The following is a 53,945-nucleotide window of genomic DNA, read 5'->3' on the forward strand; positions in this document are numbered from 1 at the left end:
GCCGAGAAATGACTGACCACATTGCCGTCTTTGTCGACAACCGCGATGTGGTTGTTTTCCTGCAAGGTAACGACGGTTTCGCCGAGGGCGTTGATGTCAACAAACTCCGGTTCGGGGTCGGTGGGCGCAACTTCGGCCAAACCGGTCAGCGAGGCCATTTTCATGCCCGCGCAATCCAGCGCGCCATCCTTCAAAGGCACCAGTGCCAGCGATCCGGCGGGCAATTGCGGGATGATGCCGTCGTTCAGGTCTTCGTCCCGCTCATTCTCGATCGCTACGGCAACAAAGCTGCCATCGGGCGCAATCGCGACGCTGTCGGGCTGACCGCCCAGATCACAAGCACCGGATTCGGCCTTACCCGCGATATCGACCGAGATCAGCTTGCCCGAAGGCGCAGTGTAGCTTTCCGACGTGTTCACGCCAACAAAAGCCGTGTCGCCAACGATCCCAACCGAGGTCGGTTCACCCCCCACTTCCATCGCACCCAATGGCGCAGGGTTCGCGGGGTCGCTGATGTCGATCATGCCGATCACGCCCAATGGGCTGTCGGTATAGACCAGCGTCATACTATCCGCGGTGGCCGCGATGATCTCGGGCGAGGTTTCGCGAGTGGTATCGGCCCCTTCGGCCATGTTCTTGACGACGGGGAAAGACGCAATTCGGTTGAAATTCATCTCTGCCATGGCCTGACCGGCAGTCAGGGCAAGGGCAGATGTCAGGCAGACACAGCGCAATGACATCGGTTGGGATCCTCTCTGGGTTGGTCGCCAGAGGGATGACCCCGGTTCATTGCGGTATTGTGACGATTTCGATTCAGTTTGATGACAAGCGCATCCGGGTCGGCCACCGCCCGAAGGCTATGGCCGGATTGGATCAGACCGACAGGCAGACGTATTTCATTTCAAGATAGTCTTCCATGCCGTGATGGCTGCCTTCGCGGCCCAGACCGGATTGTTTGACGCCGCCGAACGGGCCAAGCTCGGTCGAGATGATGCCAGTGTTCACGCCGACGATGCCGTATTCCAGCGCCTCGGCCACTTTGTAAACGCGGCTCAGGTCCTTGGCGTAGAAATACGAGGCCAGACCGAAGATTGTGTCATTGGCCATTGCGATCACGTCATCTTCGTCTTCGAACTTGAACAGCGGGGCCAGCGGGCCAAAGGTTTCGTCCTGCGCCACCATCATGTCCTGCGTTACGCCGGTCACGATGGTCGGCTGGAAGAAGGTGCCGCCCAGATCATGGGGCAGACCGCCGGTCAGCACCGCACCGCCTTTGGATGTGACGTCCTCGATATGCTCTTTGACCTTCTCGACAGCTTCGGCGTTGATCAGCGGGCCGGTTGTGGTGCCCTCGGTCAGGCCATCGCCAATCTTCAGCGCTTCGACTGCGGCCTTCAGCTTGGCTGCGAATGCGTCGTAAACACCGGCCTGAACGTAGATACGGTTGGCACAAACGCAGGTCTGACCGTTGTTGCGGAACTTGCACAGCATCGCGCCTTCGACAGCCGCATCCAGATCCGCGTCGTCGAACACGATGAACGGCGCGTTGCCGCCCAGCTCCATCGAGCATTTCATGACCTGATCGGCGGCCTGTTTCAGCAGAATGCGCCCCACCTCGGTCGAGCCGGTAAAGGTCAGCTTGCGCACACCGGGGTTTTCACAGAACTCCTTGCCAATCTCACTGGCGCGCGACGATGGCACCACGTTGAACACGCCCGCCGGGATGCCCGCCTGTTCCGCCAGAACCGCCAGAACGATCGCGGACAGAGGCGTTTCTTTGGCTGGGCGCGCAACAAAGGCACAGCCCGCAGCCAGCGCAGGCCCGGCCTTGCGGGTGATCATCGCGTTGGGGAAGTTCCACGGGGTGATCGAGGCCGCCACGCCAATGGGCTGCTTCATCACCATGATCCGCTTGTCGCGCTGGTGGCCCGGGATCGTCTCGCCATAGATGCGCTTGGCTTCTTCCCCGAAGAACTCGATGAAAGACGCGCCATAGGCGATCTCGCCCACCGCTTCGGCCAGCGGTTTGCCCTGTTCGGCGGTCAGGATCTTGCCCAGATCCTCGGCGTTTTCCATCATCAGATCGTACCAGCGCCGCAGGATTGCCGCGCGTTCTTTGCCGGTCAGCTTGGCCCATTCCTTTTGTGCCGCCTCGGCCTGCGCAATTGCACCCGCCACCTGCGCGCGGCTGACATCGGCCACCTCGGCGACCACATCGCCCCGCGCAGGGTTGGTCACGGTGAAGGTGCCATTGTCGCCATCCACCCACTGACCGCCGATATAGGCCTTGGTCGCCAGAAGATCGGGGTTCTTGAGCAGGGATTTCAGATCGGTTGTTGCGTCCAGCATAGGTTAGCCTCCGGCAGATATGGTTTGCGCGCACCCAAACAGGTGTTGCGGGCTTTGTCTATGGCCACTGTGGCGGGCGGATCATCCCAGTTGGCGTTCCTTTCGGTCGGGCATAGCGTTGCAGCTGCGCCGCAGTGCCGTGTTCACCGTCTGGTTGCGCCTGCTTGCCTTTCAATTCGGGTGCGAGTTTGCCAAAGTTTCCGGGATTTTGGACGTTAAGGGGATGTAAATGACCGTAACATTCCCTATCTTATTGGGTATATAAGGAAAAAGGGATAGCAAGATGTCGAACCAGCAGTTTGAGGCGTTGATTCAGGAAACTCAGACCAAGGTGCGCGAGTCGCAATCGCAGATCGAAGGCCTGACCTCGCGCATTGAAGCCGCCCGTGCCAAGATTGGCACCGCCGAGGCGGATATCGACATCGAAAACGCCACGCTTGAAGATGTGCACGCTCATACAGAAGTGATGAACGCCAATATCGCCGAGCTGATCATGGGTCTGGACGACGTGACCAGTGCGTTTTCCAAGGATTTCGACGAGATGCGCTCGAAAACCGGGTGGGAGAGCTTTGTGGGCGTGTTCTCGAAAGGCAAATCCGAGTCGATGCGGCAGGAGCGGATGCGCACCGCCAATATCGACGACAAGCTGCAGGATCTGATCGCCAAATCGGACGTGATCGTGAAGCTGCTGGAAGGGCAACTGGCCGTGCTGGAAGAACAGCGTGTGAAGGTCGAGGAGAACCTGACCGTCACGCTGGATGATCGCGAAGCGACCGTGGCCGAGTTGGAGGCTCTGCGCGCCGAGATTCAGGGCATGGACCCCACGATTATCACTTTGGAAAACAAGATCAGCGTCGAACAGGACGCCGCCGCGCGGACCCAGTTGGAAACCGAACTGGCCGAGTTGAACAAGCAATACAACGCAAAGGTTCAGGAGGAACAGGTCAAGCTGGCCAAGTCGCAGACGCTTGAGCGCTACATCGAAAAGGGCAAAACCTGGGTCGATTCACTGCAGAACCAGGCGGCGACGCAGATGGTGCTGATCAACAAGCTGCAGACGGACACGCAACAGCGCGTGGTGCTGTATGACGCTCTGACCAAATCACTTAAAACCGCGCAGCAGCAGGACGTGGCCCACCGTATCAACGAGATCGGCGTGCAGACCGACCAAGAGGCACAGACGGCGATGGCCGCCATCGGCACCGCGACCAACCAGAAAATGGCCGACATGCTTGAGGCGCATGAGGACCACATGGTCTTTGCCCGCGATGTGCTGGAGAAAAAGGCCAAGGCCGACGAACGCTTTGCCCGTCGGTTTGCTTCGATTGTCGAGAAGCATGATAAGAATTTGTATGGGGGTTAGGCCCTTATGTGGAGTTGGAGAGTTTTTCGCAGATTTGGTTTCTTGGGCATCTTGATCGCGGTTGCAGGAAGACTGGTCTCGTTTTTCTCTGGACGAAGTGTTTCGTTGGCGGACATTGGTACAGACGCGCCATTTCGCTTCACGCTTCAAGATGACATGAACGGGATTATGTTCGCGGCACTCTTTCTTGTTTTTCTGTTTGTTTTGGTCGGTTGTTTCGGGATTCTTGCCCGCGCGCTTTTCTCCATGGCTGCTCACACTATTCGGAGCCGCGATCCACAATTCTTCAATGTGCGCCAATCGGAGGCCAATATGCTCTTTAGCTTCTTTGAACTTGATGCATTCGGAAGAGTGCGTTCCGCCAAGGGTAAAGGGCAGTGGTTTCAGAATTTGAGATCCTGCTAAGAGACGCAAATGACTAACCCCACCCAAGACCATGTCGGCCTGACCGACACCTTCGCCTCGCGCCGCTATTTCCGCAAATTCGAGGTGATCACCGTCCACCTCCTGCGCGTGGCCGCGACGATGGAGGCCGAAGGCGCGATCAGCAAGCAAGAGGTGCGGATCGTGTCGCGTTACCTCTCGGGGCTGCTGTACACCTTCCGTGCGCTTTCCATGAAATACCTGCTGGTCGGGCGCGATACGGGGCGGTTCTTTGGCAGCCTCGCCATGGATAAACGTGACAGCGGCTTTCCGGTGGCGGCCGAGTTGCTGACCATGGCCAATGACGCGCAGCAGGCGCAGGTGCATCTGGCGAATATGCCCTCGGAAGATGACCTGAAAACCGACATGGTGCGCACGATTATTGGCGACCGCGAAATCCCCACCAAACTGCAATTCGCCCTGTCCCAAAGGCTCTATTACGAGGAATTGCTGAAGGGAGAGCTGTTCTGGGCCCGCAACGATCCCGAATGCCACTGGATCGGGAACGAAGGCGAGCGGCGCAAATTCCTGATCCACTGGGCGGTCTATGACAGCCAGATCAATCTGCCGGTCATTTACCTTATGCAGTTGGAGGATAGCGGCAAAACGGCCCTGCCCAAAGACCAGCGCCGCTGGCCCGAGGTGCAGGCGCATCTGATGGCGCAATCCTTGGGCGGGCTGAAACTGGTGACGATTGCCAAGGGCTTCGATCAGGATTTCGACGACCTGCACCCCAAACACATGCGCCGTATCCATGTGGGCCCGATGTATTCCTCGGCCTATACCGAGCAATCCGGCCCGCTGCGGCAGGTGCTGGAGGACGCGCAATCTCCGCAAGGGCAGGACTGGGCGCTGGCCTGGACCATGGAAGAGTTGGAGAGCGAAGACGTGACCCGCGAACGCGCCGGTTGGTTTTCCACCGTCGAGCGCGAGGTCTTTGCGCTGGACCCGTTCGGCGGTCAGGGGGCCGAGACCGGGGCGACGCGCACGCAACGCTCGATCATCCTGCCTCAGCGACCCTTTCAGGTGCTGGCCGAGCGCAACCCGCCGGGCTTTGCCGATGTGCGCAAATTCGTGGTCAGCAAGTCGGGGCAGGTGTTGCGGTATTAGAATTTTTGCCTCCGGCGGGAGTATTTTTGAAAAGATGAAGCAAGGGCTGTTTTGAAATGAGTTTGACGTCAGATCAGATGGAATTGCGCGAAGCAGATATTCGCAAGCACTATCCGGCAGCGACCGCCCTGCTGAACGGGTTTGAACACGCCCCGCGGATTGCCAAGGCGGTTGAGGCCGCCGTTGAGCGGTCTCCGGGTGTGTCAACGGGGCGGCGGTTTCGATCGACCACGCCGGGACTGGTGACGCGGCGCACCGTGCGGGCAGATGGGGTGCATCTGGTCGAACGGATTGAGGCCTCGGATGATGGCGATACGCTGGTCTCTCCGCCGCAGGCGACCACTCAGCAGGCGATCCGACGCGCCATTGCCATCGCTTTGGCCGTGGCCGAGGCCTATGCGGAACAGACCCCGCTGGCTGATCTGAAGCGGGCGAATTTGGCCGGGGATTTGCATGCCGCCCGCAAGACGGAATTCTCGGAATTGCTGACGGCCGAGGCTCTGATTACGTCGCACGTGTTCGGCAATGCGCTGGCTTATCTGATGTCCTCGCATCTGGGCGAAACCACCGTCGATATTGGTGAGGTCGAAGAGGTTCTGACCGACAATGGCCAGCTCGCCCTGCATGGCGCTTTGTGGGAGCTGGACCAGACCCTTGCCAAACACGCCCCCGACGATACCCACCTGATCGCCGCAACCAGTGCCTATGCCGAGCAATTGATGGATAAGGCCGCCCTGCGTGCCCAGACCGCAGGTCATCTGGCCCCGTTCCAGAACGCCGCCTGGCATATTGAGGCTGATGATCTGACGATCCGGGGCTTTGAACCCGCCTCAAAGGCCAAATCCACCACCCTGACCATGACGTTCAAGAAACCGAACGAGGTGGTCGGCAACCATATCGCCAAGTATCAGGCGATGAAGCTGGCCAAAATGCTGATGGCCTATGATTTCGACCGTCGCCTGAACCCGTTCGCGGAACTCGGCGGGTTCATCTTTACCTTCATGGGCGACGGCAAACCGGGCACCGGCAAGACCACCCTGATCCAGATGATGGCCGGGCTGATCAACGACTATTGCCAGAACGCAGGGTTCCCGTTCCGCTATCAGAACCTGAGCACCGACAATATCGACAGCTATCAGGGCAAATCCGGCCAGAACGCCAAGGCCTTTATCAACACGATCATCGACCCCTCGGTCATCGGCTTTGGCACCATTGACGACATCGACCAACTGGCGGGCAAACGCGGCGACCGGCAGTCGTCCGCCGGGCAACTGGAAATCACCGCCGTGTTGATGGAGAGCTTTGCGGGTGCCAATACCGTTGTGCGCGGCAACTGCACCTTTGGCATGTTCTCGAACTACCCCGAGAATGTGGACGACGCCTTGCGCCAACGGGCCGGTGCGCGGTTCCTGGTGGACGGGCCGCAAACGCGTGAGGATTACATCGACATCCTGCACCTGCTGATGGGCCGCAACCACGACATCCCGCTGGGCGAACACGACGCCTATGCCGCGCAGGAGATCAAAAAGGCCGTCGCCGCCAGTTTCGAAAGCCACTCCCGCCCGCACGAAGACGCCTTGTTGCAAGTCTATGACCGGGTCTCTGGCGAGATCGGCCAGATGGACACGATCGCCAAGCTGGGCACCTACCTCAAGGCGATCCAACAGGCGGATGAGCGGTTCACCGGTCGCGCAATCAAGAACATCACCGATGCGGTCAAGGTCCGCGCGATGGATTTCGAACTGCCCGACGAGTGGATGGAAAACCCCGACCTGTTCCTGTTCCGGGACTACGACACCAAGAAGGCCATGATCGAGGACCTGCGCCAGCCGATCACGGTCGAGATGGTGATGCAAGAGATCAACCGCTACGCTGACAGCGAGTTCCGCTATGCCGACAAGAGCGACGAGGTCGCCATCGAAAACGCGGTGCGAGAGATGAGCCGGATGGAAGAGGCCAAGCGGCGGTATCTGGAGGGGAAGGGGTGATAGCGCTAGTTTTAGTTCTTGCCGTTTTAACTTTTTTGGCGACTACCCCAGTCGTCCTTGCAGCCCTTTCAAAGTACCCGGGTGGATTGATTGATAAGATTGAGCTTTTTGTATCGGAATTCGATGGCATACTGATCTCAATAGGCACTCTCAGCTTGGTTTCTATGCTGGCTGTTTTGACGGCGAGGTTAACGAACCAGTCAGCTGAAAGAAGGGAAAAAGCCAACAGAAAAGTTCAATCTGAGTTGAAAATCGCGGAATTCAGAAGACAGTGGATCGACGAAATGCGTTCCGACTTAACCGAGTTTTCGCGTCTAGTTTTTCATCGTGACGGAATAGACGACATTAGCCAACTCTTTGCGATTAGAACGAAAATTTACATGCGTTTGAACTTGGAAGAGAAAAAAGCGCTAGCCGTCGTTCAAGCTATGGATGAAGCGTATACAGCGGACTTTAATGAAGCGGACACTGAGACGCTAATGAAAACGCAAATACGACTCTCTAGAGTTAGCAATGAATTTTTGAGAGGCGAGTGGCGAAGACTTAAACAGGATATACTAGACGCTCAAGTTCTTGCTGAGAATGAAACATGATCCGCCTCATCGAAAAAGGCCTGATGTTCGGCAACCTCGTCCACATCTCCAGCCCGGCTCTGGTCGAGCGGTATAACCGAGCGTTGCAGCATCTGGCGGGCAAAACCACGGCGCTGACGGATTTCCATGTCGATATCTCGGGCTATTCGCCAGAGGTTGGGATTGAGCTAGAGGATGAGCTCTACCTCAACCCCAACGGGGTCAATCGGCAGTTCATTCTGCTGACGACCGAACAGAAACGCGCGCCTTTGTTGAACGTCAAATTCTCGACCTCGCGCGATATCCTGCGCGAATTTATCGAGATGAACGAGGCGCAGTTGTTTGCCCTGACCGCCACCGATGCAGTGGCCGGAGAGCTGGTGAACTCGGTCATCAAACTCACCACGCCCCGCGATCTGCTGAACCTGCGCAAGATCGAGATTGAGGCTGACACCGCCGGCGGCACCTTGCGCAAGGCACAGCAACTGGCGGGGATGGTCGAACGGTTCAAGACCGAAGAGGATGCGTGGTTCGACGACGTATTGATCGCAAAAATGATCGAAACGGCCAAGGAAACCGGCGACGTCACTCGCAACCCGGTCCACCTGCGCCATACTGCGTTCGAGCAACGCAACTTCTGGACGGCGCATTTCGGTGGGCTTTATCTGTTCCCCGATCTGGACCACCCGGCGGCGATTTGCATGGGCAAAAAACCAGACGACCTGACGATCAAATATGTCTTTGGCCCTTCGCAACGAAACCAGATTGCCAAGTTCCTGGACTATAACGATCTGGTTGAACCCATCGTCAAGGCGCGCAGTGTAGATGCCGCCGCGATCCTGCAACAGAAGATGGATTTCCTGACCATCGCCGCCGCCGCAGATGCCGATGTCGATCTGACCGGGCTGGATCGCAGCGACATGCGACGTCTGGCGCGCAATCATTCGGATCGCCTGCCCGAGGCGTATCACGGTCTGGCGCAACTGCTGCGCTGGGCGACGGATGGCGGGCCATGGCCGCGCATCACCTCGGACCATCCGGCCTATTTCTACACACTGCGGGCCGCCGATACGCCAAACCGGGACCTTGTGAATATGCTATTGTCGGAACTGGCCCCACTGGACCCGCGCCAGATGTTCATCTGCCATAAAGAGCTGTTCTACAGCACGTATAAGACGTGGCCCGAGGCCAAGAAAGCCTATGTTGCCGACTTCCTCGCGCGCGAGTATCAGGTGGACAAGGCCGGGGCCCGCGCGGCCCTGTTCGGGCATGAGCCGGATATGTCCGGCGAAGATCGGATCAGCGAGGCAGTGATCGCGCGGGTCGGGCCCTGGGGATCGGTGAGGAAGGGCTGAGATGTTCGGAGCGATGCGCCTGTTTCTGATCCTGCTGGTGATCCAGACGGTTGCCTATGTTGCGCTGTCGCTCTATTCGCGCAATGCACGCCGCCGCAAGCTGGAAAGTTGGTGGGACGAAAAGGGCAAGCGCGGCAACAAACAGGCCTTTGTGGAACGCGGTCTGCACGTCTACGACAATTCGTTCCGGCGCAAACTGATCCTGGGCGTTTATGTCGTGCCTTGGGTGGCAATCGGCGTGCTGATCTATATTGTGAATTATATGTGAGGGTTAGGGCATGGCCTATTTGAAATGGGCATTGATCATCATCTTCTGGGGCACGATTGCGGTGGTCCTGCAATACTCTCTGCCGCAGCGCGATATCGTGCGGATCGTAAACACATACGAAGAGCGGCAGGACCTGAACGACTGGACCCGTATCTTCTGGTCCGAGCCAGATGATCAATCCACCAGCCTGTCGAACCGCGATGTGCAGTTCATTCAGGCCGTGCGTGCCAATGGCAAGCCGATTGTCTACCGGAACGAGGATACCAGCTGGGGCTGGCCGCCCTATTTCAAATTCGACACGGCAAACCTGTATACCGAAGCGAATGACGCGATATCTGATAAAGCGGACCCGGATTGGGTGGCGGTCACGCATTACGGCTGGCGGAACGAGTTCATGTCGATCTTTCCCAATGCGGTCTCCATCAAGCATCTGGACGGGCCGGATGTGCGCCTGATCCCGTGGTTCAACATCATTTTCCTGACCGTCTTCTTCGCCATGCTCTGGGCGATCTGGGTACGCTGGCGCAGGTTCCGCCAGCGTCGCATCGACCCGATGCTGGAAAATGTCGAAGACAGCCTCTATGCCGCTGGTGATGCGATCGAGGAAAGGCGCAACGGCTTCCGCCGCTGGCTGGACAGCTGGAAATCGAAATAGGCCACCTCAGCGTACTATGAATTCCGCATGAAGCGCCCCGGCGGCCTTGATCGTTTTCAGAATGTCGATCATGTCGCGGGGCGAGACGCCAAGGGCGTTCAGCCCGGCCACGACCTCGGACAATGTGGTGGCTTCGGGTATCTCGGCCAGACCGGTGCCCTCTTCTTCTTCGATGCCAGCAACGGTACGCGGGACCACGACAGTTTCACCTCGGGCGAAGGGGTTGGGTTGCACGGCAATCGGTGCCTCTTCGACCGTCAGGGTCAGGTTACCCTGCGACACCGCCACGCGCGAAATGCGAACCTCCTGCCCCATGACAATCGTGCCGGACCGTTGATCGACAACAACCCGCGCCTTGGTTTCCGGTTCGACAAGGATGTTTTCGATCCGACCAAGGGCATGCGCGGTTGAGACAGATTGCGTCGCCGCAATGTTCAACTCGACCGTCCCCGAGTCGCGCATGATTGCCACGGCGCGATTGAATTCCGTGTTGATGGCGGCCTCGATCCGTCCGGCGGTGGTGAAATCCGGCTCACGCAGGGCAAGGCGCATCTGGGTCAGGGTTGAAAGGTCGAAGTCAATCTCACGCTCGACCCGTGCGCCCGATGGGATCACGCCGGAGGTTGGAACCCCTTGCACGACAGATGCCGCATCGCCTTCCGCCACGGCGCCGCCTGCCAGAACCGTGCCCTGCGCTACGGCGTAAATCTGACCATCCGCCGCGTTCAGAGGGGTCATGATCAGGGTGCCGCCCAAAAGACTGTTGGAATCGCCAATCGCAGAAACGGTGACGTCAATCTGCCCCCCGACGCGGGCAAAGGGCGGTAGGCTGGCGGTCACCAGCACGGCGGCCACATTCTTGGGCCGAAAATCCTCACCCGTGACATTCACGCCCAGCCGTTCAAGGATGTTCGACATGATCTCTTCGGTGAAGGGCGAGTTGCGCAGACCGTCCCCGGTGCCATTCAGACCAACAACCAGACCGTAGCCAACCAGATCGTTGCCGCGCACACCGTCGAAATCCACCAGGTCCTTCAGGCGGATTGCCCCGGCAGAGGCGAAACCGGGCAGAAGCAGTATCAGAAGGAAAACAAGAACTCTCATCTCAGGAAGTTTACCAGCGACAGGTTGGCGTTGCGCACAGTGACCGAATAGAGGCTTTCCAGTTGGAACTGCACGGTTTGCAACTGCGCTGCCGTTTCATACGGGTCTGCCTCGATCAACGCGTTGCGGCTGTATTCCAGACTGACGCGCGCCGAGGCGTTGCGCGTGGCCGCCTGCTCCACCCGTGCCTCGGCCGCGCCCACTTCGGCCCGGAGTTTCACCGTTTCGTCCTTGGCGTTGGCCAGATCGACACCCAGCTGCGTGAACATGCTGGTGCGCAGGGTCGGCGACCAGGCCAGCGCATCCTCGGACGCCAGTGCGGCCAGGGCCGTATCCCGCAGCGCGGCCTTGAACGTTGGGTCGGTGGCGGTGATCGGGAGGGTGATCCGCTCATTCTCGGCAATCTGCATGGGGGCGAGGGGGGTGTCCGATCCTTGGTAGATCACGGCATCGAACCCTGCGGGGTCGTTGAACCAATCCTCGGCTGCGGTGCGGATATCGGTCATGGTGGTGAGGCCTGAAAGCTCGGTTTCCAGTGCGGCCAGCAAGGTTTCGGCGGATGCCAAAGGTGAGATGTCGGTTGCATTTCCGGCATACAGGCTGCGCCCGGCAACCCGTGTGTTCAAGGCCGACATCATCGTGTCCAGCTCATTCCGGGCCTGAACCGAGGCCTGTTCGTGCGTGACCGTCTGATTGGCCGTACCAAAGGCCAACAGCGTGGCGGATACCTCGGCCAAGGACGTATCAAACGTGTCCAGGCTTTGCTGCATCACATCGGTGAACAGCCCGGCCTCGGTCGTGGCGATCTTGAAGGCGTCCAGCCGGGCAAGGCTGCGGTCCAGATCCAGAAGATGGGAATAATCGCCCCCCAGATGCCCCGAGATATCCTGCACCTTGCCGGTCGACATCTCGTGGGACAGGGTTTCGATCTGGGTTTTGATCTCGGTGGCGCGGCTGCGCAGGGTCATGCCGCGCGCCAGATCGCCTATAGCGGTCAAGTTCATTGTCATAACCTCAGCAGTGTTTCCATAAGCTCATCAACGACGGTGATGACCCGAGCATTTGCGGAATAGATCTGTTCGATCTGCATCAGGCGTTGCAGTTCCTGATCGGTATCAACACCTTGTTCAGCCTCGATCTGCGCCATCTGTTGCTGCGCGCCATTGGCGAAAGCGCGGCGCTGATCGGCGCGATGGGCGTTTGCGCCAGCTTCGGACAGCAGTGCTTGGGTCACTTCGGCGGCGCGCATATTGCCGGTTCCGAACAACGCGCCGGGAACAGGCCGGGCGTCATTCAGCACGGTGCCAAAGGCCTGCAATTGCGATGAATCGCCCGGGCTTCCCGGTGTTGCCGCCCCCAGACCTGCGCGCAGCCTCCAACTGTCGCCGCCTGCATCCGGGTCCACGATTGCGTTCAATGATATGCGAGAGGCCAGCCCTGTCACCATCGTTGCATCGAACCGGTTTCCATCGTCAGTGAACAGGCCCGGATCAGTTGCCGCTGCGGTCGGGTCCAGCCCCGGCGTTTCGTACCGTTCGATCAGGTCGCGCGCGACGGTGTCCAGCTGTTGCTGCGCCTCAACGGCCAGATCATCCCGGATGGCAAACTGTGCCGCCAAGGCCCCGCCCCGTATCTGCGCCGAGGCACCGCCGGTGCGCACCGGGTTGCCGTTCATTTCCAGCCCCGAGAGCAGCCCGTTTGCCACGGTCATATGCGGTTTTGTCTCGCCCGTAGTGGTAAAGGCGAACTCTGCCGCCTTGCCTTCCAGCAGGATCAGCCCGCCATCGGAATAGAGCGAGACCTGATCATTGTCGCGCGGGATCACGTTCACCGGGATCAGATCGTTGACCTGATCAATCAGCACCTGTCGCTGGTCCAGCAACGCGCCAATGTCGCCACCCGAATAGCGAATGGCGGGGATCTTGGCGTTCAGCTCTTCGATGTCCCGCAGCGTCTGGTTCAGGCTGTCGACCTGAGCGCCAATCCTGCGATCCGCATCCGATCGCGCCTGACGCACACCTTCCGAGGCCCTATTGAGCTCGCGCGCCAGATCATCCCCGGCACGGGCGGCCTGATCCAGACGCTGCGCGGAGTCCGGCAGGCTAGCCGCCGTTATCAGGCTGCTGTCAAAGGCAGACAAACGGGCGGCCAGCGATGTTGCCTCATCCGGTGTTCCCACAAGGCGTTCGAACTGAGTATGGAACGCCGCAAGCGCCGTTTGCTGCGACAGATCGGCGTCCGTGGCGCGTCGGTTAGCGGTCAGAACGGGGTTCTCGTGACGGATCACACCGGCGGCGCGCACGCCATGGCCCGAGATCGGACTGGTGGTCAGTTCCAGAGACCGGCGTGCATAGCCGGGCGTCAGCGCATTGGCGATATTGCCGGACACAACGGCAGCCCCTCGACTGGCTGCGGTCAGCCCGCCCAAGGCATTGTTCAAAGCTGTCGACATATTCATGAGGCCATACCTTTCCCGTCACCGAAACCCGGATTACCGTTTGATATTCGTGGTTTCCTGCAACATCTCATCCACCGTCTGGATCACGGTCGCGCCCGAGGAATAGGCGCGCTGCGTCTGGATCAGCGATGTCAGTTCGGTTGCGACGTCGGTGGTGGATTCCTCGCGCGCGAAGGAAATCAGGTTGCCGGTCGGGCCTTCGCCCGCGTTCCAAAGGAAGAACGTGCCGCTGTCGCGCGATGGGGCATAGGTTTGGCTGTCCAGCGCGGTCAGGCCATTGGGATTTGGAACGTCCGCCAGCGGGATCTGGAACATCCGGCGGCTGACACCCGTATCGTAGAACGCAAAGACATAACCGTTCTCATCCACCTCGACACTGGTCATCGTGCCCACGGCCGAGCCATCGCGTGTGATCGAAACAGGCGCGAAGGTATCAGACAGCTGCGTAATACCATCAGCGTCGCCGATCTGGCCGATATTCACCTCCATCGGGCCACCTGCGACATTGACCACGACGCTGCCCGTAGTCGGATCATAGGCCCCGCCCGAAACGGTCGTCACGCTGGCGAGGGTTCCCCCGGCGGTGCGGCTGTCGGTGAAGGTCAGCGTGTACTCTCCGATCACCGCGCCACCCGAGGCCGAATCGCGCAGGACCATCGTCCATTCATTGCTGGACCCGGTGGCCGGTACCGTCGGCACCAGCTCAATATCGACGCTTTCGGATTTGCCCAGATTGTCGAAATATTCGACCGACAAGGGCTGCACGTCACCGGGCGCGCCCGCATCGGTCGCTGTTGCAGGCAGGTTCATGCGTAGGTTCATCTGCGTTGTGGGTGCGCCGGACAGCTGATTGACGCTCAGCTGCACGGGCTCCAGCGCGGCGGGGGTGTCGCGCGGCACGGCTGGGATCGACCCATCGGGATTCGCGCGCCAGCCCAGCAGTACCAAGCCGCTTTCGGTCACAAGATACCCTTCGTCATTGGTGCGGAACGATCCGGTTGTGGTCAGCAGCATCTCGTTCGATCCGCCCGCGATCTGCGAACTTGGGCGCACAGGGATCATCCCCCGTCCCCGCACCGCCAGATCGGTCGAATTGTTGGTCGTCACCAGCGAGCCGCGCTGATCGATCAGCCGTTGGCTGGTGGTCCTGACGCCGCCGGCTGAATAGCTGCCGCCCTGACCGGACGTAACCATCGAATGAAAATCCGTCTCGACCCGTTTATAGCCGAAGGTCGAAGAGTTCGCGATATTGTCGGATATGGTGGCCAGCCTGTTGGCATTGGCCCTCAGCGCCGCCACACCGGCATTCAGCGAAGAGGAAATTGTCATCGGCACGCCCTTCTGTTGCGTCAATCGTTGATGCAACAGCTAACGCACTGCCCCTTAACAGCGCGCTAACAGGTAAAATGCGCCCTACCTTTAGGGGCCGCGCAGAAAGATCACCTCGATCCGGTTGTTGCGCGGGGCCATCGGGTTGTCACTGTGCAGCTTGCGATCGGCATGTCCCGTGACCCGATCAAGTCGCTGTGCCACAACGCCTTTGTCCTGCAGCATCTGACGCACCGCCTGCGCGCGCGAGGTCGACAGATCCCAGGCAGGATTACGCGCCAGCACGACGGGCGAAGCGCCGACATGACCCTCCACGGCAACGGAATTCGTAACCAGATCCGAGGCGCGTGCGATGAGCAAACTCAAAGCCCGCAGGATCGGCGTCGGTGTATCCGAGCCCGATTCGAACAGCGGCTGATCCTCGGTATCGAACAACTCGACAATCAGGCCTTCGTCGGTGACGCGGGTGACAATGTGCTTGAGCAGCTTGTCCGACACCGCGCTTTCTCCGGTACGCCCCAGCAACTGCGCCTCGAGCGTCGAGAAATCCTGCTGCGCCCCTTTGCCGCCGCCATCCGCGTCCAGGCCGGTTGTCCCGCGCGCCTTGTGCGCTTCGGTCGGAAAGCGGTTGGTCGCACCCTTGCCGTCCGAGACCAGAGTGTTTTCCGAAAACATGCTGTCGCCGCCAAAGGCCCCGTCACCGCCGCCGGAATCGGGGCTGATCGGGATCGTCGGCGAGAAGTAATCCGCCAGCCCCTTGCGTTGCGTTTCGGTCGTTGCGTTCAGCAGCCACATCAACATGAAGAAGGCCATCATGGCCGTGACAAAGTCCGCATACGCGACCTTCCACGCGCCACCGTGATGGCCATCGCCACCTGACACACGCTTCTTCTTGATGATGATTGGCGCCGCATTGCTCTGCGCACCCATCTCCACCACCTTTTTATCACCCAAGCTCAGGGGTAGCAGCGCAGGTCTTAAGGTGGGCTTAACACTTAAAACTGTACAGAGTTCACCTTACCTTGGCAGCCCAGCAGACGCCCGACGCAGGATCAGGGACAGGCGGTTGAAGCTGTTTTCAATCCCTTCCGGGTCGGTTTTACCAAAGAAACCATCCAGATCGTCATGTACCCGGACCGCCTGATCCAGCAGGGGATCAGAGCCTTCGGTATAAAGCCCGGCTTTGATCATCACCTCGGATTGCTCATAGCTGCCGACCAGTTTCCGGGCCTCGGCGATCATCTGATTCTCGGCCTCGGTCGCCGCCCCCGGCAGACTGCGCGAAACCGACCGGCTGAGGTCAATCGCCGGAAAGCGGCCGCGTTCGGCGATCTCGCGGCTCAGCACGATATGGCCGTCCAGCACGCCGCGCAGGATGTCGGCGATGGGTTCGTCCATATCCGATCCGGCGACCAGAACGCTGAACACCGCAGTAATGTCGCCCTGTTCATGCGTGCCCGGCCCGGCGCGTTCGCACAGCTTTGAAATCAGCGGCGTGACCGATGGTGGGAAGCCGCGCAGCGAGGGGGCCTCACCCATCGCAACGGCAATTTCCCGATGCGCCTCGGCAAAGCGGGTGACGGAATCGGCCAGAAACAGGACGTTCAGACCCTGATCGCGCATGTATTCGGCCACGGACATGGCAGACCACGCGCAACGCCGTCGCGCCAATGCGGATTGGTCCGAAGTGGCCGCCACAACGACTGCACGTTTCATGGCCTCGGGCCCTAGGGCATGGGTGACAAACTCATTCACTTCGCGCCCGCGCTCGCCCACCAGTGCCACGACGACCACGTCAGCCTGCATCGACCGCGCCATCGTTGCCAACAGGGTGGATTTCCCGACACCCGAACCCGCAAACAATCCGACCCGCTGCCCACGCACAATCGGCAGCATGGTATTGAGCGCCGCCAGACCGGTCGCCATCCGTGCGCCAAGTGGCTTGCGATTTACGGCCGGGGGCGGGGCTTGCACGATGTCCCTCTCCTGCGGTCCGCCCAGCAGCGGTTTGCCATCAAGCGGGGCACCAAACGGATCGATCACCCGCCCCAGCCAATGCATCCCCGGCGCAAATCCGGGTGAGGGGTTCAGAATCACTCGGTCCCCAAGGCTGACCCCATCCGGTGCGCCGCCGGGCATCATGTGAATATGATCGGAGCCCACATGCAGCACCTCACCCGTCAGATCGGGGCCGGATCGACGTTTCAGCGTCAGCAGATCCCCGATTCGTGCCTGTCGGGTCAAACCGCTGATTTCTATGACGCCCTGCGCGACCCCAGACACCAGCCCGACATGTCGTGTCGCGGCCATCCGGTCGAATTCGCATTTCAGAAGCATCGGGTCGAGATCTGACATCGTGGGTTCTCCAACTGAGTTCTGAAAACTGTTTCTAAAGGAATCGGGGTTAAGCCTTGATTGAAATTGATCGAGGGAGAAGCCCCGATGTTCTATGACCTGAACGTCTTTAAGACAGCGTACGCAATGGCAACCCATGCCGGGCAACGGCAGGCCGTCATCGCGCGCAACATGGCCAACGCAGATACGCCGGGCTATCAGCCGCGCGATATCGAAGCCTTTCAAACAGCATTCGAAAACACCGGGTCCGGGGCCGAAATGACGGCCACCCGGCAGGGGCATCTGAACGGCGGCATGTCCGGGCAAAACTGGGCTGAATACACTGCCGAGCCGAAAGGGGATCCCAACGGCAACGGTGTGTCGCTGGAAGAGGAAATGCTGAAAGCGGTTGACGTCAAACGGCAGCATGATCGGGCGCTGACGATCTACAAGTCCTCGATGGGCATTCTGCGCACCAGTTTGGGTCGGGGTTAATCGGAGATGAGCGATTTTTCCCACTCTCTTACTGCGTCGGCCAGTGCCCTGCGGGCGCAGGCGGCCCGGCTGCGTCATGTGTCCGAGAATATCTCGAACGCGGATACGCCCGGCTACCGGCGCAAAACGGTCCCGTTCGAGACGGTGCAGAAGGACGGCAAGGAGATGGTGCAGGCCGGGCGCGTGCAACTGGATCGCCGCGATTTGCAGCGCGTTCACGACCCCAGCCATCCGATGGCGGATGAAAGCGGTCATTATCTGGGCTCGAATGTCGATCTGATGATCGAGATCGCCGACGCGCGCGAGGCGCAGCGCAGTTACGAGGCCAATCTCAAGATGTTCGACCAGACGCGCAAAATGTCGTCGTCGCTGATGGAATTACTCCGGAAATAAAGGAACGCCAGAATGGATATCCGATCACTTACCGCCGCACAGAACTATGCTGGCGCGCGCCCCGCAACGCAGGCCGACCCGGATCATGCCGGCATGGCGCAGGGAATGCGCGCGACGTTTCAGGACTTTGCGGCAACGCTGAAACACAGCGAGCAAATGTCTCAGGCCGCGATGACCGGACAGGCTGATCCGCATGCCTTGGTGCAGGCACTGGCGCAGACCGAACTGGCCGTCGAAACCGCCGTTATCGTGCGCAACAAGGTGGTCGAAGCCTATCAGGAAATCCTGCGGATGCCGGTCTGAACGATGCTGAGCGAAGGTCTGTTCTACGACATCGTGCGTCAGGCGCTGTGGGTCGCGGTGATCACCTCGGTCCCGATTCTGGCCGTGGCGCTGGTGTCCGGTCTGATCGTCGGCCTGTTCCAGGCACTGACCTCGGTGCAGGAGATGACGTTGACCTTCGTTCCCAAACTGATCGCCATTGTCGTCGTGTTCTGGATTTCGATGGGCTTCATGACCCAGACGCTTGTCACGTTTTTCACAGGCACTCTGGTGCCGCTGATCGCAGGAGGTCGCTGATGGATACCGCCTATGTCACCCTGTCCCGTCAATCCGGGCTGATGAACGAAATGCGGCTGGTAGCGAACAATATCGCCAATGCCAATACCACCGGCTACCGCGCACAAGGGTTGGTGTTCTCGGAATTCGTGCGCGACATGCCGGGCAATCCGTCCCTGTCGATGAGCCGGGCCGAGGCGCGCAATACGTCCCTGCAACAGGGCGTTCTGACCGAGACTGGCGGGCAGTTCGATTTTGCCATCGAAGGCGAGGGGTTCTTCATGGTTGAAACCCCCGAGGGCAATCGCCTGACGCGGGCGGGCAGTTTCACCCCAAACGCGCAGGGTGATCTGGTGGCGATGGATGGCGCGCGTGTTCTGGACAGCAACGGCTCGCCTGTTTTCATCCCGCCTGATGCGGCCTCGATCGACGTTGGTGCAGACGGCACGCTGAGTGTCGAGGGGCAGCTTCTGGGCCAGATCGGCGTCTATCGGGTGGAAGACCCCGAGACTCTGGTCCGCGAGGGCAATACGCGGTTCCGGGCTGATGGCGGGATCGACGCCGTTGATGAACCCGTTGTCGTGCATCGGTTCCTCGAGGGCTCGAACGTCAATGCAATCCAGCAGGTCACGCGTCTGGTAGAAATCCAGCGCGCCTATGAGTTGGGCCAAAGCTTTCTGGAAACCGAAGATGAGCGCGTGCGCGGGGCCCTCGACGCGCTGATGCGCTGATCTGAACAAGGAGATTTTGAAATGCGTGCTTTGAAAATCGCAGCCACAGGTATGACGGCGCAGCAGATGCGGGTTGAGACGATCTCGAACAACCTCGCGAACATGAACACCACCGGTTACAACGCCCGCCGTGCGGAGTTTGCCGATCTGCACTATCAGCAGATGGCCCGCGCGGGTGCGGTCAACGCATCGGACGGAACCGTGTTGCCGACCGGTATCCAACTGGGCCTTGGCGTCCGGCCCGCTGCCGTCACGGTGCAACTGGCACAGGGTGCGCTGTCGGCCACCGGCAGCGATCTGGACGTGGCCATCGAAGGCCGTGGTTATCTGGAGGTGGCGCTACCCAACGGTCAGTCCGCCTATACGCGCGATGGCAGCCTGAAACGCTCGGCTGAAGGTCTGATCGTGACCTCGGACGGCTTTGCCGTGGCCCCAGAGATCACAATCCCGGATGATGCCCGGTCAATCTCGATCAACGCCTCGGGCGAGGTTTATGCCTATTTTGACGACACGCCCGAAGGGCAATTGCTGGGTGAATTCTCGCTGGCCAGCTTCTCGAACGCCAAGGGCCTTGAGGCAATCGGCAGCAACCTGTTCCGCGAAACCGAAGCCTCGGGCGCGCCGATCCTGGGCCTGCCCGGCGAAGACGGGTTGGGCACGCTGCGACAAGGCTATCTGGAAGACAGCTCGGTCGATGCCGTGCGCGAAGTGACTGAGTTGATCGAGGCGCAACGTGGCTATGAGATGAATGCCAAGGTTATCACCGCCGTCGATCAGATGATGGGCGCGACAACGCAGGTGCGGTGATGCGGTTGGTGCTTCTGATATGCTTGATGGTCGCGCCCCTGGCTGCATTGGCGGATATCGTGGTCCCGACCCGCACGATCCGCGCGAAAGAGGTGATCTCGGCTGCGGACCTTGAACTGAAAGCGACGGATTTGCCCGGCGCCATCAGTGATCCGGGCGCGTTGATCGGGCTAGAGGCACGCGTCGCCCTTTATCCCGGTCGCCCCGTACGCGCGGTGGATGTCGGCCCGCCTGCCATTGTGGATCGCAATGATCTGGTTGTTTTGGTGTTCAACCGCCAACCCCTGTCGATCTCCACCGAAGGCCGGGCGCTGGGGCGCGGCGCGGTGGGTGAGCGTATCCGCGTCATGAACCTGTCCTCCCGCACAACGGTCACCGGCCTGATCCGGCCCGACGGACAAATCGAGGTGAAATAATGACTGGACTGTCAAAACCCCTTCTGCTGACGATCTTTGCGCTTTCCGCCTGCGGTCGATTGGATCATCTGGGCAAACCGCCAAGCTTCACCCCGAACGAGGAGTCACCGGAACAGGTGGCAATGCTTTGGCCGGGCCTGCCCCTTCACACACAGACGCAACGGGTGGTCGACAGATCCTCGCTATGGAGCGGCGGGCAGCAATCCCTGCTGGGCGATCAGCGGGCGATCAAGAAAGGCGATATTCTGACCGTTGTGATCGAACTGGACGAAGAGGCCGAGTTTTCCAACAACACCAGCCGGTCCCGCTCCGGTTCGGAAAGCCTTGAGATCCCTAACCTGTTCGGGCTGCCGCAACGGGCCGAAGAACATCTGCCCGAGGGGGCGACCCTGGACGATGCAGTCGGGATCGAGTCGGATTCCTCAAGCTCGGGCCGGGGGTCGGTGCGGCGCAACGAAAAGCTGACTTTGCGGGTCGCGGCCACGGTGCTGGACGTGTTGCCAAACGGGGTTCTTTCGATCTCGGGTTCACAAGAACTGCGCGTGAACTTCGAATTGCGAGAGCTTTTGGTTGCCGGCTACGTCCGCCCGCAGGATATCTCGCGCAAGAATGAGATCACCTATGACAAGATCGCCTCGGCGCGGGTGTCTTACGGTGGGCGCGGGCAAATCACCGATGTCCAGCAGCCGCGCCTTGGCCAGCAGATCCTCGACTCGATTCTACCGTATTGAGGTGCGCACATGATGAAGCTGTTGCTGCCAGTCGTTTTCCTGTTGGTTGGTCTGGGTGCCGGTATTGGTGCTGCGAAATTCCTGACCCCTGAAAAACCGCCTGAGGTTGCGTCTGATGCGAAGGACGAAAAGAAGACAGAGGCCAAAGAACAAAAGGCCGATAAGAAATCCGACAAAGGGGACAAGGCGGGTGGTTTTGAGTATCTGAAACTGACCAAGCAATTTGTCGTGCCGGTGGTGAAAGATGATCAGATCTCGGCCATGGTGACGATGTCGCTAAGCCTTGAGGCGAACCCTGCCATCACCGAAACCTTCTATGCCATCGAGCCGAAACTGAGGGACGGGTTTTTGCAGGTTCTGTTCGATCACGCCAATACTGGCGGCTTTGACGGTATCTTCACGGAATCGGACACCCTGACCGTCCTGCGCAAGGCGCTGCTGGAAGTGGCACAGAAGGACCTTGGTGCGGATGTATCTCAAGTTCTGATCATGAGCGTGAACCGGCAAGATACCTGAACCCAAGAACCTCCGGCCCGATCCGATTGGGCCCCGGGGGCTACTGTTGATTTGACTGTTTTCTGGCCTGAGCCAGCCGATGTTCTTGTCGAAGCTGGTCGGAGATTGAACGGATCGCCTGTTGCCGTCCGAACGCCGCCCGAAGTTGTTCGATCGCGGCTAGTTTCTGCGCCCGCAGACGGGCGAGGTCGGTGTTCAACTGGCGACGGGTTGCGGATTCCCACCCGTTCCACAGAATATCCGTCCCGGTGACCTGATACCCTTCGGCCGAGGCACTGTCGCGCCGCACCTCTGCAACCTGTGTGTTCAGCGATGCAAGCTGCTGCTGTACGCGGGCTTCGGCCTCGATCACCGGGCGCAGGGTCTGATAGTTTTTCTGATACACGGCATCAGTGGTGCGTTGCAGGTCGGACATTTTTTTTCGGTTCATCTGATCTGACCTTTTGCACGTTTGCGCATCGCCTCGGCAAATCGAATTGCGGCGGCGACCGGGCGGTAGTGCTCTTCGGCGATTTCCTGACCGATCTCGACGGTCGCGTGCAGCGCGCGTGCAGTTGGCGGATCCGAGTGGATCGGGACCCCGCCCTCGCTGGCGGCGGATCGGATGGCCGCCGCCACCTCATCCACGCCCTTGGCAACGCAGACAGGGGCGGCACCTGCGGCGCGGGACCATTTAAGCGCGACCGCGAAATGGGTAGGGTTGACGATCACCACATCCGCCTTGGGCACATCGGACATCATCTGGTTGGTTGCAATGTCCTGCGCACGTTGGCGGCGCTGTTGTTTGACATGCGGATCGCCCTCGGCATCCTTGGTCTCATCCTGGATTTCCTTGCGCGACATGCGGTTCTTGCGCATGTGCTCGGCATATTGCCAAAGGTAATCGATCACACCGATGGCCAGCGCAATGACGATCACGATGAACAGAAAGCGAAACAGCAGGTTCATCATCAACAGAATCGACGATTTTGCAGGTGCTGCGCTGGCCGAAATGATCTCGGTCAGATTGGCCTTCAGGAACAAGGCCAGGCAAGTGCCATAGATCAGCAGCTTGGCAAAACTCTTGGCAAATTCGAACAGGCCGCCGCGTCCGAATTTGTTTTTTGCATTCGACACAAGCGAGATACGCGAGAGCTTGGGTTTCAGCTTGGTGGGTGCAAAGATCAGCGCGCGCTGGGCAATCAGACTGAGCAAAACCGCCGCGGCGGGCAGTGCAAAAAGCATCGAGACCGGCACTAGTGCGCCCCGAAGCAACCCGGCAACCGGCGCAGAAGCAGGCCCGGTCGCGACCAGTTGAGACAACGCATCCGACTGGTCAATCAGCACAACAAACAGCGTGCCCAGATGTTGGGCTGTGTGCTGCCCCGCCGTCAGCAGCGCGATGACCAGACCGGTATATCCCGCGACCACGGACAGATCGCTGGACTTCGCAACCTCACCCTTTTCGCGCGCTTTCTGCAGCTTTTGCGGGGTGGGTTCAAAGGATTTGTCGCTGTCGTCGTCAGGTCCGCTCATGGCCTTTCCCCGGTCGGGTTGAGAAGGAAGGCGTTCAGGGCGTCTGACCAGACGGACAGGATCAGCGGTGCGCCGGCAAACAGCAGGAACAGCCCGGCAAAGGTGATGGCAGGGGCGCCGACGAAGGCCACCATCAGCTGCGGCATGGCACGGTTGATCACCCCAAGGGCCAGATTGTAGATCAGCGAGGCGATCACAAACGGGGTGGCCAGCGCAAAGGCCAGGCTGAAGCTGTGCGCGATCTGTTGCACCCCCCAGTGGGACAGATCCGATGGTGCCGGAAGCATCCCCATCGGGAACATCGCGTAGCTGTGGATCAGAAATTGCGCGGCCCGGATGTGCAGTCCCATGATCACGGCCAGCGTCAGACCGGCCAGCATCAGAAAATACCCCATTGCTGGCATCGGATCGACTGCGGCCCCGCCCAGAAGCTGCGACAGCGAGGTCGATTGTGCTGCAATGGACCCAGCGGTTTGCAGGGCCAGCACAAACAATCGTAACCCAATGCCGAGGGCCATCCCGATCAACACCTCTGTCCCCACCAGCCGGACCATCTGCGGGAAACCGGCGGCCAGCTCAGCTGCGCCAATTGCGGGCGCGATTATCAGGGTGAAGGCCATCGAAAGACCCAGTTTGACGCGCACCGGGATGCTGCGCTCGCCGAACGCGGGCAGCAGCGACACAAAGGCCGAGACACGCAGAAACACGGCAAATAGATGCCAAACGCTGACGCCGATCTGGTTCAGCAGTTCCGGGGGCAGGGCGATCACGCGGGAACCGTTCCGACCAGTGACGGCCGTGCCTCAAGCCCGATCTCTTCGAACGACAGGACCGGGTTGGCGACGCCCCGCGCCTGCATGATCGTGCGCAGCAACCGGCGGCGGCGGGTCGAGGTGACGATGGCCGGGAACAGCCCGCTATCTGCCGATTTCGCCACGCTGGTCACGACGCCATCTGCCAGTTTGTTGAACAGGTTGGGCGGCAGCGCGACATCCAGCCCGGCATTGGGGGCGTCGATCTGGTAGGTGGCGAACGTATCCTCCCATTCCGGGGCAAGTTGGATCAGCGGGATCGATCCGTCCTCTCGTTTCATCTCGGCGACCAGTTGGAAGCCAAGCCTTTGGCGGACGATCTCGCAAATCCCTTCGGGCTGGGTGGTGGTCATCCGCGCCTCGGCCACGCTTTCCAGGATCAGGGCCATGTTTCTGATCGAGACGCGTTCGTCCAGCAGCAGGCGCAGGACGGCGTGCAGCGTGTCGATAGGAACTTTGTCGGGGATCAATTCGTCCAGCAGCTTGCGGTTGGCCTCGGCCCGGACCGGATCGCTAAGGCGGGTCATCTCGGACAGCAGACGGCGCAGGGATTTCAGCGTCAGCAGGCGCGGGAAGTTCTGTTTTATGATCTCCAGCAGATGGGTCGCCAGAATCTCAGGCGGTGAGACGATGGTGGCCCCGCTCAGCGCTGCATCCTCCTGATCTTTGGGCAGAATCCAGCGGGCAGGCGCGCCGTAGACAGGCTCGGTCACGTCGTTGCCGTCGGGCAGCAGGTCAAAGCCGTCCTGCACCAGCGCCAGAACCAGATCGGGGTTCAGGACCCCGCGCGCCTGTTCTACCCCCTGAACCTTGATCACATATGTGCCGGTTGGCAGGTCGGCGCGGTCGGTCAGGCGAATCTCGGGCAGGATCAGACCAAAGGTCGAGGCGACATAGGTCCGCATATTGGCAATCCGCGCATCCAGCCCGGTGCCCTGGTTCAACACCATGCTGACCAGATCGGGCGCAAACTCCAGATGTACGTCGTCCAGATCCAGGATGTCTCCGATGGCCTGAGACACGGGTGCATCCACCTCGGACGATGGGGTTTCGGGTTCCAGCGCGGCGGCTTTTTGGGTGCGGTGGACGTGATAGGCGGCATAGCCCAGAACGCCGGCCCCCAGAATGAAAGGCAAAAACGGCAGGCCCGGCACCAGAGCAAACAGGACCATCAGAACGGCCACGGTTGCCAGCGCGGCGGGGTGTTTACCCAGTTGCGAGAAGATGGCGTTGTCGGTTGCCCCTTGCGTGCCGCCCCGCGCCAATAGCAACGCCGAGGCAATCGAAATGATCACGGCTGGAATCTGCGAAACCAGACCATCTCCGACAGTCAGGATGGCATAGGTCTCAAACGCCGAGGCGACCGGCATGCCGTGCACGATCACGCCCATCACCAGACCCATGACAAGGTTCAAAAGCGTGATCAGCAACCCGGCAATCGCGTCACCCTTGACGAATTTGGACGCGCCATCCAGCGAGCCGAAAAAGGTGGTTTCCTGCTGTTCCCGCTCGCGCCGTTCCTTGGCCTGCTGGTGGTCGATGGCCCCGGCGGACATGTCGCTGTCGATGGCCAGCTGCTTGCCGGGCATCCCGTCCAGCGCAAAGCGCGCGCCGACCTCGGCCATGCGGGCAGCGCCTTTGGTGATGACCATGAAGTTCACGATCAGCAGCACGCCGAACACCACCAGCCCCAGAAAGATACTGCCGCCCATGACAAAATTGGCGAACCCTTCGATCACATCCCCGGCGGCATTGGGGCCGGTATGGCCCTGACCGATGATCAGCTTGGTCGAGGATACGTTCAGCGACAGGCGCAACATCAGCGACGCAAGCAGGATCGTCGGGAAGGACGAGAAATCCAGCGGACGCTCGATAAACAGGGTCAGGGTAAAGATCAGAATGGCCAGCGCAAAAGACGCGGCCAGCCCCACATCCAGCACCCAGGCGGGCATCGGCAAGATCATCATCACGATGATGGTCATCAGTGCTAGCGCCAGCAATACGGTGGGCGAGAACAGGGATCGGACGTCGATCTTGGGCACGAAACGCTCCTAATTGAAGGCGATAAAGGCGGTGGCGGACCCGCCGGTAGGCACCAGAGAGCCCAGCGACCCCCGAGGGGTCTGGGTCGGTTGCAGCGGGATCAGCGGGGCGGCGGAACCGGTGAACGGGTCACGCGACACAAAGGCTGTTTGTGTTTCAGGCGCGGTGCCAAGTTGCGCCAGGACGGTCTGGAACCGGCCCTGATAGGCGTTTGCCAGCTCGGGCGTGCGGGAATGATAGGCCCCGGCGGCGGCGGACCATGAGCCGAGCTCGGCGTGCAAATCCTTCAGGAACCGGGCCGCATAGGTGGCGTTTTCATCCGGGTCGAACATTGCGTCGATAGATCGGAACGCCTTGCCGTGCCAGCGATAGTTGATCTGGAAACATCCGACATCAAAGCTGCGCTTGCCCGCTTTGAAAATGTCGAACACGTAAGATTTGGCCTCGATTTCCGAGTTGAACCAGAACCCGTGCCCTTCGACATTGATGGTCCACGGCCAGGGAATGAAATGCCCGCCCTGCGTGCGCCCGGTTTCAACGCGCGTTATGGCGCGCAATACATCCAGCGGCACATCTTCGGACTGCGCGGCACGGCGGGCGGCCTGATCGCAGACATCGCCGGTGCGCGCGTCCGACATGGCAAACGCCGCCTGTGCCAACCACACCTGCGTCAGGGAAATGAAAAACGCGACTATACGAAAGGGCATTCTGCCGGTCCGGGATTCTGATCTGTCCCGGTCACGCTAGCCGCGCATTGGTTTACAGCGCGTTATCGCCTGTTCATTTTCGGTCGATCCGCCGACCGAACACGACGCTGGTATTGGTGCGCAGCACGCCGGGGATTTTGGCCAGATCATCGACCAGAATATCCAGATCCTCGATCCTTGGGGCCTCGGCGGAAAGCAGCAGGTCGAACTCGCCATTGATCGACAGGCAGCGTTTGACCTCGGGGTAGGTTTCCAGCCGTTTGATGATGCGGGTGGTTTCCTTCTGCTGCACTTCGAGCAGCACAACAACCTGCACACGAGGCGCATCCTCGGGCGCGTTCAGAATGACCGAATAGCCTGCGATCACGCCGCGGTATTCCATGCGTTTGATCCGCTCGTGCACAGTTGTGCGCGCCACGCCCAGTTTGGCGGCGATATTTGTGGTCGATTCACGCGCGTTATGTTGCAGGGCGGCGATGATATGGCGATCAAGCTGATCCATAGGGTCTCCGGCAGGCGGTCGCTCAGGTTTAAAGCAAATCGATGGCGACGCTCAAGGTTTATGCGTCGCTGGCGCGGTGCCGGACCGGGGCCAGATCATCAGTGCAGTCGTCAGGCCCAGCACAGCGGCACCGGTCATGCCCGTCAATGCGGTGGTCGCGCCGTACCGGGTCATCAACCAGCCCGCCAGCGGGTACAGTACCAGCCAGCACGCGTGCGACAGGGTGAATTGTGCGGCAAAGAGGGCGGGTCGATCCTCGGGGCCGGCAGACCGGGTCAATAAGCGGCCCGAGGGGGTCAGGGTCATCGAATATCCAAAGCCCGCGATTGCCCAGAGCGTCGTCAGGGCAGGCAAAGACAAAAGGTCTGACATCGAAACAAAGGCTGCCGCTGCCATGGTCGATGTTGCGATGGTCGAGCCGCTTAGCATGACGCGGCGATCCGGAAACCGGTCCAACAGCGGGGGCAAGGCAAACGCGGCCAGCATGGACCCGCCGCCAAAGCCAGCCAGCGCAATGGCCACTGCGCTTTCGGACAGTCCCAGATCGGACCGCACCAGCACCACGGTGTTCACAATAACCATCGAACTGAGCGCGGCGGCGCACCAGCTGATCGCCAGTAGGCCGCGCAAGCGTGTCGTGGACAGGTACAGACGAATGCCCCGCGTGGTTCGGTCGTAGATGCCGGTGCGCCCGGACGGTTTGGGCGAAGGCAATATGACTGACACCACCAGAAGGGCCGAGGCGACAAACCCAAGGCCGGTGCCCAGAAACAGGGTGTCAAAGCTGACGAACAGCAGCAGAAGGGCCGCCAGCATCGGGCTGAGCAGGCTTTCCAGATCGTAAGCCAGCCGCGACAGCGATAGCGCGCGGGTATAGTCCCGCTCATCCGTCAGAACATCCGGGATCGTGGCCTGAAACGTGGGTGTGAACCCGGCAGAGGCCGATTGCAGGACGAAAATCAGAACATAGACCTGCCAGATCTCGGAGACGAAGGGCAGGCACAAGGCGACGGCGGCGCGGACCAGGTCCAGAACCACCAGCATCCTGCGTCGGTCGATCTGTTCGGCAATGGCGGCGGCCAACGGGGCCACGACGACATAGGCCACCATCTTGATGGTCAGGGCGGTACCCAAAACCAGCCCGGCGGCGTCTCCGGCCAGATCAAAAGCCAGCAACCCCAAGGCAATCGTTGCGAGCCCGGTTCCCGTCAGCGCAACAACTTGCGCCGCCAGAAGGTGGCGATAGGTGCGGTTTTGCAGGATACTGAACATGGATCAGAGACGGTTCGTGGTGGCCTTGGAACACGGCCACTTAGTTTGGTTTGCCATAAGGGCAGACTATCCAGCAATTCAGGCGGATAACAAGACGTGCAGACCCAGGAAAACGGACGGCGTTGAGTTTGTGGGCCAAACCGCCTATCTCGGGGTCGAGACCGCACAAAGGACATTTCCGTGGCGAACCACCTGTATAAGAACGACCTGCCGGACGGGCTGGATCTGGGGCCTATTGTGGCCATTGATTGTGAAACCATGGGGCTGAACCCGCATCGGGATCGCCTATGCGTGATTCAGATGTCCGGCGGGGATGGAAACAGCCATATCGTTCAGGTCGAAAAAGGCCAGACCGAGGCCCCGAACCTGTGCGCCATGTTGGAAAATCCGGATGTGCTGAAGCTGTTTCATTTCGGGCGTTTCGACATTGCCGCGATGTATCATGCGTTCGGCGCTTTGGCCGCGCCGGTCTATTGCACCAAGATCGCCAGCCGCCTTGTGCGCACTTATACCGACCGGCATGGGCTGAAAAACCTGTGTCAGGAGTTGATCGGCGTCGATATCTCGAAGCAACAGCAGATGAGCGACTGGGGGGCGGAAACGCTGACCGACGCTCAGCTGGAATATGCTGCATCCGATGTTCTGTATCTGCACCAGTTGCGCGAGGCGCTGGATGGGCGACTTGCCCGCGAAGGCCGCACCGAGATGGCGCAGGCCTGTTTTGATTTTCTGCCGATGCGTGCGAAGCTTGACCTCGCTGGCTGGCCCGAAACGGATATTTTTGCACACTCATGACTGACACTGAATCTTTTCTGAAAACCGCCCGTCAGGTTGTCACCGATGAAGCCCGCGCGCTGGACGTGCTGGCCGACAGTTTTGATGAACATTTCGCTGAAGCCGTACAGATGATCCTGCAGGCCACGGGCCGTCTGATCGTCAGCGGGATCGGGAAATCCGGCCATATCGGGCACAAGATCGCGGCAACTCTGGCCAGCACTGGCACGCCCGCCCATTTCGTCCATCCCGCCGAGGCGAGCCATGGCGATCTGGGCATGGTCTCGAAGGGGGATGTGGTTCTGGCGATCTCGAATTCGGGTGAGGCGCCTGAGCTGGCGAACTTGCTTGTTTACACACGTCGGTTCGGCATCCCTCTGATCGGTCTGTCCAGCAAGCCCCAAAGCACGCTGATGAAACAGGCCGATGTGCATCTTCTGATCCCCTCGCTGGGCGAGGCTTGCGGGTTTGGCATGGTACCCTCGATCTCGACCACGCTGACACTGGCGATGGGCGATGCGCTGGCGATTGCGCTGATGAAATATCGCGATTTCAAACCCGAGAACTTCCGTGATTTCCATCCGGGCGGCAAACTGGGTGCGCAACTCAGCAAGGTGCGCGACCTTATGCACACGGATATGCCGGTGGTCTCAGTCGGGACACCGATGGGCGAGGCATTGCTGGTCATGAGCCAGAAAAGCTTTGGTGTCGTTGGTGTCACGGATGACGCGGGCCGCTTGCTGGGCATCGTCACGGATGGTGACTTGCGTCGTAACATGGACGGCTTGCTGGACAAGACCACCGAAGAGGTCATGACCGCAGACCCGATGACCATCGCGCCGGGCTCTCTGGCGGAAGAAGCCGTGGCGATCATGAATGACCGCAAGATCACCTCGCTTTTTGTGGCAGATCCGGACGCAGGTGGTCAGGCGCAAGGCCTGTTGCACATCCACGACTGTCTGCGCGTCGGGCTTGGGTAAGGGAGAGGCTGAGGTGGACCGCTATTCCCGCATGGTGCAGTTCCTGAAGGTTCTGTTGCCGCTTGCGGCCATTATCATGCTGTCTACCGTCTTCCTTTTGTCCCGCAGTATCGAAACCACGGTCTCAGGCCCGTTCAGCCAGCAGGATATCGATGCGCGCCTTGCCGATCAGGTGGTGACCCAACCGGACTATCGCGGCACCACAACCAAGGGCGAGGACGTGCAGATCATCGCCACGAAAGCGACGCAGGGGACCGAAGGCGCGGTTCCAACTGCGACGGAATTCAGCGGTCGCTATGTATTGTTAAGCGGGCGGGTCATCACGTTGGACTCCAATTCAGGCCTGATCCGACCGGACAAGGGCACGGCCACCTTCGTCGGCGATGTGCTGATCACCACCGCTGACGGGATCGAGGTCACGACCGATCTGCTCAATACTTCACTTGATGAAATCCGGGGCGACAGCCCCGGGCAGGTCAACGGAACCGGCCCCATCGGCGATTTTTCGGCGGGTGGTATGACTTTCGGTACTGAAAAAACGGACGGCCCGGTCCATATTCTTTTTACAGATGGCGTGAAGCTGGTGTATGAGCCTCAAAAAGCAGAAAGATAACCTGTGTTCGATTTTCGTTTTGTCCTTTTGTGTTTTGCTCTGGTAACAGGTGCCGTTTCTGCAACCGCGCAAGAAGCGCAGGTGGCCTTTGGCGCGACGCGCGCGGACCCGTCCCTGCCGGTCGAGGTAACCTCGGAAACGCTGAACGTGAATCAAGAGGATGGCTCGGCCGAGTTCATCGGCAACGTGATCGTCATTCAGGGCGAAATGCGGCTGACAGCCGAACGGGTTCTGGTCATCTACAATGACGAACGCTCGGCGATTGAGCGGATGGAGGCGACCGAGAATGTGGTTCTGGTCAGCCCGCCGGACGCAGCCGAAGGGGATTGGGCCGAATACACGATCGACAGCGGTGTGATCGTGATGCGTGGCAATGTGCTGCTGACCCAAGGGCCCAGCGTGATCAGCGGCGATCAGATGAACGCGAACCTGACGACCGGCACGGCGACGATGACGGGCCGGGTCAAGACGATCCTGCAGCAGGGGAACAACTGATGGCGCGTCCCCACTTGTCTGTGGCCGAGGGCAGTTTGGGCCTGCGGATCGAAAAACTGCGCAAGTCTTACCGGAAAAAGACGGTTATCCGCGACGTCTCGATGACGCTGGACCGGTCCGAGGTTGTGGCGTTGCTGGGTCCGAACGGGTCGGGCAAGACGACGACGTTCTATTCCGTGGCCGGTCTGGTCTTTCCCGAAGCCGGAATGGTGACGATTGACGGGCAGAATGTGACCACCCTGCCGATGTATCGCCGTGCCCGGATGGGGATCGGCTATCTGCCGCAGGAAATGTCGATCTTCCGCGGCATGAGCGTCGAGGACAACATCGCCTCGGTCCTGGACATTACAGTCAAACATGCCCACCGCCGCAAAGAGCGGCTGGAAGAGCTGTTGTCGGATTTCTCGATCGAACACCTGCGCCGCGCACCCGCGCTGGCCCTGTCGGGCGGCGAACGCCGCCGGGTCGAGATTGCGCGCTGTCTGGCGGCGGATCCGAAATATCTGTTGCTGGATGAACCCTTTGCGGGTGTTGACCCGATCAGCGTGGGGGATATTCGGCATCTGGTGGCGGATCTGAAAAAGCGCGGAATCGGGGTTCTGATCACTGATCACAACGTCCGCGAAACGCTGGAGATTGTGGATCGCGCCTATATCCTGCACGACGGTCAGGTTCTGATGTCCGGCACGCCCGACGAGGTTGTCGAAAACGAAAACGTCCGTCGGGTTTATCTGGGCGAAAACTTCAAAATTTCATAGGGTTGCGCGGTTTTGCGCCGGTTGCATGGCGGAAATCGCGTATATACACATCTGTTTTGATTGACTCTTCCCTCGGCTCTTGTCTCAATTGGGGCATGGCATTTATTCGGTTCCAGGCTGGATCTCGATGTCCCTTCAGTGAAGGGCCGGGTCAGCGGCAACCGATCAGAATGTCGATATCCCCCACCCGATAAAAACAAGCATGTTGCGCGACGCAACGTCAGAATGGGTGTGAATTGTGAAGGAGATCACATGCGTTACCAAATCAGCGGAAAACAGATCGACATCGGCGCGGCCCTGCAGACCCATGTGCAGACCGAGCTGGGCGAGGTCGTTGGCAAATATGCCCAGCGCCCGACAGACGCCAACGTCGTCTTTTCCCGTTCAGCGCATGAATATGTATGCGAAACCACTGTGCATCTTTCGACGGGACTGACCGCCCAGGCCAGGGCCCACGCCACTGAAATCTATGCAGCGTTCGAGGCATGCTGCGACAAGATGGAAACCCAACTGCGCCGCTACAAGCGCCGCCTGAAGGACCATCACAAGGATCGTGCCGAACCTGTTGAACTCTTCGGGGCGTCCTCTTATATCCTCGCCTCTGACGAATCGGGGACGGCAGATGAACCCGAATCGCTGCAGCCCATGATTGTGGCTGAGATGGAAACAAAGATCCCATCGCTCAGCGTCGGTGAAGCCGTCATGCAAATGGAACTTGCTGGTGCTCCGGTGCTGGTGTTCAGGAACGAAAACAAGGATGGATTGAATGTCGTTTATCGTCGGGATGACGGTAATATCGGCTGGATCGATCCTTAACAGGCAAGATTAGAAAGGCGGGCCTTGGCACAGGTCAGGGCCGCCGTGGAGCATGATCATGGAGCTTTCGAGCATTCTGAAGCCCGAAGCAGTACGTGTACTTTCCGCCGCCTCAAGCAAGAAGCGGCTGTTTCAGGAAATCGGCGACGTCGCGGCCGCGACGCTGGACCTTGAGGCCCAGTCGATTGTCGATTGTCTTCTGGAACGCGAAAGCCTTGGCCCAACTGGCGTGGGCCATGGTGTTGCCCTGCCACATGCGCGCCTGCCCGACATTGCCGAGGTTTCGGGGGTGTTTGTCATGCTGGAAAAGCCGATTGATTTCGGTTCGGTGGACCGTCAGCCGGTCGATATTGCCTTTTCTCTGTTTGCCCCGGAAGAAGCCGGTGTCGAACACCTGAAAGCGCTGGCGCTTGTGTCCCGGACGCTGCGCGACAGCTCGGTCTGTGCCAAGCTGCGGGCCAATCCGGATCCGGTCAAGCTCTATGCCATTTTGACCGAAGCGCAGTCGATGCAAGCTGCGTAAGGTGTTGTAATCACAAAAAAGCCCCCGAAGTTCGGGGGCTTTTTTTGTTTGAAGATCCCGGCAAATTAGCCGCCGGTTCCCATTTCCAGCGTCCACCAGATCTTACCGCCGCTTTCCTGATGCCAGTTAAAGCCCATCTGCGTCGCTTTAGGGTCCATGATGACCGATCTTGGGCCGGATTCCTGCATCCAGGCTGCCAGGGTTTCGGTCTCGGTCTCGTAGGTCTCGGAAATCGCTTCGCCCAGGAATGTGCCGAAATACCCGACCCGTGCGGCCCGATCGATGGGCGAGGATCCGTCAGAGCCGAAATGCCACGGGCGGTTCTGCCGGGCCATATCCTTGGAATGGGTGGCAGCGGCAGCGTTCAATTGTGCGTTCAGTTGCACGGGCTGCAAGCCTTGCGCCTGCCGCAGGGCATTGACTGAATCCAGCATCCGGAATTGCAGCTTTTCCGGGTTGCCACGGATTTTGTAGACCGTGGGCAAGGGGCGGCCATCCGCACCAAAGCTGGTGGGCTGGGTGCTTGTACATGCCCCCAGCGCGACTAGGCACATCAAAAGTAAAGAAACGATACGCGTCATGATCGACCTGATTATTGTGTCGATAACGGGCATAACCTGCCAGACGGTGCGGGGCAAACGCACAATAGTCTCACCCCGCGTGATTTTGCCGGTTTGATTTGCGACTGAAGCATTCTGGCAATAGAATACACCGGATTTCAGAACCCGCCCACGCAAAGGACCGTTTGTCATGGTCAAAAAACGTATTCCCTCGTCGACCCGCCGAGGATTTCTTGTCGGTGCGACCGCCACGCTGGCCAGCCCGGCGCTGGCGCAATACATTCCGGGCGACCCGCTGCGCCCCGCGCCCGAACCCGAAGCCCCTGTCCGCCGAAATGTTTCAGGCTTTCGGGCGCAGGACTGGCAGCCTTATTTCTCGAACACGCGGAATGGTGCCATTCTGGTCGATACGGTTTCACGAGCGCTGCATTATTGGTCAGATGATCAATCTGTATACAAACTCTACCCGTCATCGGTGCCTCTGACCGAAGAAATGACGCGCCGTGGACGGACCAGCGTCATTCGCAAGGTCGAAGGCCCAAGCTGGGCGCCGACTCCATCGATGAAAAAGCGCAACCCCGAATGGCCGGATTACATTCCACCCGGACCGGATAACCCATTGGGAACACACGCTTTGTACCTTGGGTGGAAGTATTACCGCATCCACGGCACCCATGACACGCGCAAAATCGGTCGCAAATCGTCCAATGGCTGCATCGGATTGTTCAACGAAGACATCGCCGAGCTGTTTTCAATGGCGAAGGTCGGCACGCAAGTGTTGCTAATTTGACGACATTTTCGCGCACGAAGCCGCTTAACGCTCAAGTTGCAATTGCATTCCAACCGCATTGCTGATTAGAAAAAACCACGAGGTAAGTCTTAGGTGTGCGGTTCCTGGACAGGAATCGCGCAAATTCTGGAGGTTAATATGAAAAAACTCGTTCTCGCCGCTGCACTGACCGCTGCTGCTTCGACCGCATATGCTGGCAACCTGGAAGAGCCGGTTGTTGAAGCACCTGTTGTTGTTGAAGAAACTCAGGGTTCTTCGCAGGGCATCCTGCTGCCGCTGATCCTGCTGGTCGTTGTTGCCGCAGCTGTCGCAGCCGGCTAAGCCGACGAGCGTTATCCAGAGAAAAGGCGGTGGATTTTCCACCGCCTTTTTTCATGTCTGATTGTCAGCTCAGGTTAGTCTAGCCACCCGCTCAGATTATCCTCGATGATCTTGCCCAGCGCGGCGATATGCGAATCATCGTCGTTGAGGCAGGGGATGTAGGTGAACTGTTCACCGCCTGCGTCCTCGAAACTCTCTTTGATCTCTTCGTTGATCTCTTCCAGCGTCTCGATGCAATCGGCCGAGAAGGCGGGCGCGATGACAGCGATGTTCTTTTTGCCCTGCCGCGCCAGATCGGCGACGTGATCCACGGTGTAGGGCTTCAGCCATTCTTCGGGGCCAAAGCGCGACTGGAAGGTCGACACGATCTGGTCGTCTGACCAGCCAAGCCGCTCTTTCAGCAGTCGGGACGTTTTCACACACTGGCAATGGTAGGGATCCCCCTGCTGCAAATACCGCTCGGGCATACCGTGGTACGAGCAGACCAGAATATCGGGTTTGGTCTCCATGGCGGCATAGGCGCGTTCAACGGACTGGGCCAGGGCCTCGATATAGGTCGGTTCGTCGTAATAGGCGGGCACCGTGCGGCTGGCCGGTTGCCAGGGTTCCTCCATCAGGGCGCGGAAGAACTGGTCATTCGCCGTGGCGGTCGTGGCCCCGGCATAGTGCGGATAAAGCGGGAAAAACAGGATACGGTCGCAACCTTCGGCAACCATCTGCCGGACTTTGGATTTGGTCGATGGGTTGCCATATCGCATACAGAAATCGACCAGAACCTGATCGCCAAAGCGGGCCTGCATGGTGTCGCGCAGCTTGGCGGTTTGGTCCTTGGTGATCGTCATCAGCGGGCTTTCGCCTTTGTCGTGATTCCAGATCGACTTATAGGCCTCGCCCGAACTGAAAGGACGTTTGGTCAGGATGATGGCCTGAAGAATCGGCTGCCATTTCCACGCCGGATAGTCGATCACACGCTGGTCCGACAGAAACTCGTTCAGATAGCGCCGCATCGGCCAATAGGTGTAATGATCCGGCGTGCCCAGATTGGCCAGCAGGATGCCCACGCGGCCCATCTTTACCTTTGGGTGATCGGCAGGTGCGTGCGCGGGTCGGGTTGCGTCAAACATTTGGGTCTTCCTGAGTTTACCGGTTCTGGCCTGAGATAAAGGGAAATGCCGGGTCGTCAATCGGGCAGTTTGCCCTCGTCAGTGCTCAAGGCGTCTGCAAGGCGCATCTTGGCGGACCCCGGGCGCAGGGGTTGGGGTTGGCTGGCATCCGGCGACCAGCCGGTCAGGCAGATCAGATCGAAAGTTGCGGGCAGGCGACCCTCGGGCGTGGCAAAGTGATCGGCATAGATCTGTTGCGCGCGGACAAAGACCTGCCGACGCGTGGGGGATTTCAGCCGGTCGGTCAGAACATTGGTCTCGCCCATGGCGCGCAGGTCTTGCATCAAATGGGTCAGATCGCGATATTCCGCCGTCAGCGGAACCGCATCCGCCACAGGCAAAGCAAGCCCGGCCCGTTGCAGTAAAGCGCCCAGATCCCGCAGTTCTGCCATCGGGGCGATGCGGGGGCTGAGGCCGCCGGTCACCTCAATCTCTGCCTGTCCGAGGGCGGCGCGCAGCTGGTGCAGCGTTTCGCCGCCCAGACAGACGGCCAATAGCAGTCCATCGGGGCGCAGGGCACGGTGGCATTGGATCAACTGCCCCACCGGATCATTGGCCCAGTGCAACGCCATGGCGTGGATGACCAGATCATGCGCCCCGGGGGTCAGGGTAAGCGTTTCCTCGTCTGCCACGATGCGCGCGTCGGGCAGTAAGCCCTGCCAGATCCTAGAGAAAGGGGTCACAATTGCAGGGGCCGTAAAGCTTCTGTTAACCATGCTCAGCCGATGCTGCACTTCGTCCACAGCGGCGTGGTGCAGGAACAAGGCGTCCTCCTGCATCCGCGCGCGGCGGCGCATCAGAGTCTGGCGGTCAAACAGCGAGGGCGCATTGGAAGCTGGCAATTTCATACCCCGCACGTATCGCATTTGGCCGCGAGTTCAAACCGCGTTGCACCTGATCTACCCACCCAGATGCCTTAGCTGCGGGGATCTGACCGAATCCGACTTTGGCCTGTGCGGCACCTGCTGGCGCGAGACGCCCTTTATCGGCGGAACCGTTTGCGACAGTTGCGGCATGCCCGTGCCGGGGGATGGTGACGGGCACCGGATCGAGTGTGATGACTGCCTGAAAACCCCGCGCCCTTGGCAGGATGGACGGGCAGCGCTGCTGTATAAAGGCCGGGCGCGGGCATTGGTGCTGGCGCTGAAGCATGGGGATCGGTCCGAACTGGCCCGGCCTGCTGCGCGCTGGATGGCGCAGGCGGGGCGGGAATTGTTCAAACCGGACATGCTGATCGCGCCGGTTCCCTTGCATTGGTCCCGACTGATCAAGCGGCGGTATAACCAGTCCGCCTTGCTGGCGCAGCATCTGGCGCGCGAGACGGGGCTTGAGGCCTGCCCGGACCTGCTGCTGCGAACTGCGCGCACGCCGGTGTTGGACGGTAAAACCGCCGCCCAAAGGGCCGAGACGCTGGACGACGTGATCGCCCCACATCCAAAGCGGCAGATGAAAGGCCGCGACATCCTGCTGGTCGATGATGTGATGACATCGGGGGCGACCTTGGCGGCCTGTACGCGGGCCTGTCGCGACGCGGGGGCAAATCATATTTTCGTGTTGGTTCTGGCACGCGTTGCCAAGGATGCCTAATTCGCTCAAGATCGTGCGAAACCCGAAGGGACGGAATTATGAAACCAGTTGAGATTTACACCTCTCCGCTATGCGGCTTCTGCCACGCGGCCAAACGCCTGCTGAAACAGAAAGGTGTCGAGTTCAAGGAAATCGACGTGCTGTTGCACCCCAAGCGCAAGCCCGAAATGATCAAGCGCGCGGGCGGCAAGCGCACCGTGCCGCAAATCTTCATCGGCCCCGACCATGTGGGCGGCTGTGACGACCTGTACGAGCTGGACCGTCAGGGCAAGCTGGACCGTCTGCTGGCGGCCTGATGAAAACCGCGCTGCTGCAAATCACCTCGTCGGACGACCCGGCTGCGAACCTGGAGATGGTTCGCGCCATGATGGCCGAGGCCGCAGCACAGGGCGCGCAGTTCATCCTGACCCCCGAGGTCACGAATTGCGTGTCCAACAGCACCACCCGGCAGCGCGAGGTGTTGCAGCATGAGGAAGACGACATCACGCTGGCCGGTCTGCGGGGGCAGGCCGCCGCGCTGGGCGTCTGGCTGCTGATCGGGTCGCTGGGGATCAAGACCCACGATCCGGATGGCCGCTTTGCCAACCGCAGTTTCATGATCGACCCTCAGGGGCAGATCGTGGCGCGATATGACAAGATCCACATGTTCGACGTGCAGGTCACGGAAACCGAGACCTTTCGCGAATCGAAAAACTATCGCCCCGGAGAACAGGCGGTTATTGCCGAGACCGATTTCGGCAAGGTTGGCCTGACCATCTGCTATGACATCCGCTTTCCTTACCTGCATGCCGCGTTGGCGCAGGCCGGGGCGCGTATCCTGACCGTCCCGGCCGCGTTTTCACCGGTCACCGGCGCGGCGCATTGGGAATCGCTGCTGCGCGCGCGGGCGATTGAAACCGGCTGTTGGGTCCTTGCCCCCGCCCAGACCGGCGCGCATCCAAAAAACCGAGGCAAAACCCGCCACACCCATGGCCACAGCATGGTTGTCGCCCCTTGGGGAGAGGTGCTGATCGACGCAGGCACCGATCCGGGCATTCACTTTTTCGATTTGGATGATAGTTCTGTGACAGAGGCGCGCCGGCGCGTGCCCTCATTGACTCACGTGCGGCCCTTCGAGGGGCCCTGACCCAGATCGGACCATGACGGACGAACACAATGCCCTTGCGGTCACGCTGTTCAGCGAAATTCTGACGGCAGACCAACTGTTGCGCAACCGGCTGAGCCGGGTGCTGCCCAAGGGCATGGAAATCTCGCATTTCTCGGTTTTGAACCATCTGGTGTTCGTCGGGGATGAGCGCAGCCCGGCGCAGCTGGCCAACACGTTCCACGTGACCCGAGGGGCGATGACCAACACTTTGGCCAAGCTGGAATGGGCCGGATACATCCACATCCGCCCCGACTGGGACGACGCCCGCCGCAAAATGGTCGCCATCAGCCCCGCAGGTCGCCGCGCGCGCGATCAGGCGATTTCCTCGATTGCCCCGTTAATCAACCGCGTGGTCGGAGAACTGGGGCTGGAGCGCGTCCGCAGCACCCTACCCGTGCTGCGTGATTTGCGGTTGCAGTTGGAGGGGGAGTAGGCGCGAAATCCGTTGCCCTCTGTGAGACCGAAGACTGGTGCGGTCGGGCGCAGGCAAATGTGATGCTTACATATTTTCCGGACTTCTTGGGACCCAAAGAGTTGCTGTGCAACTTCTACCCTTGGGTTTGGAATCGATCTAATTTTTCGGAGTCTGATCTGCTTTTAGGCACCGGTTTGTATATTCACCTTACTCCTAAGATCAACGCATCTAGAAGCCGCCGCAAATCATTGGCCTCCATTTTTGGGTTGCCTTGCAAGCCAACTCCAGCCGCCGCCGCTGCGAATAGAAGACAGGATTCTATTCCATCCACGCCCTCGAATTCACCGCCATGGATAAGCCATACCAAATACTCACCTTTTACATCTTCATTAGTAGAACTTATTTTTCCAACGTTGCATCCATCGTTAGAAAGTTCGTGTGAAGCAAATGGTTCTGTCGTCTCCTCCGTCAGTTCTAATTCGACTGGTTTCACAAACTTGCCATCCGAAACTATCTCGGGGTCAATAAAGACAAGAAAATACAACGCCCTTACCAGATCATAGTCGTTCGAGTTCGAACCCAAGTACCGATCTGCTATTTCCTGAGTCGCCTCAGAGACTTTGGGATCGCTAATGTAGCCAAAAAGCGGAACGCCTTCATGTTCGTACACGAACACGCCCGCATTCTCTTCTGCTGTGGCTAGCGTGTTATTTAACAAGGTAGCAGCGGAAATTGCCGCACCAAAAAATATCGCGCGCCACGGCGCGTAACTTAAAGATCGAATCAAAAAACCTACCTCACCCCGGTTTCACACTCGCCGTCACATAATTCACGCTCAGATCCCGGTCCGAGATCGACCAGTTCCACAGGATCGGGTTGAAGACGAACCCCTTGCGATCCACCGGGTCCAACCCGGCCTGGCGCAGTAGGTCGAACAGCTCGTCGGGGGTGATGAACTTGTTCCATTCATGGGTGCCGCGTGGGAGCCAGCGCATGACGACCTCGGCCCCGAAAATGGCCATCGCATAGGATTTCGGGTTGCGGTTGATGGTCGAGCAGATCAGCAATCCGCCCGGTTTCAGCAACTGCTGCGAGGCGGTCAGAAAACCCAACGGATCGGCCACGTGTTCGACCACTTCCATGTTCAGCACCACGTCGAATTGTTCGCCTGCCGCCGCCATATCCTCGGCGGTGGTGTGGCGGTAGTCGATTTGCAGGCCCGATTGCTCGGCATGGATGCGGGCGACGGGCAGGTTGCCCTCGGCGGCATCAGCCCCCACGACCTCGGCCCCCAGACGGGCCATCGGCTCGCTCAGCAGCCCGCCGCCGCAACCGATATCCAGCAGGCGCAGGCCCTGAAACGGGTGAGGAGACTTCAAATCTCTGTCAAATTCCCCGGCGATTTGTTGGGTGATATAATCCAGCCGGCAGGGGTTCAGCATATGCAACGGCTTGAATTTTCCGTTCGGATCCCACCATTCCGCCGCCATCGCCTCGAATTTTGCGATCTCGGATGGGTCGACCGTGTTCGGATGCGCTTGCATTCCTGTCTCCGTGTGCTCTTTTACGCTTAAGGACTATATAGGGCCGTAATGGATAAGTACCCGGACCAAAAGCGCGCAGTGCAATATCTTTACCCGCCGATCGACCCGTTCGATCAGCGGTTGGTCAGCGTGGGCGACGGGCATCAGATTTATATGGAGCAAAGCGGCAATCCCGACGGGCTGCCGGTGGTGGTGCTGCATGGCGGGCCGGGCGGTGGCTGTAGCCCGGCGATGCGGCGCTATTTCGATCCGCGTGTGTACCGGGTGATTCTGTTCGATCAGCGGGGATGCGGGAAATCGCGGCCCCATGCCTCGGTCGAGAACAATACGACCTGGCATCTGGTGGCGGATATCGAACGGCTGCGGTCATTGCTGGATATCGATGAATGGACGGTGTTTGGCGGCAGCTGGGGGGCCACGTTGGCCTTGGTCTATGCGCAGACGCATCCGGATCGGGTGAGCCGTCTTGTTCTGCGCGGGGTGTTTCTGGCCACGCAGGTCGAGCTGGATTGGTTCTATGGCGGCGGCGCGGGCAAGTTCTGGCCCGAGCCATGGGCCAAGTTCACCTCATTGCTGGCCGAAGATGAGCTGTCGGACGCGATCCGGGCCTATAACAAGCGCCTGTTCTCGGGCGACCGCGCGACCGAGATTCTGTATGCGCGGGCGTGGTCGGCGTGGGAGAACGCGCTGGCGTCCATTCATTCCAACGGATCAACCGGGGAAAGCCCTGGTGAATATGCGCGCGCCTTTGCGCGGCTTGAGAATCACTATTTCATCAACCACGCCTTTCTGGAGAAGGACGGGCAGATTCTGGATCAGATGGACAGGATCGCCCATATTCCGGGCCATATCGTGCAGGGCCGCTATGACATGATCTGCCCGCCTGAATCGGCCTGGAAACTGTCGCAACGCTGGCCCAATGCCGAACTGAAGATGGTGCGCCATGCGGGCCATGCCTTGTCCGAGCCCGGAATCAGCGCCGAGCTGGTGCGCATCATGGATCGCGTGGCGGAGGGTGTGGCATGACCCGGATGGACCGCCGCGCTCTGTTCGCCTCGGGTGCCGCTGCCGCGTTGTTGGCGGCGACGGGGGCGTCGCTGGCGGATACGCCGAAAGCGGGCGGGACATTGCGACTGGCGGTGCCGCGGGATGACAGTCTGGAAAAGGTTGCACGCGGTGCCGTGTTCGACACCCTGACCGAGATTGCGCCGGACGGGACCTTGCGCGCCGAACTGGCAACCGGTTGGCAGACGGACGCAAAGGCGCAGGTCTGGACCTTTGATCTGCGTGAGGGCGTAACCTTCCATGACGGAACCGCACTGGATGTTGCGGATATTCTGCCGGTGCTGGCCGAGTTCGGGCAAACCGAGGCTTTAACGCCAACCGTTGTGCGTCTGGAACTTGCCGCCCCTAATGCCGGATTGCCATTCTTGCTGGCCGACAACCGGTTCGTGATCACCCGCAATGGCGCAGGAGTGACGCCCCTGAAACAGGCCAACGGCACAGGTTGCTACCGAGTTGACCGGGCCGAGGATGACAGGAACTTCCTTGGGCGCAAAGTGGCGGATCACTACAAGTCGGGCTCGGCCGGTTGGGCTGACAAGGTCGAGGTCATCGTGATCCCGGATCCTGCCGTGCGCGCCGAAGCTTTGCGCGATGGCTATGTCGATATCGCAGCCATCCCCGCGCGCGATCACCTGCGCGAAAAGCGGGGCCTGCGGTTCTTCCCCAGTGAAACCGACATGTCGCTGGCCGTTGCGGCCCATGTCGGAATGCCGCGCCAGATCGGGCAACGGACGGGAATGGATGACGGGCGAATCGCCGAAAGGTGGTGGATGGCCTAGCCCGGCTACACCTCTTGCATTTTGAATTTGTGCTTAACTGTGCTATAACCTGCACATATTTTATTTTGTTATTTGTTAAGTTGGGAGTTTTCCCATGACCAAAGAGAGTCAGAAAACGATTACCATAATAGCGTTGGCATTGATCCTGGCGGGGGTCGTTGCCTATGCGATTGTGAACGGAAACAACGTCAATGTCCTGATCAGCAAAGACGGGAAGATGGAGTTCACAGCAAATCGCGGTCAGTCCTTGATCGAGCTTTTGCATGAAGGTCTGGATCAGGTTGAACCTGCCGAGGGCGATACCGACGAAGAATTGAACCGAAAAGCATCGGAAAAGATGAAGCTGGCGGGCGCGCTCAGAACGCGGGGGTACTATAATATCCATGACCGGTCCCTTGGTGACGCAATCCGCGACCTGAACAAGGAAGACCCTTTATCAGAAGAGCTTCGCAGCGTGCTGTATAACCTCGAAGGTCCGTTTGCCTTGCCGGGAACGCTGCGCGGGGCTGATTCCCGGATGTGGCTGGCGATCTCGGATTTGTATGACGGGCTGACGGCTGAACCCAGCAATGACAGCCAGTTGTTTGCGACGCTCTATACCAACTTTATCCAGCAAGAGACGATTTTCAGCCCGTTCAAACATGTGGTGGCGGCCACGGCCGAGATGCGCGGCGAGGACGAGACCGGCGTTCCCCAGGTCTATTCCTGCCCGGACAGTTTCCTGACGCCGGGCACAATTGTTCTGGTCCGACCGCTGGGCAATACATCCAACATCATGGAACAATTCACCGTCAGAAAAGACCCGCTCCGCCATCCTTGCACGGCAACGTCGCCGTTCGAGGTTCTGTCCGGCTCGAAATTGAAGCTTGGCTTCAACAAGGCGGCCTTTGATCAGCTGTTTCCGCCGCCCTTGGCGCAGCCCGAACAGTTTCTGGGTGGTGGCAATCTGTCGGTGGTGATCTATCCCCGCAATACACAGCCGACACGGTTTGTCGGGGTAACGCAGTAGGAGATGGGAATGAACAGTTTCTTGCGTGTACTTGCGGTTTTCGCCGCCCTTCAGGCGATGGCCGTGACCAATGCGGTCGGCCAGACAACTCAGTGCATCTTTGATGGCGTTGTGCATGAAGAAGGGGATCGCGTTGGACCCTATACCTGTACCAATGGCAACTGGATTCTTTCAGACTAGGCATGGGCGGTGGATAAGAGGGTGCACCGGGGTTGCATTCTCTTATCTTGGCAGCTATATCGCACTCAACAGCGGCGTGTCGGGCTAGGGTCCGGGGCTCCACCGGAAAAGATCGACGGGCCGCGCGCCCGTTTTTTTGTGCCCGATTGAAGGGTAGAGAACCTGATGACAAACGACCTGATAGCCAAAGCTGCCATCGACCGGCGACTGGCCGAGATCATCACCCCCGTGATCGAGGATCTGGGGTATGAACTCGTCCGTATCCGCCTGATGAGCGGCAAGACCACCACGATGCAGATCATGGCCGACAAGCCTGAGGGCGGTATCGAAGTGGACGACTGCGCCGAGATTTCGAACGCCGTCAGCGCCACACTGGATGTCGAGGACCCGATCCTGGACGCCTATACGCTGGAGGTGTCCAGCCCCGGCATCGATCGCCCACTGACCCGCCTCAAGGATTTCGAGACGTTCGAGGGGTACGAGGCCAAGATCGAAACCGCCGAACTGATCGACGGCCGCCGCCGGTTCAAGGGCGAATTGGCCGGGATCGAAGGGGATGAGGTTCTGATCAACATCCCCGAGGGGGATGAGACCATCACCATCGGTCTGCAATTCGACTGGCTGAGCGATGCCAAGCTGGTCCTGACCGATGATCTGATCAAGGAAATGCTGCGCCAGCGCAAGGACGCCGGTGCCCTGAACGAAAACGCTTTCGACGAGATTGAGACCGAAGGGTCCGAAGAGGAGACGAACTGATGGCAATCACCTCAGCCAACCAGCTGGAGCTGCTGCAGACCGCCGAGGCCGTGGCCCGCGAAAAGATGATCGACCCCGGTCTGGTTGTCGAAGCGATGGAGGAATCGCTCGCTCGCGCCGCCAAGAGCCGTTACGGCGCCGAGATGGACATCCGCGTCAGCATCGACCGCAAGACCGGCAAGGCGACGTTTACCCGCGTCCGCACCGTGGTCGAGGATGAAGAGCTTGAGAACTATCAGGCCGAGATGACCGTCGAGCAGGCACGCCAGTACATGGAAGCGCCCGAAGTTGGTGACGTTTTCGTCGAAGAAGTTCCGCCGGTTGAAATGGGCCGTATCGCTGCCCAGTCCGCCAAGCAGGTGATTCTGCAGAAGGTCCGCGAAGCGGAACGCGACCGTCAGTACGAAGAATTCAAGGATCGTGCAGGCACCATCATCAACGGTGCGGTCAAGCGCGAGGAATTCGGCAATGTCATCGTCGATCTGGGCGGGGCCGAGGCCGTTCTGCGCCGCAATGACAAGATCGGCCGCGAAAGCTATCGCCCGAATGACCGCGTGCGCGCCTACATCAAAGAGGTGCGCCGCGAAGTGCGTGGCCACCAGATCTTCCTGTCGCGCACCGCGCCGGAATTCATGGCCGAACTGTTCAAGATGGAAGTGCCCGAAATCTATGACGGTATCATCGAGGTCAAGGCCGTGGCCCGTGACCCCGGTTCGCGCGCCAAGATTGCCGTGATTTCCTATGATGGGTCCATCGATCCCGTCGGTGCCTGCGTTGGTATGCGCGGCAGCCGTGTGCAAGCCGTTGTGAACGAGCTGCAGGGCGAAAAGATCGACATCATCCCGTGGAACGAAGATCAACCGACCTTCCTGGTGAACGCGCTGCAGCCTGCCGAGGTCTCCAAGGTGGTTCTGGATGAAGAAGCCGGTAAGATCGAAGTAGTTGTCCCCGAGGAACAGCTGTCCCTCGCCATCGGTCGCCGCGGTCAGAACGTGCGTCTGGCCAGCCAGCTGACCAATCTGGACATCGACATCATGACCGAGGCCGAGGAATCGGCGCGTCGTCAGAAAGAGTTCGAAGCCCGCACCCAGCTGTTCATGGAAAGCCTGGATCTGGACGAATTCTTCGCGCAACTGCTGGTCTCGGAAGGGTTCACCAACCTTGAAGAGGTTGCCTATGTCGAGATCGACGAGCTGTTGGTGATCGACGGTGTCGACGAAGGCACCGCGCAGGAACTGCAAGCCCGCGCGCGTGACTTCCTTGAGGCGCAGGCCAAGGCCGCTCTGGACGCCGCGCGTGCGCTGGGTGCCGAGGACAGCCTTATTGAATTCGAAGGCCTGACACCCCAGATGGTAGAGGCGCTGGCCAAGGATGATGTGAAGACGCTGGAAGACTTTGCAACCTGCGCCGACTGGGAACTGGCCGGTGGCTGGACCACAGTCGATGGTGAGCGCATCAAGGATGATGGCGTGCTGGAGCCTTTCGGTGTGACACTGGAAGAGGCTCAGGATCTGGTCATGACAGCGCGCATCATGCTGGGCTGGGTTGATCCGGCTGAACTGGAACAGGCCGAAGAAGATGGCGACGTTGCAGAGGAGGAGGCCGAGGCCTGATCTCAGGGCCTCGGGTGGCTGACATGGGTCGCGGTGGCGTCCATAAGGATCGGTCCGAAGGGCCTGAGCGCAAGTGCATTGCCACGGGCGAGGTGCAGCCAAAATTCGGGCTGATCCGCTTTGTCACTGGCCCGGACGGTCAGGTCTATCCGGATGTCGCGGCGAAACTGCCGGGGCGCGGGGTCTATGTGGCGGCGGATCGTGCCGCTTTGGACAAGGCCGTTGGCAAGAAACTGTTTTCCCGCGGGTTCAAGGCGCAGGTCACTGTGCCCGCCGACCTGACCGCCGAGGTGGAAAAGCAGGTTGCGCGCCGGGTGATCGAGCTGTTGAGTCTGGCCCGCAAATCCGGTGATGCGGTTGCGGGCTATGAAAAGGTCAAGACGTGGCTGGACCGGGAAGAGGCCCAGGTGCTGATTCAGGCCTCTGATGGATCGGGGCGCGGCAAGTCGAAACTCAGCACGCCGCACTTTGGAAAATACATCGGTTGGCTGACTGCGGATGAATTAGGGCAGGCATTTGGGCGCCAAACCGTGATTCATGCGGCCTTGGCCTCTGGCGGACTCGCCAAACGTGTTGTAGAGGAAGCGCAGCGCCTGCGTGGCTTGCGCGAAACGGATGACGGCGGCAGGGGCCGCACGGAAGGGTAAGAAGCTTTATGAGCGATAATGACGGCAAAAAGACATTGGGTCTTCGTGGCGGGGCACGCCCCGGAAATGTGAAACAGAGTTTCAGCCACGGACGCACCAAGAATGTCGTGGTGGAAACCAAACGCAAACGCGTGGTGGTCCCCAAGCCGGGTGCCAGCAAGCCGAGTGGCGGTGCAACGCCTTCGGGTGATCCGTCGCGTCGTCCGGCAGGAATCTCGGATGCCGAAATGGCGCGCCGGATGAAGGCATTGCAAGCCGCAAAGGCGCGTGAGGTCGAAGAGGCTGCCGCCCGCGAGGCTGCTGAAAAGGCGCGGGAAGAAGAACGCGCCCGCCGCCGTGCCGAGCAAGAGGCCAAGGAGCGCGAACAGCGCGAGGCCGAAGAACGCGCCCGCGCCAAGGCCGAGGAAGAAGACCGCAAGCGCAAAGAGGCCGAAGAGGCCGCCAAACGAGCGGCGGCTGCCCCGGCGCCGGAAGAACCCAAAGCGGCCCGGGCTCCGGCAAGCAAACCGGCCCCCGCAGCGACCCCGCGCAAGCAGGATCGCGAGCGTGAACAGCGCGGTCGCGGCAAGGGCCGTGACGACAACCGCCGTTCGGGCAAGCTGACTCTGGGTCAGGCCACGGGTGGCGAAGGCAACCGCCAGCGTTCGATGGCGGCGATGAAGCGCAAGCAGGAGCGTGCGCGTCAGAAAGCCATGGGTGGCACGGTCGAGCGCGAAAAGGTAATCCGCGACGTGCAGCTGCCCGAGGCGATCATGGTCTCGGAACTGGCCAACCGTATGGCTGAACGTGTGGCTGACGTTGTCAAATCGCTGATGCAGATGGGCATGATGGTCACGCAGAACCAGACCATCGACGCCGACACCGCAGAACTGATCATCGAAGAGTTTGGCCACAAGGTCACCCGCGTCTCGGATTCGGACGTTGAAGACGTCATCAAAGAGGTCGAAGACAGCGACGAAGATCTGAAACCGCGTCCGCCGGTCATCACTATCATGGGTCACGTCGACCACGGCAAAACCTCGCTGCTGGATGCGATCCGCGATGCGCGGGTTGTGGCAGGCGAAGCCGGGGGCATCACCCAGCATATCGGCGCTTATCAGGTGAAAACCGATGGCGGCACCACGCTGACCTTCCTGGATACGCCGGGCCACGCGGCCTTTACCTCGATGCGCTCGCGCGGGGCTCAGGTGACGGATATCGTGGTTCTGGTTGTTGCTGCGGACGACGCTGTGATGCCGCAGACCATCGAGGCGATCAACCACGCCAAAGCGGCCGAAGTGCCGATGATCGTGGCGATCAACAAGGTCGACAAGCCGGATGCGAACCCGGACAAGGTGCGCACTGATCTGCTGCAGCACGAAGTCATCGTCGAGAAAATGTCGGGTGAAGTGCAGGACGTCGAAGTCTCTGCCATCACCGGCCAGGGTCTTGATGAACTTCTGGAAGCCATCGCGCTGCAGGCCGAGATTCTGGAACTGAAAGCCAACCCCGACCGCGCCGCCCAGGGTGCCGTGATCGAGGCGCAGCTGGATGTGGGCCGCGGCCCCGTCGCCACCGTTCTGGTTCAGAACGGCACGCTGCGTCAGGGCGATATCTTCGTTGTGGGTGAGCAGTACGGTAAGGTCCGTGCGCTGATCAACGACAAGGGCGACCGCGTCAAAGAAGCTGGCCCCTCGGTTCCGGTCGAGGTTCTGGGTCTGAACGGTACACCCGAAGCGGGCGACGTTCTGAACGTGACCGAGACCGAAGCGCAGGCCCGTGAAATCGCCGCCTATCGTGAGCAAGCCGCCAAGGACAAACGCGCTGCTGCTGGTGCCGCGACCACCCTTGAGCAGCTGATGCAGAAGGCCAAGGAAGACGAAAACGTCACCGAACTGCCGATTCTGATGAAAGCGGACGTGCAGGGTTCTGCCGAGGCCATCGTTCAGGCGATGGAAAAGATCGGCAACGACGAAGTGCGCGTGCGCGTTCTGCACTCGGGCGTTGGTGCGATCACCGAAACGGATGTCGGCCTTGCCGAAGCCTCGGGCGCTCCGATCTTTGGCTTCAACGTGCGTGCCAATGCTTCGGCCCGGAACACCGCAAACCAGAAGGGTGTCGAGATCCGTTACTACTCGGTGATCTATGACCTCGTGGACGACGTCAAAGCCGCCGCATCGGGCCTGCTGAGCGCCGAGATCCGCGAGAAGTTCATCGGTTACGCCGAGATCCGCGAAGTCTTCAAGGTCACAGGCGTCGGCAAAGTTGCCGGCTGTCTGGTCACCGAAGGCGTTGCCCGCCGCTCCGCAGGCGTCCGCCTGCTGCGCGACAACGTGGTGATCCACGAAGGCACGCTGAAGACGCTCAAGCGCTTCAAGGACGAAGTGGCCGAGGTTCAGTCGGGTCAGGAATGCGGTATGGCGTTCGAGAACTACGACGACATCCGCGCAGGCGACGTGATCGAGATCTTCGAACGCGAAGAGGTCACCCGCACGCTGGATTGATCCGGTCCTGCCTTAAAACCAAAAACAGCGGCCCTTTTGGGCCGCTTTTTTTGTGGATCGCTGAGAGCTTTTAGCGTTGATCGTGCGTCAGGTGCTTGGTCATTGAGACGGTGTTGGTGCTTCGGGACACCTCAACCCATCCCAGATGCTCGTACAGCCCAACGTTTTCGGGCATATCGACATGGGTGTTCAAACGCATCTCATCAAACCCCTGCCGTCTGGCCTCGGCTTCCGCAAGTTCGATCAGCTTCCGTCCCAATCCCTGCCCACCATGGTCGGGATGGACCGCCAGATTTGCCAGCTTGATGAAGCTGTCACTGGCAACAAGAACGATGCCGGCGATGATCTCATCGCCTTGCTCGGCGACCCAAACCTGATTATCCGCAATGTCCTCGGCGCAGCCCTCGGAAACTTTGGGTAAATCGGAGATCCTGTCGGCGTATTTGGCATAGGCCGCGTCAATGCAGGCTGCCAATCCACTGGCATCCTTCGCTTGTGCAGGCCGTATGGTGGGGGGGTGAGGTTTCAATTCGTTGCGTTGGAGTTGTTTCAGTTGTCTGATGTCATAGCCTGAAAAGCGGGGATTTTGAAGCTGACCGTAGTTGTATCAAAAGATGTTGGAATGGGCTTTCCGCAGAGGATCCGCATTCGCCAATAAGAAACACACGCCAGCTTTGCGAACAAAGCTGCCGATCACACTTTAAATGTCCCAACGCCTTCGAACTGTCTCACTTCTTGGGGCGACCATAGTACAGATTACGTACCTTCATTGTCAGACCATCCTTTGGCCAGGGTCGAAAAGGCGACTTTTTTCCGCTCTGCTTATAGGCAGTCCCGTAACCATTCAGCTTTGGACCCACTTGCCACTGTATCGGAGGACGCAAGTCCATTTTGTCTAAATGGCATTGTTGTTTCGCTTTGGTTCCACAGGCGGGAGGAATTGCATTCTGACCGTTCAGTGCAAAGATGCGTTTCCCTTCACAAAACACTTCCATGAAGCCGTCATTATTTTTTGACCATTTGACACGCATTTTAAATGACACCCATCGTCCGAAGCGGGACGGTGGAAAACACGTTCTGTCTTCGAATTTAGCGCCACCCGAGGAGTCAAGATGCAAGACGTAGATGTGGTTTTTTATCGTGTTAATCCGCTGCCATTCCATCAGCGTAAGTTTGCTTCTGGGAACGTTGCCTTTGCTATATCGAAACCCCGGCTCTATCCAAAAATCTAAACTGTATTCCACCGTTTGGCCGAGTTTTGCATACTTTTTTGCGTTAATTTGCGATCGGATGTTTCCATTTTTGCAATCGCTTTCTCCTCGACCATCGCCGTAGTTCTTTGAGCTACATTGACCTGGCAAAAGCGTGAAAATAACTTCGTTACCATTCAGTTTTGGGCTGCTTCCTTGAAACGTTGCTTCCTTAAATCCCTTTGGCGTGTCAGCTGACACTGGAACCGTGAAATACAGAGGTAGTAACACCAACATGGTCAGCAATTTTTGCATTTGATACCCCCCTTCAACTCACTAAACTCGATCAATGTAGCGACGAGAACAAATGCAGGCAACGGACTACCGCCTGTCACTCGTTCTTGAAACTACAGAGCGAGCCCTTTGTGTTCGAACCGGGAATACCCAGTTTCACAAGTCATGTGGGGTTCAAAGTGGTTGCTTTGGTCTGTGGCGCAAGAACCAAATCCGTCTGCCGTCCAACACCTGTGACTATCGAGACACGGGCAAAAACGTCCCCGGATGCATGATGATATCGAAATGCTGCATCCCCTTCTTCAAATCAAAGCCAACCGAATGCCCGGCCTTGCGCAGTAACTCGGCGTAATCGCGGCTTTGGCGGATGAACTCGGGTGTATCCCGCTCGGCCACGGTCACGTGGTAGCGTGGGCCAGGGCGGGGCAGGTGGCGGATCGGGGACAGGTCGTTGACCTCGACCGGTGTCAGTTGCAGCGGGTCGTTTACCGGGGTCAGGCTGATCGGCTCCAGATCGTAGACCCCGCTGATCAGGATCACATCGCGTACCCGCAGCCCGGCGCGGGCCAGATCGTTGGCGGAACCCGCCATGACCATGCTGACCAACTGCGCCCCGGCGCTGTGGCCTGACAGGGTGATCCGCGAGGGGTCAAACCCAAGTGTTTCGGCCTGCGCGGCCAGCCACAGCAGCGCGTCTCGGCATTCTTCGACCATCTCGCCGATCCGGGCATCGGGGGCGAGCGTGTAGTTCAAGGTGGCAAAGGAGTGTTCGGCCTCGATCAGTGCCGGGGCCATCATCGCCGACTCGCGCTGGCTGAGCGCCTGCCAATAGCCGCCGTGAATGAACACATGCAGCGGTGCCCCGGCACCCTTTGCTGGAAAGAAATCCAGAACCTGCGTGGGGCTGTCGCCATAGGCGAGGTTTTCCCGCACCTCCATCTGCGCCCGATACTGCGCGCTGAGCGCGGCGTAGCTGTCCAGATAGGGCGTCAGGTCGCCGCCGATCATCGACCGGGGGGAATATTCCTGATCCAACTCGGTCTGAGTGAAACCCCGATACAGCATCTCTTACTCCTGATCCTTGTACATCAATTCGGTGCGCACATCGTAGAGATCATGGAAAAAGCGCAAATCCAAGGCCTTGCGCAGGAAAGAGACACCGCTGGACCCTCCGGTGCCGGGCTGGTTGCCGATCACCCGCTCGACCGCTGTGACGTGATCGAAGCGCCAGCGCTGGAACAGGGATTCCACATCCATCAGCTTTTCGGCCAACGCATACAGGTCCCAATACCGGTCCGTGTCGCGGAACACCTGCACCCAGATTTTCACCACACGGCTGTCGCCCGAATAGGGATGCGCAAAGTCGCGGTCCAGCAGGTCTTGCGGCACGTCGAACCCCTGACGGGCCAGCATGAACAGAACCTCATCGTACAGCGACGGCTTGGACAGGGCGGCATTCAGCACCTGCATGACCTTTTCGTCATGGGCGTGAACCTTCAGGGTCGAGGCATCCTTGTTGCCCAGAATGAACTCGATCTGGCGATAGCCATAGCTTTGAAAGCCTGACGAACTGCCAAGCGCCTGCCGAAAGGTCATGTAATCGGCCGGGGTCATGGTCAGCAGCGTCTCCCACGCGGCGATCAGTTGCCGTTGGATCGCCTTGACACGGTCGAGGTTCTTCATCGCCGGGCCAAACGCGTCCTGTTGCAGAAAGCCGCGCACCTCGACCAGTTGGTGATGCATCAGTTTCAGCCACAACTCGCTGACCTGATGGATGATGATGAACAGCATCTCATCCGGCTGCGCAGGGTCCTGAAAGGTCTTTTGCAGGTTCAGCAGGGTCTTGAGCTGCAGGGAATCACCGTAACTCTTGCGGTGGGTCTGCGCGAAATCGGTGACCAGAGTCTCTTCGATCCCGCGTTCCAGATACCTGTCCTTGTCGCTCATATGCGTCTCCCAACACCTGCGTTTCCCTTTGTTTAGGGTCTGAATTGGCATGAGGCCAGAGCGTCAGGTCCAGTCCAGCACCACCTTGCCCGATTGGCCGGATTTCATTGCGGCAAAGCCTTCGGCAAAATCATCGACCTTCATCTGGTGCGTGATGACGCGGCTGACATCCAGACCGTTCTGCAACATGGCGATCATCTTGTACCAGGTCTCGAACATCTCGCGCCCGTAGACGCCCTTGATGGTGATGGCCTTGAACACGATCCGGGACCAGTCCACGGGGGATTTGCCGGGCGGGATGCCCAGCAGGGCGATCTTGCCGCCCATCACCAGCGCCTCGACCATCTGGTCCAGCGCGGCTTGCGAGCCGGACATTTCAAGACCCACGTCAAACCCCTGCGCCATGCCAAGCTCCGTGATGACGTCCTCCAGATCCTCCTTGGAAACATCGACGGGGCGCACGGTTGGCACCACATGCTCGGCCAGTTTCAGGCGGTCGGGGTTGATGTCAGTAATTACCACGTGCCGCGCGCCCGCATGGCGGGCAACGGCGGCGGCCATGATGCCGATGGGGCCTGCGCCAGTAATCAGCACATCCTCGCCCAGCAGATCGAAGCTGAGCGCGGTGTGTACGGCGTTGCCGAGCGGGTCGAGGATCGCCCCGATCTCGTCCGGTACATCGTCGGGCAG

63 protein-coding genes (2 of these 63 cut by a window edge) are annotated in these 53,945 nt (G+C 59.6%); 38 read left to right on the forward strand and 25 right to left on the reverse strand.

Annotated features, from left to right (window positions below; translation table 11 throughout):
* A protein-coding gene (locus tag ACR0KJ_RS16420; RefSeq protein WP_480627173.1) for an esterase-like activity of phytase family protein crosses the window boundary here: on the reverse strand, positions 1-740 show its 5' portion. Its footprint begins 1,444 nt before the window's first position; the window shows 740 of its 2,184 coding nt (coding positions 1-740); the start codon lies at positions 738-740; its stop codon lies beyond the left edge, outside the window.
* 133 nt (positions 741-873) lie between these two features.
* Entirely contained in the window at positions 874-2,349 is a 1,476-nt protein-coding gene (locus ACR0KJ_RS16425) for an NAD-dependent succinate-semialdehyde dehydrogenase (RefSeq protein WP_170455864.1), read from the reverse strand.
* A 283-nt stretch (positions 2,350-2,632) separates the two neighbouring features.
* Between ACR0KJ_RS16425 and ACR0KJ_RS16430 the strand changes: the two genes are divergently transcribed.
* From ACR0KJ_RS16430 to ACR0KJ_RS16465, 8 genes are read left to right on the forward strand one after another with little or no spacing between them, the layout of a single operon-like run.
* Positions 2,633-3,712 carry a coiled-coil domain-containing protein gene (locus ACR0KJ_RS16430; protein ID WP_170455862.1) on the forward strand — a complete coding sequence of 360 codons (1,080 nt, stop codon included), beginning with the start codon at positions 2,633-2,635 and terminating at the stop codon, positions 3,710-3,712.
* A gap of 42 nt (positions 3,713-3,754) precedes the next feature.
* The gene (locus ACR0KJ_RS16435; RefSeq protein WP_480627174.1) at positions 3,755-4,117 is read left to right on the forward strand and encodes a hypothetical protein; all 363 of its coding nucleotides are present in this window, start codon (positions 3,755-3,757) and stop codon (positions 4,115-4,117) included.
* 9 nt (positions 4,118-4,126) lie between these two features.
* Positions 4,127-5,245, forward strand: coding sequence for a hypothetical protein (locus tag ACR0KJ_RS16440; RefSeq protein ID WP_480627175.1), 1,119 nt, complete (start codon positions 4,127-4,129; stop codon positions 5,243-5,245).
* 56 nt (positions 5,246-5,301) lie between these two features.
* Entirely contained in the window at positions 5,302-7,233 is a 1,932-nt protein-coding gene (locus ACR0KJ_RS16445) for an AAA family ATPase (RefSeq protein WP_480627176.1), read from the forward strand.
* Positions 7,230-7,826, forward strand: coding sequence for a hypothetical protein (locus ACR0KJ_RS16450; protein WP_170455854.1), 597 nt, complete (start codon positions 7,230-7,232; stop codon positions 7,824-7,826). Before ACR0KJ_RS16445 ends, ACR0KJ_RS16450 begins: the two co-directional genes overlap by 4 nt.
* Positions 7,823-9,160 carry a DUF6638 family protein gene (locus ACR0KJ_RS16455; RefSeq protein WP_480627177.1) on the forward strand — a complete coding sequence of 446 codons (1,338 nt, stop codon included), beginning with the start codon at positions 7,823-7,825 and terminating at the stop codon, positions 9,158-9,160. The genes ACR0KJ_RS16450 and ACR0KJ_RS16455 overlap by 4 nt, the downstream gene beginning before the upstream one ends.
* 1 nt (position 9,161) lies before the next feature.
* Positions 9,162-9,428 carry a hypothetical protein gene (locus ACR0KJ_RS16460; protein ID WP_170455850.1) on the forward strand — a complete coding sequence of 89 codons (267 nt, stop codon included), beginning with the start codon at positions 9,162-9,164 and terminating at the stop codon, positions 9,426-9,428.
* A gap of 10 nt (positions 9,429-9,438) precedes the next feature.
* Complete coding sequence (locus ACR0KJ_RS16465) at positions 9,439-10,083, forward strand: DUF1523 family protein (RefSeq protein WP_480627178.1); 645 nt, start codon at positions 9,439-9,441, stop codon at positions 10,081-10,083.
* Between the two features lie 6 nt (positions 10,084-10,089).
* On the opposite strand, the gene ACR0KJ_RS16470 is transcribed toward ACR0KJ_RS16465, so the two are convergent.
* The 6 genes from ACR0KJ_RS16470 to ACR0KJ_RS16495 form a co-directional block, all read right to left on the reverse strand.
* Positions 10,090-11,187, reverse strand: coding sequence for a flagellar basal body P-ring protein FlgI (locus ACR0KJ_RS16470; RefSeq protein ID WP_170634505.1), 1,098 nt, complete (start codon positions 11,185-11,187; stop codon positions 10,090-10,092).
* The gene (locus ACR0KJ_RS16475; protein WP_170455844.1) at positions 11,184-12,191 is read right to left on the reverse strand and encodes a flagellin; all 1,008 of its coding nucleotides are present in this window, start codon (positions 12,189-12,191) and stop codon (positions 11,184-11,186) included. Before ACR0KJ_RS16475 ends, ACR0KJ_RS16470 begins: the two co-directional genes overlap by 4 nt.
* A 2-nt stretch (positions 12,192-12,193) precedes the next feature.
* Positions 12,194-13,645 (reverse strand): flagellar hook-associated protein FlgK, encoded by a 1,452-nt coding sequence (gene flgK, locus ACR0KJ_RS16480; protein ID WP_480627179.1) that lies wholly within the window; start codon positions 13,643-13,645, stop codon positions 12,194-12,196.
* Positions 13,646-13,678: 33 nt separating this feature from the next.
* Positions 13,679-14,974 carry a flagellar hook-basal body complex protein gene (locus tag ACR0KJ_RS16485; RefSeq protein ID WP_170455840.1) on the reverse strand — a complete coding sequence of 432 codons (1,296 nt, stop codon included), beginning with the start codon at positions 14,972-14,974 and terminating at the stop codon, positions 13,679-13,681.
* Positions 14,975-15,064: 90 nt separating this feature from the next.
* A complete protein-coding gene (locus ACR0KJ_RS16490) occupies positions 15,065-15,904 on the reverse strand; it encodes a flagellar motor protein MotB (protein ID WP_480627180.1) in 840 nt (279 codons plus the stop codon).
* An 87-nt stretch (positions 15,905-15,991) separates the two neighbouring features.
* Positions 15,992-17,329 (reverse strand): FliI/YscN family ATPase, encoded by a 1,338-nt coding sequence (locus tag ACR0KJ_RS16495; RefSeq protein ID WP_480627181.1) that lies wholly within the window; start codon positions 17,327-17,329, stop codon positions 15,992-15,994.
* A gap of 87 nt (positions 17,330-17,416) precedes the next feature.
* Here ACR0KJ_RS16495 and ACR0KJ_RS16500 point away from each other — a divergent pair, with 87 nt between their 5' ends.
* Genes ACR0KJ_RS16500 through ACR0KJ_RS16540 form a run of 9 tightly spaced genes read left to right on the forward strand, consistent with a single transcriptional unit; the run spans position 17,417 to position 21,955 of the window.
* A complete protein-coding gene (locus ACR0KJ_RS16500) occupies positions 17,417-17,803 on the forward strand; it encodes a FlgB family protein (protein ID WP_170455834.1) in 387 nt (128 codons plus the stop codon).
* 6 nt (positions 17,804-17,809) lie between these two features.
* Entirely contained in the window at positions 17,810-18,196 is a 387-nt protein-coding gene (gene flgC / locus ACR0KJ_RS16505; protein WP_170455832.1) for a flagellar basal body rod protein FlgC, read from the forward strand.
* 12 nt (positions 18,197-18,208) lie between these two features.
* Positions 18,209-18,499, forward strand: coding sequence for a flagellar hook-basal body complex protein FliE (gene fliE / locus ACR0KJ_RS16510; protein WP_170455830.1), 291 nt, complete (start codon positions 18,209-18,211; stop codon positions 18,497-18,499).
* Positions 18,500-18,502: 3 nt separating this feature from the next.
* Positions 18,503-18,775, forward strand: a complete 273-nt coding sequence (locus tag ACR0KJ_RS16515) for a flagellar biosynthetic protein FliQ (protein ID WP_170455828.1) — start codon at positions 18,503-18,505, stop codon at positions 18,773-18,775.
* Positions 18,775-19,485, forward strand: coding sequence for a flagellar hook-basal body complex protein (locus tag ACR0KJ_RS16520; protein ID WP_480627182.1), 711 nt, complete (start codon positions 18,775-18,777; stop codon positions 19,483-19,485). Before ACR0KJ_RS16515 ends, ACR0KJ_RS16520 begins: the two co-directional genes overlap by 1 nt.
* 21 nt (positions 19,486-19,506) lie before the next feature.
* On the forward strand, positions 19,507-20,292 hold the full coding sequence (gene flgG, locus ACR0KJ_RS16525) for a flagellar basal-body rod protein FlgG (protein WP_170455824.1): 786 nt from the start codon (positions 19,507-19,509) through the stop codon (positions 20,290-20,292).
* Positions 20,292-20,708 carry a flagellar basal body P-ring formation chaperone FlgA gene (flgA, locus tag ACR0KJ_RS16530; protein ID WP_480627183.1) on the forward strand — a complete coding sequence of 139 codons (417 nt, stop codon included), beginning with the start codon at positions 20,292-20,294 and terminating at the stop codon, positions 20,706-20,708. Before flgG ends, flgA begins: the two co-directional genes overlap by 1 nt.
* The gene (gene flgH / locus ACR0KJ_RS16535) at positions 20,708-21,439 is read left to right on the forward strand and encodes a flagellar basal body L-ring protein FlgH (protein ID WP_170455820.1); all 732 of its coding nucleotides are present in this window, start codon (positions 20,708-20,710) and stop codon (positions 21,437-21,439) included. Before flgA ends, flgH begins: the two co-directional genes overlap by 1 nt.
* A gap of 9 nt (positions 21,440-21,448) precedes the next feature.
* Positions 21,449-21,955: a flagellar basal body-associated FliL family protein gene (locus ACR0KJ_RS16540; protein ID WP_170455818.1), complete on the forward strand. Its 507-nt coding sequence runs from the start codon at positions 21,449-21,451 to the stop codon at positions 21,953-21,955.
* Between the two features lie 40 nt (positions 21,956-21,995).
* Here the strand turns inward: ACR0KJ_RS16540 and ACR0KJ_RS16545 are convergent, their stop codons facing one another.
* From ACR0KJ_RS16545 to ACR0KJ_RS16575, 7 genes are all read right to left on the reverse strand, one after another.
* Positions 21,996-22,385 carry a hypothetical protein gene (locus ACR0KJ_RS16545; RefSeq protein ID WP_480627184.1) on the reverse strand — a complete coding sequence of 130 codons (390 nt, stop codon included), beginning with the start codon at positions 22,383-22,385 and terminating at the stop codon, positions 21,996-21,998.
* Positions 22,382-23,470 (reverse strand): flagellar type III secretion system protein FlhB, encoded by a 1,089-nt coding sequence (gene flhB, locus ACR0KJ_RS16550; RefSeq protein ID WP_170455814.1) that lies wholly within the window; start codon positions 23,468-23,470, stop codon positions 22,382-22,384. The genes ACR0KJ_RS16545 and flhB overlap by 4 nt, the downstream gene beginning before the upstream one ends.
* On the reverse strand, positions 23,467-24,240 hold the full coding sequence (locus ACR0KJ_RS16555) for a flagellar biosynthetic protein FliR (RefSeq protein WP_170455812.1): 774 nt from the start codon (positions 24,238-24,240) through the stop codon (positions 23,467-23,469). Before ACR0KJ_RS16555 ends, flhB begins: the two co-directional genes overlap by 4 nt.
* Positions 24,237-26,324: a flagellar biosynthesis protein FlhA gene (flhA, locus tag ACR0KJ_RS16560; protein WP_170455810.1), complete on the reverse strand. Its 2,088-nt coding sequence runs from the start codon at positions 26,322-26,324 to the stop codon at positions 24,237-24,239. The genes ACR0KJ_RS16555 and flhA overlap by 4 nt, the downstream gene beginning before the upstream one ends.
* 9 nt (positions 26,325-26,333) lie before the next feature.
* The gene (locus tag ACR0KJ_RS16565) at positions 26,334-27,032 is read right to left on the reverse strand and encodes a transglycosylase SLT domain-containing protein (protein WP_480627185.1); all 699 of its coding nucleotides are present in this window, start codon (positions 27,030-27,032) and stop codon (positions 26,334-26,336) included.
* Positions 27,033-27,105: 73 nt separating this feature from the next.
* Positions 27,106-27,534, reverse strand: a complete 429-nt coding sequence (locus ACR0KJ_RS16570; RefSeq protein WP_480627186.1) for an Lrp/AsnC family transcriptional regulator — start codon at positions 27,532-27,534, stop codon at positions 27,106-27,108.
* Positions 27,535-27,585: 51 nt separating this feature from the next.
* A complete protein-coding gene (locus ACR0KJ_RS16575) occupies positions 27,586-28,806 on the reverse strand; it encodes an MFS transporter (RefSeq protein ID WP_480627187.1) in 1,221 nt (406 codons plus the stop codon).
* 180 nt (positions 28,807-28,986) lie between these two features.
* Here ACR0KJ_RS16575 and ACR0KJ_RS16580 point away from each other — a divergent pair, with 180 nt between their 5' ends.
* From ACR0KJ_RS16580 to ACR0KJ_RS16610, 7 genes are all read left to right on the forward strand, one after another.
* On the forward strand, positions 28,987-29,601 hold the full coding sequence (locus ACR0KJ_RS16580) for a ribonuclease D (protein ID WP_170455804.1): 615 nt from the start codon (positions 28,987-28,989) through the stop codon (positions 29,599-29,601).
* Entirely contained in the window at positions 29,598-30,560 is a 963-nt protein-coding gene (locus ACR0KJ_RS16585) for a KpsF/GutQ family sugar-phosphate isomerase (protein WP_170455802.1), read from the forward strand. Before ACR0KJ_RS16580 ends, ACR0KJ_RS16585 begins: the two co-directional genes overlap by 4 nt.
* Positions 30,561-30,573: 13 nt before the next feature.
* A complete protein-coding gene (locus tag ACR0KJ_RS16590) occupies positions 30,574-31,173 on the forward strand; it encodes an LPS export ABC transporter periplasmic protein LptC (protein ID WP_480627188.1) in 600 nt (199 codons plus the stop codon).
* Between the two features lie 3 nt (positions 31,174-31,176).
* On the forward strand, positions 31,177-31,668 hold the full coding sequence (locus tag ACR0KJ_RS16595; protein WP_170455798.1) for an LptA/OstA family protein: 492 nt from the start codon (positions 31,177-31,179) through the stop codon (positions 31,666-31,668).
* A complete protein-coding gene (gene lptB, locus ACR0KJ_RS16600; protein ID WP_480627189.1) occupies positions 31,668-32,426 on the forward strand; it encodes an LPS export ABC transporter ATP-binding protein in 759 nt (252 codons plus the stop codon). Before ACR0KJ_RS16595 ends, lptB begins: the two co-directional genes overlap by 1 nt.
* A gap of 252 nt (positions 32,427-32,678) precedes the next feature.
* Entirely contained in the window at positions 32,679-33,242 is a 564-nt protein-coding gene (gene hpf / locus ACR0KJ_RS16605; protein WP_170455794.1) for a ribosome hibernation-promoting factor, HPF/YfiA family, read from the forward strand.
* A 58-nt stretch (positions 33,243-33,300) separates the two neighbouring features.
* Positions 33,301-33,765, forward strand: coding sequence for a PTS sugar transporter subunit IIA (locus tag ACR0KJ_RS16610; RefSeq protein ID WP_170455792.1), 465 nt, complete (start codon positions 33,301-33,303; stop codon positions 33,763-33,765).
* A gap of 65 nt (positions 33,766-33,830) precedes the next feature.
* On the opposite strand, the gene dalA is transcribed toward ACR0KJ_RS16610, so the two are convergent.
* Positions 33,831-34,346 carry a divisome-associated lipoprotein DalA gene (gene dalA / locus ACR0KJ_RS16615; protein WP_480627190.1) on the reverse strand — a complete coding sequence of 172 codons (516 nt, stop codon included), beginning with the start codon at positions 34,344-34,346 and terminating at the stop codon, positions 33,831-33,833.
* Between the two features lie 169 nt (positions 34,347-34,515).
* Between dalA and ACR0KJ_RS16620 the strand changes: the two genes are divergently transcribed.
* Complete coding sequence (locus ACR0KJ_RS16620) at positions 34,516-35,115, forward strand: L,D-transpeptidase (RefSeq protein ID WP_170455788.1); 600 nt, start codon at positions 34,516-34,518, stop codon at positions 35,113-35,115.
* A gap of 138 nt (positions 35,116-35,253) precedes the next feature.
* Positions 35,254-35,436, forward strand: coding sequence for a hypothetical protein (locus tag ACR0KJ_RS16625; protein ID WP_170455786.1), 183 nt, complete (start codon positions 35,254-35,256; stop codon positions 35,434-35,436).
* A gap of 74 nt (positions 35,437-35,510) precedes the next feature.
* On the opposite strand, the gene hemH is transcribed toward ACR0KJ_RS16625, so the two are convergent.
* Positions 35,511-36,560, reverse strand: coding sequence for a ferrochelatase (hemH, locus tag ACR0KJ_RS16630; RefSeq protein WP_480627191.1), 1,050 nt, complete (start codon positions 36,558-36,560; stop codon positions 35,511-35,513).
* A gap of 56 nt (positions 36,561-36,616) precedes the next feature.
* Positions 36,617-37,447, reverse strand: a complete 831-nt coding sequence (locus ACR0KJ_RS16635) for a class I SAM-dependent methyltransferase (RefSeq protein ID WP_480627192.1) — start codon at positions 37,445-37,447, stop codon at positions 36,617-36,619.
* Positions 37,448-37,487: 40 nt separating this feature from the next.
* On the opposite strand from ACR0KJ_RS16635, the gene ACR0KJ_RS16640 reads away from it, so the two are divergent.
* The 4 genes from ACR0KJ_RS16640 to ACR0KJ_RS16655 are packed head-to-tail and all read left to right on the forward strand — an operon-like array spanning position 37,488 to position 39,766.
* The gene (locus ACR0KJ_RS16640; RefSeq protein ID WP_480627193.1) at positions 37,488-38,186 is read left to right on the forward strand and encodes a double zinc ribbon domain-containing protein; all 699 of its coding nucleotides are present in this window, start codon (positions 37,488-37,490) and stop codon (positions 38,184-38,186) included.
* Between the two features lie 38 nt (positions 38,187-38,224).
* Positions 38,225-38,482 carry a glutaredoxin 3 gene (gene grxC / locus ACR0KJ_RS16645; protein ID WP_170455778.1) on the forward strand — a complete coding sequence of 86 codons (258 nt, stop codon included), beginning with the start codon at positions 38,225-38,227 and terminating at the stop codon, positions 38,480-38,482.
* A complete protein-coding gene (locus ACR0KJ_RS16650; protein WP_480627194.1) occupies positions 38,482-39,312 on the forward strand; it encodes a carbon-nitrogen hydrolase family protein in 831 nt (276 codons plus the stop codon). The genes grxC and ACR0KJ_RS16650 overlap by 1 nt, the downstream gene beginning before the upstream one ends.
* A 13-nt stretch (positions 39,313-39,325) precedes the next feature.
* Positions 39,326-39,766 carry a MarR family winged helix-turn-helix transcriptional regulator gene (locus tag ACR0KJ_RS16655; protein ID WP_037313149.1) on the forward strand — a complete coding sequence of 147 codons (441 nt, stop codon included), beginning with the start codon at positions 39,326-39,328 and terminating at the stop codon, positions 39,764-39,766.
* Between the two features lie 184 nt (positions 39,767-39,950).
* Here the strand turns inward: ACR0KJ_RS16655 and ACR0KJ_RS16660 are convergent, their stop codons facing one another.
* Positions 39,951-40,535: a hypothetical protein gene (locus ACR0KJ_RS16660; RefSeq protein WP_480627195.1), complete on the reverse strand. Its 585-nt coding sequence runs from the start codon at positions 40,533-40,535 to the stop codon at positions 39,951-39,953.
* Positions 40,536-40,545: 10 nt separating this feature from the next.
* Complete coding sequence (gene ubiG, locus ACR0KJ_RS16665; protein WP_480627196.1) at positions 40,546-41,292, reverse strand: bifunctional 2-polyprenyl-6-hydroxyphenol methylase/3-demethylubiquinol 3-O-methyltransferase UbiG; 747 nt, start codon at positions 41,290-41,292, stop codon at positions 40,546-40,548.
* Between the two features lie 48 nt (positions 41,293-41,340).
* Here ubiG and pip point away from each other — a divergent pair, with 48 nt between their 5' ends.
* The 8 genes from pip (at position 41,341) to infB (ending at position 49,824) form a co-directional block, all read left to right on the forward strand.
* Positions 41,341-42,318 carry a prolyl aminopeptidase gene (gene pip / locus ACR0KJ_RS16670; protein WP_480627197.1) on the forward strand — a complete coding sequence of 326 codons (978 nt, stop codon included), beginning with the start codon at positions 41,341-41,343 and terminating at the stop codon, positions 42,316-42,318.
* Positions 42,315-43,136 (forward strand): ABC transporter substrate-binding protein, encoded by an 822-nt coding sequence (locus ACR0KJ_RS16675; RefSeq protein WP_480627198.1) that lies wholly within the window; start codon positions 42,315-42,317, stop codon positions 43,134-43,136. Before pip ends, ACR0KJ_RS16675 begins: the two co-directional genes overlap by 4 nt.
* Positions 43,137-43,230: 94 nt before the next feature.
* The gene (locus ACR0KJ_RS16680) at positions 43,231-44,145 is read left to right on the forward strand and encodes a hypothetical protein (RefSeq protein WP_170455766.1); all 915 of its coding nucleotides are present in this window, start codon (positions 43,231-43,233) and stop codon (positions 44,143-44,145) included.
* Positions 44,146-44,154: 9 nt separating this feature from the next.
* Complete coding sequence (locus ACR0KJ_RS16685) at positions 44,155-44,325, forward strand: hypothetical protein (RefSeq protein ID WP_170455764.1); 171 nt, start codon at positions 44,155-44,157, stop codon at positions 44,323-44,325.
* 165 nt (positions 44,326-44,490) lie between these two features.
* Positions 44,491-45,081, forward strand: coding sequence for a ribosome maturation factor RimP (rimP, locus tag ACR0KJ_RS16690; protein WP_170455762.1), 591 nt, complete (start codon positions 44,491-44,493; stop codon positions 45,079-45,081).
* Complete coding sequence (gene nusA / locus ACR0KJ_RS16695) at positions 45,081-46,694, forward strand: transcription termination factor NusA (RefSeq protein ID WP_170455760.1); 1,614 nt, start codon at positions 45,081-45,083, stop codon at positions 46,692-46,694. Before rimP ends, nusA begins: the two co-directional genes overlap by 1 nt.
* Positions 46,695-46,717: 23 nt before the next feature.
* On the forward strand, positions 46,718-47,341 hold the full coding sequence (locus ACR0KJ_RS16700) for an RNA-binding protein (RefSeq protein WP_170455757.1): 624 nt from the start codon (positions 46,718-46,720) through the stop codon (positions 47,339-47,341).
* A gap of 8 nt (positions 47,342-47,349) precedes the next feature.
* Positions 47,350-49,824 carry a translation initiation factor IF-2 gene (gene infB, locus ACR0KJ_RS16705; protein WP_170455755.1) on the forward strand — a complete coding sequence of 825 codons (2,475 nt, stop codon included), beginning with the start codon at positions 47,350-47,352 and terminating at the stop codon, positions 49,822-49,824.
* A gap of 70 nt (positions 49,825-49,894) precedes the next feature.
* On the opposite strand, the gene ACR0KJ_RS16710 is transcribed toward infB, so the two are convergent.
* The 5 genes from ACR0KJ_RS16710 to tdh all read right to left on the reverse strand — a co-directional run.
* Positions 49,895-50,299: a GNAT family N-acetyltransferase gene (locus ACR0KJ_RS16710; RefSeq protein WP_480586006.1), complete on the reverse strand. Its 405-nt coding sequence runs from the start codon at positions 50,297-50,299 to the stop codon at positions 49,895-49,897.
* Between the two features lie 253 nt (positions 50,300-50,552).
* Positions 50,553-51,329 (reverse strand): polysaccharide lyase family protein, encoded by a 777-nt coding sequence (locus tag ACR0KJ_RS16715; protein WP_170524342.1) that lies wholly within the window; start codon positions 51,327-51,329, stop codon positions 50,553-50,555.
* Between the two features lie 216 nt (positions 51,330-51,545).
* Positions 51,546-52,373: an alpha/beta hydrolase gene (locus tag ACR0KJ_RS16720; protein ID WP_480627199.1), complete on the reverse strand. Its 828-nt coding sequence runs from the start codon at positions 52,371-52,373 to the stop codon at positions 51,546-51,548.
* A 3-nt stretch (positions 52,374-52,376) separates the two neighbouring features.
* Complete coding sequence (locus ACR0KJ_RS16725; protein ID WP_480627200.1) at positions 52,377-53,255, reverse strand: tryptophan 2,3-dioxygenase; 879 nt, start codon at positions 53,253-53,255, stop codon at positions 52,377-52,379.
* 63 nt (positions 53,256-53,318) lie between these two features.
* Positions 53,319-53,945: the 3' portion of an L-threonine 3-dehydrogenase gene (gene tdh / locus ACR0KJ_RS16730; RefSeq protein ID WP_480627214.1), read on the reverse strand. 402 nt of this gene lie beyond the right edge of the window; 627 of the gene's 1,029 nt are visible here — the last part of the coding sequence; its start codon lies off the right edge, out of view; its stop codon occupies positions 53,319-53,321.

It is taken from the genome of Ruegeria sp. AD6 (assembly GCF_056542325.1).

Excerpts from the sequence above, each read along its gene's own strand:
- ACR0KJ_RS16475 (WP_170455844.1), bottom strand. The coding sequence starts at position 12,191 with ATGAACTTGACCGCTATAGGCGATCTGGCGCGCGGCATGACCCTGCGC.
- ACR0KJ_RS16625 (WP_170455786.1), top strand. The coding sequence starts at position 35,254 with ATGAAAAAACTCGTTCTCGCCGCTGCACTGACCGCTGCTGCTTCGACC.
- ACR0KJ_RS16485 (WP_170455840.1), bottom strand. The coding sequence starts at position 14,974 with ATGACAATTTCCTCTTCGCTGAATGCCGGTGTGGCGGCGCTGAGGGCC.
- ACR0KJ_RS16545 (WP_480627184.1), bottom strand. The coding sequence starts at position 22,385 with ATGAACCGAAAAAAAATGTCCGACCTGCAACGCACCACTGATGCCGTG.
- ACR0KJ_RS16425 (WP_170455864.1), bottom strand. The coding sequence starts at position 2,349 with ATGCTGGACGCAACAACCGATCTGAAATCCCTGCTCAAGAACCCCGAT.
- ACR0KJ_RS16620 (WP_170455788.1), top strand. The coding sequence starts at position 34,516 with ATGGTCAAAAAACGTATTCCCTCGTCGACCCGCCGAGGATTTCTTGTC.
- ACR0KJ_RS16720 (WP_480627199.1), bottom strand. The coding sequence starts at position 52,373 with ATGCTGTATCGGGGTTTCACTCAGACCGAGTTGGATCAGGAATATTCC.
- grxC (WP_170455778.1), top strand. The coding sequence starts at position 38,225 with ATGAAACCAGTTGAGATTTACACCTCTCCGCTATGCGGCTTCTGCCAC.
- ACR0KJ_RS16490 (WP_480627180.1), bottom strand. The coding sequence starts at position 15,904 with ATGGGTGCGCAGAGCAATGCGGCGCCAATCATCATCAAGAAGAAGCGT.
- hpf (WP_170455794.1), top strand. The coding sequence starts at position 32,679 with ATGCGTTACCAAATCAGCGGAAAACAGATCGACATCGGCGCGGCCCTG.
- ACR0KJ_RS16685 (WP_170455764.1), top strand. The coding sequence starts at position 44,155 with ATGAACAGTTTCTTGCGTGTACTTGCGGTTTTCGCCGCCCTTCAGGCG.
- ACR0KJ_RS16700 (WP_170455757.1), top strand. The coding sequence starts at position 46,718 with ATGGGTCGCGGTGGCGTCCATAAGGATCGGTCCGAAGGGCCTGAGCGC.
- ACR0KJ_RS16540 (WP_170455818.1), top strand. The coding sequence starts at position 21,449 with ATGATGAAGCTGTTGCTGCCAGTCGTTTTCCTGTTGGTTGGTCTGGGT.
- ACR0KJ_RS16440 (WP_480627175.1), top strand. The coding sequence starts at position 4,127 with ATGACTAACCCCACCCAAGACCATGTCGGCCTGACCGACACCTTCGCC.
- ACR0KJ_RS16575 (WP_480627187.1), bottom strand. The coding sequence starts at position 28,806 with ATGTTCAGTATCCTGCAAAACCGCACCTATCGCCACCTTCTGGCGGCG.
- rimP (WP_170455762.1), top strand. The coding sequence starts at position 44,491 with ATGACAAACGACCTGATAGCCAAAGCTGCCATCGACCGGCGACTGGCC.
- ACR0KJ_RS16520 (WP_480627182.1), top strand. The coding sequence starts at position 18,775 with ATGGATACCGCCTATGTCACCCTGTCCCGTCAATCCGGGCTGATGAAC.
- ACR0KJ_RS16635 (WP_480627192.1), bottom strand. The coding sequence starts at position 37,447 with ATGAAATTGCCAGCTTCCAATGCGCCCTCGCTGTTTGACCGCCAGACT.
- ACR0KJ_RS16675 (WP_480627198.1), top strand. The coding sequence starts at position 42,315 with ATGACCCGGATGGACCGCCGCGCTCTGTTCGCCTCGGGTGCCGCTGCC.
- ACR0KJ_RS16570 (WP_480627186.1), bottom strand. The coding sequence starts at position 27,534 with ATGGATCAGCTTGATCGCCATATCATCGCCGCCCTGCAACATAACGCG.
- flgG (WP_170455824.1), top strand. The coding sequence starts at position 19,507 with ATGCGTGCTTTGAAAATCGCAGCCACAGGTATGACGGCGCAGCAGATG.
- hemH (WP_480627191.1), bottom strand. The coding sequence starts at position 36,560 with ATGTTTGACGCAACCCGACCCGCGCACGCACCTGCCGATCACCCAAAG.
- flgC (WP_170455832.1), top strand. The coding sequence starts at position 17,810 with ATGAGCGATTTTTCCCACTCTCTTACTGCGTCGGCCAGTGCCCTGCGG.
- ACR0KJ_RS16465 (WP_480627178.1), top strand. The coding sequence starts at position 9,439 with ATGGCCTATTTGAAATGGGCATTGATCATCATCTTCTGGGGCACGATT.
- lptB (WP_480627189.1), top strand. The coding sequence starts at position 31,668 with ATGGCGCGTCCCCACTTGTCTGTGGCCGAGGGCAGTTTGGGCCTGCGG.
- ACR0KJ_RS16715 (WP_170524342.1), bottom strand. The coding sequence starts at position 51,329 with ATGCAAAAATTGCTGACCATGTTGGTGTTACTACCTCTGTATTTCACG.
- ACR0KJ_RS16500 (WP_170455834.1), top strand. The coding sequence starts at position 17,417 with ATGTTCTATGACCTGAACGTCTTTAAGACAGCGTACGCAATGGCAACC.
- flgK (WP_480627179.1), bottom strand. The coding sequence starts at position 13,645 with ATGAATATGTCGACAGCTTTGAACAATGCCTTGGGCGGGCTGACCGCA.
- flgH (WP_170455820.1), top strand. The coding sequence starts at position 20,708 with ATGACTGGACTGTCAAAACCCCTTCTGCTGACGATCTTTGCGCTTTCC.
- ACR0KJ_RS16495 (WP_480627181.1), bottom strand. The coding sequence starts at position 17,329 with ATGTCAGATCTCGACCCGATGCTTCTGAAATGCGAATTCGACCGGATG.
- ACR0KJ_RS16610 (WP_170455792.1), top strand. The coding sequence starts at position 33,301 with ATGGAGCTTTCGAGCATTCTGAAGCCCGAAGCAGTACGTGTACTTTCC.
- ACR0KJ_RS16445 (WP_480627176.1), top strand. The coding sequence starts at position 5,302 with ATGAGTTTGACGTCAGATCAGATGGAATTGCGCGAAGCAGATATTCGC.
- ACR0KJ_RS16725 (WP_480627200.1), bottom strand. The coding sequence starts at position 53,255 with ATGAGCGACAAGGACAGGTATCTGGAACGCGGGATCGAAGAGACTCTG.
- flhB (WP_170455814.1), bottom strand. The coding sequence starts at position 23,470 with ATGAGCGGACCTGACGACGACAGCGACAAATCCTTTGAACCCACCCCG.
- ACR0KJ_RS16680 (WP_170455766.1), top strand. The coding sequence starts at position 43,231 with ATGACCAAAGAGAGTCAGAAAACGATTACCATAATAGCGTTGGCATTG.
- ACR0KJ_RS16565 (WP_480627185.1), bottom strand. The coding sequence starts at position 27,032 with ATGCCCTTTCGTATAGTCGCGTTTTTCATTTCCCTGACGCAGGTGTGG.
- ACR0KJ_RS16455 (WP_480627177.1), top strand. The coding sequence starts at position 7,823 with ATGATCCGCCTCATCGAAAAAGGCCTGATGTTCGGCAACCTCGTCCAC.
- ACR0KJ_RS16650 (WP_480627194.1), top strand. The coding sequence starts at position 38,482 with ATGAAAACCGCGCTGCTGCAAATCACCTCGTCGGACGACCCGGCTGCG.
- ACR0KJ_RS16470 (WP_170634505.1), bottom strand. The coding sequence starts at position 11,187 with ATGAGAGTTCTTGTTTTCCTTCTGATACTGCTTCTGCCCGGTTTCGCC.
- nusA (WP_170455760.1), top strand. The coding sequence starts at position 45,081 with ATGGCAATCACCTCAGCCAACCAGCTGGAGCTGCTGCAGACCGCCGAG.
- pip (WP_480627197.1), top strand. The coding sequence starts at position 41,341 with ATGGATAAGTACCCGGACCAAAAGCGCGCAGTGCAATATCTTTACCCG.
- ACR0KJ_RS16460 (WP_170455850.1), top strand. The coding sequence starts at position 9,162 with ATGTTCGGAGCGATGCGCCTGTTTCTGATCCTGCTGGTGATCCAGACG.
- dalA (WP_480627190.1), bottom strand. The coding sequence starts at position 34,346 with ATGACGCGTATCGTTTCTTTACTTTTGATGTGCCTAGTCGCGCTGGGG.
- ACR0KJ_RS16655 (WP_037313149.1), top strand. The coding sequence starts at position 39,326 with ATGACGGACGAACACAATGCCCTTGCGGTCACGCTGTTCAGCGAAATT.
- ACR0KJ_RS16585 (WP_170455802.1), top strand. The coding sequence starts at position 29,598 with ATGACTGACACTGAATCTTTTCTGAAAACCGCCCGTCAGGTTGTCACC.
- ACR0KJ_RS16430 (WP_170455862.1), top strand. The coding sequence starts at position 2,633 with ATGTCGAACCAGCAGTTTGAGGCGTTGATTCAGGAAACTCAGACCAAG.
- infB (WP_170455755.1), top strand. The coding sequence starts at position 47,350 with ATGAGCGATAATGACGGCAAAAAGACATTGGGTCTTCGTGGCGGGGCA.
- fliE (WP_170455830.1), top strand. The coding sequence starts at position 18,209 with ATGGATATCCGATCACTTACCGCCGCACAGAACTATGCTGGCGCGCGC.
- ubiG (WP_480627196.1), bottom strand. The coding sequence starts at position 41,292 with ATGCAAGCGCATCCGAACACGGTCGACCCATCCGAGATCGCAAAATTC.
- ACR0KJ_RS16515 (WP_170455828.1), top strand. The coding sequence starts at position 18,503 with ATGCTGAGCGAAGGTCTGTTCTACGACATCGTGCGTCAGGCGCTGTGG.
- flgA (WP_480627183.1), top strand. The coding sequence starts at position 20,292 with ATGCGGTTGGTGCTTCTGATATGCTTGATGGTCGCGCCCCTGGCTGCA.